This is a genomic window from Chryseobacterium sp. PET-29, from assembly GCF_025736815.1.
Lineage (GTDB): Bacteria > Bacteroidota > Bacteroidia > Flavobacteriales > Weeksellaceae > Chryseobacterium > Chryseobacterium nepalense.
This window is the reverse complement of the sequence record NZ_CP107053.1, coordinates 519042-576712: the sequence shown is the minus strand read 5'-3', so window position 1 is coordinate 576712 and position 57671 is coordinate 519042. Positions and strand designations below refer to the sequence as shown.

Here is a 57671-nt window from a genome sequence, read left to right as displayed (position 1 = left end):
CTGAACAAATCCAATAACGTAGTTCTCGTATCAACATAAAGCGTATGACTTTTTTTATTGATGGAAAGCGTAAGCCTGGATACGTTTTTCTTTGGAACAAGATACTGCTTTACATCCTGATAGAATGCTTTCACTGAAAACGGAATAGCCATAAAACCGGCTAGCAATCCCGAGACTTTGAGGAAGTTTCTCCTACTGTATTGTCCTTTCAATTCCATAAGTTATTTTTTTTCAATATAGTATAAATTGTATGTGGATTAGGTTTTAACAAATATCATTAAATATTATTACAAATCAATGATACACATTACAGTTTCATATACCAATATTACAGTTTTTAATTAAGGCTGCTAAAAAAACAGATATTATTTATGTAAATTTGAATATATAATAACTTTTTAATGATTTTACCTCAACAAAAATCATACTCAAGTTTTAAAATAATGATTAATCCTTAAAATGTATTCTGATGAAAGAGATCAATGATATTGTAAAAGCTTATAAAAAAGCACAGATTAATGGGTTAAAAGCAGCTCTGGCAACAGTAGTAAAAGTGGAAGGTTCCTCTTACCGGCAAGCCGGAGCAAGAATGTTGGTTACGGAGGACGGCCAGCTTACAGGAGCCATCAGTGGCGGATGCCTGGAGGGAGATGCCCTGAGAAAAGCATTGCTTGCCATTCATCAGAAAGACAATAAACTCATCACCTATGATACCAGTAATCCGGATGATGTCGAATTTGGAGTTCAGTTGGGCTGTAATGGGATTGTCCATATTCTTTTCGAATATATTGATGAAAACTCTTCCCAAAATCCTATCTCCCTTTTAGAAAAGACAACTGAAAACAGGAATGAATCTGTCATCGCAACCCTATTTTCACTGGAAAAGAGAAATAAGCAGACCGGAACTGTCGGGTTAATAAAAAAAGAAAGTACGATGATATCAGACTCTGGTTGTATTTCTAAAAGTGAGCTGAATCATTTTTATTCAGAAGTTTTAGAAAAAAAACAAAACCTACTTGCCAAACATTCATCGAATGAAATTTTACTGCAATATATTCCTCCGCAGACAACATTGATCATTGCAGGAGCCGGAAATGATGTTAAACCTTTGGTGGAAACCGCTTCTATTTTAGGCTGGAAAACAGTAATTGCAGACGGAAGAGCAACGCATGCCCTGAAAAAGAGATTTCCACTCGCCGATGAAGTATTGCTTGCAACACCCGAAGAAATTATCAAAAACATAGAGATTGATGAAGCAACGGTTTTTGTTCTGATGACCCACAATTACAATTATGATCTCGATTTGCTGAAGCTCATTATTCATCAACCTGTACAATACATCGGATTATTAGGACCAAAAACTAGGTTCAACAGAATGATGGACGATCTTAAAAATTCAGGAATTGAATTAGGTGAAAAAGAATTAAATAAACTTTTTGGTCCGGTTGGAATAGATATTGGTGCTGAAACGTCGGAAGAAATTGCGATTTCCGTCATTGCAGAGATCAAAGCGGTCTTAACCGGAAAAAAAGGTTCATCGCTACGGGATAAACCGGAAAAAATGCATACTGATATTCTCAGTATATAAAAAAATTATGATAACAGATCAATTCGGAAGAACCCATAATTATCTTCGGATATCTTTAACGGATAATTGTAACCTGCGTTGCTTTTACTGTATGCCGGAAGAAAATTATGATTTTACACCGCATTCAAAACTGATGCAGGCTGATGAAATTGATACCATTGCCCGATTATTTGTACAGCACGGTGTCAATAAAATCAGACTTACCGGTGGGGAGCCGTTTGTGAGAAAAGATGCTTCAAAGATCATCAGAAATCTGGGCAAACTGCCTGTACAACTGACGTGTACCACCAACGGAATTCGTATTGATGATATGCTTCCCGAAATTATTCAGTCCGATTTTCACAGCATTAATATCAGCCTTGATACTTTACAAAAGGAAAAATTCCTTAAGATTACCCGCCGCGATTACTTTGACCGCGTCCTCAGAAATATTGATCTGTTGCTGCAGCACAACATCAAAACCAAAATCAATGTTGTTGCCATGAAAGAGATTAATGACGATGAAATTTCAGATTTTATCGCTTTTACAAAAGATCATCCTGTAGAAGTGCGGTTTATCGAGTTTATGCCTTTTAGTGGAAACAGATGGACCAGTAATCAGGTTATGACGCAAAAAGATATTCTGGATATCATCAGGGAAAAATATGATTTTATTCCTCTGCCAATGGGTTTTCATGATACGGCGAAGCAATTTAGCATTAATGGTCACAAAGGAAGCTTTTCGATCATCAGTACGATGAGTGAGCCGTTTTGCAGTGGCTGCAACAGAATCCGACTTACCGCAGATGGAAAATTAAAAAACTGCCTGTTTTCAAAAAAAGAAACCGATCTTCTCACACCTTTACGAAACGGTGAAGATATTTTACCGATTATAGAATCTGCGATCTGGTCGAAAGCAAAAACACAGGGAGGACAACTGAATGAACAGTTCGAAAAAATAAATGCTTCCATCATTCAGAACAGAAGCATGATCAATATTGGCGGATAATGAAAAATACAGGCATTATATTACTGGCAGCAGGAAATTCTTCGAGAATGGGATCTCCGAAACAGCTTTTGGTGTATCAGGGAAAAACATTTATAGAAAGAATAACTGATACTGTTTTAGAAATATTTGATCCGAATCAAATCGTTTTGGTTCTTGGAGCCCGTCATCATGAAATATCTTCTGTCATTAAAAATAAAAATATACACACCGTTATCAATGAAAACTGGGAATCAGGAATGGCTTCCTCCATACAATCAGGAATGAAAGCACTGTCCGTTCTTTTTCCGGAAATGGAAGGATGTTTTATTTCAGTTTGTGATCAGCCTCATCTTACGGATGATTTATTTTCAAAAATGCTTCAGTTGAAGGAGACTTCAGAAAAGGAAATTGTTGTCGCAAAATATGCCGATACATTAGGCGTTCCGGCTTTATTTTCAAAAAAATATTTTAAACAATTAATGGAACTTACCGGTGAACAGGGTGCCAAAAAGATCATTCAGCAGAATATGAACGATGTGGAATCTTTTGAGTTTGAAAAAGGTGCTGTTGACATTGATACTCCGTCAGATTATAATCATTTAAAAAACAAACCATGATAAGTGTAGAGGAAACAAAAAAAATAATCGAACAAAATATTCCGGAAAGAAAAACCCGGATTCTTCCTTTGAAAGAAGCCTTCGGACATACAACTGCAGAAGATATTTATTCAAAATATGATATTCCGAATTTTTCACAATCCTCAATGGACGGCTACGCGATCCGTTTTGAGGATAAAGATCTAAAACTAAAAGTTTCAGGCGAAATGCAGGCGGGATCCGCGGAACAGTTTCATCTCGAAAAAGGCAATGCCTGTCGTATTTTTACGGGTGCTCCGCTTCCTATCGGCGCAGATACCATTGTTATGCAGGAAAAAGCCCTCATTGAAAACGGATATCTCACGGTAAATGACAACGAACTCGAAAAAGGTTTGCATGTACGAAATGCCGGAAGCGATGCTAAAAAAAATACCGTTGCGATCAGTTCAGGAAGTTGTCTTTCAGCCGCCGCGATCGGATATCTTGCCGGAATCGGATGTACGGAAGTCAAGGTTTTTGCTGCTCCATCGGTTTCGTTAATTCTTACGGGAAACGAACTCGTACAACCGGGAGAAAATTTAAATTTCGGGCAGGTTTACGAATCTAATTCTTATCAGCTTGAAAGCGTTTTAAAACAATGTGGAATTACTACTGTTAAAAGCTTTTGGGTAAAAGACGATCCTTCAGAAGTTGAAAAAACGCTGGATCTGGCCATTTCCAAAACCGATATTGTGATTTTGGTAGGTGGCGTTAGTGTAGGCGATTACGATTTTGTAATTGATGCCACAAAACAATGTGGTGTTGAACAGAAATTTCATAAAATAAAACAAAAACCCGGTAAACCATTTTATTTTGGAACCAAAGGAGAAAAACTCGTTTTCGGATTACCCGGAAATCCGTCATCGGCATTGACCTGTTTTTATTTATACATTGCGCCTTTACTTTCAGAAATGATGAAACGTCCGGCGATTACGGAGAAAACCAATGCAACTTCCACTTCTTCGTATGGAAAGAAAACCGGTCTTACCCATTTCCTGAAAGCAACCTATGAAAACGGAAAAGTAACGCCGCTTCACGCACAGGAATCGTATCGTCTTCAGTCTTTTGCAGAAGCCAATTGCCTGATGATTTTACCGGAAGATTCTGAAGGCTGTAAAAAAGATGACGTGGTTGAAATTATACTGCTAAAATAGAAATCACGCAATGAACGTAGAATTTTTTTATCTGATTTTATTTGTGATTGCGGCTTTATATGCAGCAGTCGGGCACGGTGGCGCAAGCGGTTATCTGGCGTTAATGGCTTTATACGGAATAGCTCCCAAAGAAATGAAGCCGACCGCTTTGGTGCTTAATCTGTTCGTTTCACTTACTTCTTTCATACAATATTATCGTGGAGGACATTTTAAACTCAGGATCTTTATTCCGATTGCTCTGGCGTCTATTCCTCTGGCTTTTTTAGGTGGAATGATTCATATTGAAGACACTTTGTACAAAAGAATTTTAGGTATTTTACTGCTTTTTCCCGTTGTCCGTTTTTTCTTTTTTAAAAGTCCGGATGACAGTGAACTGAAAGATCCCAAAATCTATTTATCTTTACTTTTCGGAGGAGTGATCGGTTTATTATCGGGAATGATCGGCATTGGCGGAGGAATTTTGTTATCTCCGGTTCTTATTTTACTGAAATGGACCAACCAGAAACAGACCGCCGCGATCAGCGCAGCCTTTATTTTTGTCAATTCCATAGCAGGTTTGGGAGGAATGTTCACCAAAGAAATTTCCTTCACTAATGATATGTGGATGTATATCATCTGTGCATTTGCCGGAGGATTGCTCGGAGCATATTTAGCTTCAAAAAAACTGAATCAGAACGGTTTGAAATATGTTCTTGCCGTTGTACTTTTAATGGCTTCCTATAAATTAATATCAAGCACTATTTAAGATTATTAAATGAAAAATTTTATTCTACTTCTTACGGTTTTCTGTACTTCTCTTGCTTTTGCCCAATCTGCAAAAAGCATTGAGATTGTCGCTCCGGATAACCAGAAAACAATTGTTACATCCGCTGAACTTTTAAAATATCCACAACATACAATAGACAGCATACAAATTACCAATCATTTAAAAGAATATAAATCTACCCTTAAAAATATCAAAGGCGTTTTGCTAAGAGATATTCTTTCAAAAATTTCATTTAAAGAAAAATCACCAAAAGTTTTAAGCGAATATTATATTACCTGCATTGCAGAAGACGGTTATAAAGTTGTTTTTTCGTGGAACGAAATCTTTAACACGACGGTTGGTGATCATATTTTAATAATTCCAGAAACCGAAAACAGACCTAAAGATGGTATTTCTACCCTCTCCCCGACCGATTTTGCGACCGGGAGACGATATGTAAAAATGCTGAAAACAATACGGCTAAAGAAAGTAAATGAATGAGCAATATAAAAATAATTAGCTTTGGCAGACTGAAAGAGATTTTAGGTCCGGATTTTGAAGCTGAAGCAGAAAACACCGATGAACTGCTCAGTCAGCTCAATGAAAAGTTTCCACAGTTGAAAGATTTAAAACTGAGAATTGCTGTGAATCAGAAGATTATTTCAGAGAATACTGCTTTAGAAAATAACGATATGGTAGCTTTAATGCCACCTTATTCAGGAGGATAAATTATGTTGAATTCAGAACGATATGACAGACAGATTAAATTACAGGGTTTCGGCATCGAAGCTCAGGATAAACTTGCTTCAGCGAAAGTTCTGGTAATCGGAGCCGGTGGTTTAGGCTGTCCGGTTCTGCAATATCTGACCGCAGCCGGAGTCGGCAATATTGGTATTGTGGATGATGATCAGGTTTCATTAAGTAATTTGCACCGGCAGATTCTTTACACTTCGGATGACATCGGAAAACTGAAAACCGAAGCCGCTCTCGACCGGCTGAATGCCATGAATCCCGAAGTACAATTAAGCATTATTCCTGAGCGGATTGTCACTGAAAATGCGGTCAGAATAATTTCCGAATACGATGTAATTATAGACTGCAGCGATAATTTCCCTACGCGCTACCTGCTTGATGATGTGTGCAGAATTTTGGGTAAATCCTTAATTTTCGGGGCAATTTATCAGTATGAAGGACAGATTGCCATTTTCAATGTTAAAAGCAATGAAGGTGATGTTACGCATTACAGGCATCTTTTTCCTGAACCGCCAGAGCCGGGAGAAGTTCCGGATTGCAACGACGCAGGTGTTCTGGGCGTTTTACCCGGAGTGATAGGAACTTTACAAGCTACAGAAGCGATTAAATTACTCACAGGAACCGGCGAAGCATTAATCAACAAATTAATGACCATCAATATACTGAATTATCAGACTGCTGTTTTTGAAATTCCTTCGTTAGATTTAACGGATAAAAATATTCCTTACAGCATCGAAGAATTTGAGAATATGAATTATCAGCTTCACTGTGGAATTGAATTTGCCGGAATTAAAAATATTTCTCCTTTAGAATTTACAAAAACAGTAAAACTTCCCGACACAATTGTTATTGATGTTCGGGAACCGGAAGAACAACCAAAACTCAATCTTCCATATATTTCCATTCCTTTATCCCAATTAAAGGAAAATACAGACCAGATCAGTGACCGCAATATTATTATTGTCTGCCAATCCGGTAAAAGGAGTATAACCGGAGCAAAAATTTTACAGGAAATTTTAGGCACGGAATACAATATCAGTCATCTGGAAGGCGGCATTAATCATTTAAATAAAGAAACTCATGAGCAAGGTTAAAAATATATTCCAGAATAGTCCTATTTCACCTCTATTTATCGCGGAAAGCATTATGAAACATTCCACGAAAACGGAAATTGGTGCGCATCAGATATTTCTGGGACAAATCCGGGCAGACAAAATTGAAGATAAAACCGTAAAAGCAATCGAATATACAGCTTACGAAGATTTAGCACTCACTCAAATGGAAACGATCCGCGAAGAGATTTTTGCAAAATATAATCTTGCCTGTATGCATATTCATCACAGTTTAGGTATCGTGAATGCAGGAGAAATCTGTCTTTTTGTATTTACCTCATCTAAACATCGGAAAGAAGCAACCTTAGCCTGCAATGAAGTCGTTGAACGCATCAAAAATGAACTTCCGATCTGGGGAAGAGAAATTTTTGAGGATGAAACGCATCAATGGAAAATAAACCAATAAACCATGGTAGATATTACTTTTAAAACCTTCACCCTGCGAAAAGCAATTGCAGCGGCAACCATAAAAACTTCAGACATTTCAACGGTAGAAGCTGTACAAAACGGAACGGTTCCGAAAGGAAATGTGCTCGAATTTGCAAGAGCTTCCGCTCTACTGGCGATTAAAAAGACCAGCGATGTTATTCCTGACTGTCATCCTTTGCCAGTTGAATTTGCTGCCATTAATTATGAAATGAGTGACTTACATATTAATATCACTGTTGAGGTTCACACCATTTATAAAACCGGCGTTGAAGTCGAAGCGATGCATGGCGCTTCTGTAGCCGCTTTGGTGATTTATGATATGCTGAAGCCTATTGATAAAAATGTAGAGATCTCCAATATCCGACTTTTGGAAAAAAAGGGCGGAAAAAGCAGTCAGAAAAGCATAGAAACTGAAAATCTTACCGCTGCAGTAGTAGTTTGCAGTGATTCTGTTGCTCAGGGACTTAAAAATGATACTTCCGGAAAATTCTTGGTAGAATCTCTTAAAAATCAAGGAATTATCAATGTTGATTATTCAGTGATTCCGGATGAGATTTCTGTTATTCAGCAAAAGATAGAATTCTTTAAAAATAAAGGCTGTCATCTTCTTGTTTTTACAGGCGGAACCGGGCTTTCTGAACGGGATGTTACTCCGGAAGCGGTTTTACCGTTTATTACCAAAGAAATTCCGGGGATTATGGAGACCGCCAGAAACTACGGACAGGATCGTGTTAAAACTTCCATGCTTTCGCGGGGAATTGCCGGATTTTCCGACGATATGCTGATTTTGACATTTCCAGGATCTCACGGTGCGGTAAAAGAATATGTTCAGGCTCTTTTTCCGCAGGTTTTACATGTATTTTCCGTAAAAAAAGGAGACGGACATTAATTTCTGCTTCTCAACTTTAGAACTGTTTTCTCTATTTTTTCCACAGCTTTTTCAATCTCTGAAATTGTGGTATATTTCCCTATGCTGAATCTTATGGAAGATAATGCATCACGATCATTCATTCCCATTGCCTGAAGAACGTGCGAAGGCATTGTGGTGATAGCATTACAGGCAGAACCGCTGGAAACACATATATTTCCTAAAGAAAGGATTAGTTCTTCGGAATTGATCCCTTCAAAACAGATATTGGTGGTATTGAAAATCCGTACAGAATGATTTCCATTGATAAATGTTTGAGGAATTTTCAGCAATACATTTTCAAGATGATCTCTTAGTTCTTTTATTTTTTGTACATCTTTATGCATTTCCTCAAGAGCGATCTGCGCAGCCTTTCCCATACCCACAATTCCCGAGACATTTAAAGTTCCGCTTCTCAGATTATTTTGTTGGCCCCCTCCCTGAATCTGTGAATGTATTTTATTTTTAACGGAAGAAGAAATATAGAGCGCTCCTACACCTTTAGGTCCGTAAAATTTGTGGGCGGAGAAAGCCATCAAATCGATATTGAGTTTTTTTGCGTCAACTGGTATTTTCCCTACGGCCTGCGTTGCATCACAAAAAATATAACAGCCATTCCGGTGAACAATTTCGCCAATTTCTTTGATGGGATGAATGACTCCTGTTTCGTTGTTAACCAACATGATACAGACCATTAATGTTTTTTCGGTAATCAAAGATTCCAGTTCTGTAAGATTGATATTTCCCAAATGATCAACAAGGAGATAATCAACCCTGAATCCGTCTTTTTCAAGTTGCGCGCAAGTATCCAAAACAGCTTTATGTTCTGTGGTAACCGTAATAATATGGTTTTTATTCTGATCTTTTTTAAATCCTTTTAAAGCAAGGTTTACGGATTCTGTAGCTCCCGATGTGAAAATAATTTCTCTGGAGTCGGCCCCGATAAGTTCTGCTACTTCTTCCGTGGCATTTTCAACTGCTTCTCTTACAGTAAGTCCGAAAAGATGAGAACTTCCTGAGTTTGCATATACCTGATTAAAGTAAGGCAACATCTCATCCAAAACCCGCGGATCAACCGGAGTTGTAGCGTTATAATCCAGGTAAAGGAAATCATTATCCATCATAACATTTTAATTCATTTATAAAAATAGCGAACTTTTTTAGATTAGTTTTAAATTTAGCCAGAGCTTGTGTACTGCCGAATATTGTATGTTTTAAAGTAATCTTTTTGCCGAAAAACATTCATTATATTTGTATTTAGATTTACAATATGCATTCCAAGACTGATTTTCCAAAAATAAACGGATTGGTACTCGCCGGAGGGAAAAGTCTGCGAATGGGAAATCCAAAAGATAAAATCAACTGGCACGGCAAGGAACAGCGGTATTATATGGCTGATCTGTTGTCTCCATTGTGCGATCAGGTATTTATTTCCTGCAGAGCGGATCAGCTTGAAAATTTCAATAATGAGTACCAGGCTATTACCGATACTTTTTCAAACATGGGGCCTTTTGGCGGATTGCTTTCTGCATTGGATTTTCAGAGAGACAAAGCGTGGCTGGTCATTGCCTGTGATCTTCCTCTTTTAGACAAAAACCCGATAGAATTTCTTATCCAATCCAGAGATCCGGAAAAAGTGGCAACGGCTTATGAAAGCCCTTCTGATGGTTTACCGGAACCTCTGATCGCTATATGGGAACCTAAAAGCTATCCTTTGCTTCATCATTTTCTTTCAAAAGGAAACACCTCACTCCGAAAAATTTTAATTAACAGTGATACAACAATCCTGAAACCAGGCCACCCGGATTTTATGATGAACGTGAATACTCCCGAAGATCTGGAGAAAGCACAGAAAATATTAAAATTTTAATTTTTTAACCAAACAATTTTATTCTATACCTGTTCCTGCTGCTGCAATGATGTGTTCGTCGATCTTTTTAAAAATATCGGGATTATGTTTTTTGATTTTAATCCGGACATATTTCGAAGCGGGCATATTGGCTCCGCTCACCACATTATTAATGGAGACCAAAACATTGGTTTCCGGGAAATAGGTCATGGTACTTTTCTGCGGAATAGGATATTTTACGACAATGAAAAGTGGTGCAATCCTTTCTTTACCATCATCATAATTGAACAGATCTACATGATCTCCTTCTTTTAATCCAGCTTTTTCGATATCTTTTTCGTTCATCATAACCACTCTCCTTTCGTTGAAAATTCCACGGTAGCGATCATTTAAACCGTATACAACGGTATTGAACTGATCGTGTGTTCTTGTGGTTCCCATCAGATATTCATCTTCGTCAAGCAAATTATCCGGTACCGATGTAATGTTGAAGGCTGCTTTTCCAGGAAAAAATTCGCTGTTGAATATGCCGTCTCTTGCAGCATTCGGAAGATAAAAACCACCTTTCTGTACTACTCTTTCATTGTAATTTTCAAATCCCGGGATGCATTGCTCCACATCATGACGGATAGCATCATAACTGTTGATGAATTTATCCCAGTCAACTACGGAACAGTCTCCCAAAACAGCTTTTGCCATTCTGCACGCAACATGGATTTCGTTAATAAGATGTTCCGAAACGGGATCTAAAACTCCTTTTGAAGCCTGTATTACTCCCATTGAATTTTCCGTACTTACATGCTGAATTTCTCCATTCACTATATCTTTTTCACTTCTGGAAATTACCGGCAGGATGAGCGCTTCTTTTCCATGAATGAGATGATTTCTGTTGAGTTTAATAGAAACCATGACCGACATTTCGAGATTACGCATGGCTTCTGCAGTAAAAGCGGTATCAGGTGCCGCAGAAAGAAAATTTCCTCCCATGCAGAACATAAATTTCACTTTTCCTTCGTGCATTGCTTTCAGCGCATTTACTACATCATATCCTCCTTTTCTCGGAACGTTAAAACCATAATATTCCTGCAGCTTGTCTAACTGTTCTTTTGTGGGATGGTGATTGATAAGTAAGGTCCTGTTTCCCTGAACATTGCTGTGACCACGGACCGGGCAGACTCCTCCCCCGCGAATCCCGATGCTCCCCTTCATTAATAAAAGGTTTACAATATTATAGATCATTTCTACACCGTTATGCTGCTGCGTAATTCCCATTCCCCAACAAATAATGATGCGTTTTTTTGAAGCAATCATATGTGCTGCTTCCTTCAAATTTTCTACCGGAATTCCGCATTGTTCCGACAAAAAATTTATGTCATACCGTTTTAATTCTTCAGTCAGGGCTTCAAAACCGGCTGTTTTATTCGTTATAAAATCATGATCAAGAATTTTTCCCGGATTTTTCGCTTCTTCTTCTAAAACAAGGATTTGAAGCGCTTTTAAAAGTGCCATATCTCCGTTGATCTTTACAGGAAGATGTAAATCTGATAATTCAAAAGGCTTATTCAGTAATGCACGGACATTCTGAGGATCTTTAAAGCCTTTCAGACCGGCTTCCGGCAGTGGATTAATTCCTATAATTTTCGCTCCGTTTTTCTTTCCTTTTGTAAGGGCAGAAAGCATTCTCGGTGAGTTGGTTCCCGGATTTTGTCCGATAATAATAATTAAATCAGTATCATAAAAGTCTTCCAGTTTTACAGTTCCCTTTCCTATTCCGATACTTCTGGAAAGTGCATATCCTGAAGTTTCATGGCACATATTGGAGCAGTCCGGAAAATTATTGGTCCCGAATTCCCTGGCAAATAGCTGATACACCCACGTTGCCTCATTACTCGTTCTTCCTGAGGTGTAAAATATGGCTTCATCCGGCGAATCCAGTGCGTTTAATTTTTCTGAAATTTTTGCAAAGGCATCATTCCAGCTTATCGGCTGATAGTGCGTTCCTCCTTGCGGAAGATACATCGGTTCTGCAATCCTTCCCAGCTGGCTGATTTCAAAATCTGTCATTTTTGCTAAATCATATACAGAATTTTCTTTAAAAAAACCTGCACCGATTTTTTTTGAAGTAGCTTCTTCTGCCAAAGCTTTGGCTCCGTTTTCGCAATATTCTCCTAATTTAGAACGCTCATCATCCGGATCGGGCCAGGCACAACTGGGACAATCGAATCCGTTAAACTGATTCATGCTGAAAAGAGCTCTCCCACCCCGAAGAACGGAGGCATTGAGAACGAGCTGATCTATGGAGTGGACAACGGCAGGAACTCCCGCTGCCCAATTTTTCGGAGACTTTATTTTAAGGTCCGCTAACTGATATGGAGATTCCGCAGAAGGTGTTTTGCTGCTTTCTTCTTTTTTACTGAACAGATCTTTGTTTTCCATGATTTTCTACATTTAAAAAAATGAAAGACTTAACATTTAATATTCGGATTAGGATAATTGTCGCTTTGATCTTCCAGGGTGTTATCAATACAGACAAAATCTTTTTCCACCAAAATCTTTACCAAACCGGATTGTCCTTCAAAACCTACTCTATCGGTAGAAATCCACTCATCAATCATGGTTTCAGGCATTTTCAGAATAATTTTATTTTCAATGAAAACTGTTGAAAGTTCCGAATCTTCTGTTTTTTCAATAGCATAGACAAAAGAACGGTTGATGAATGCTGTAGTGTTTGAAATCTTTCCGCTTTTTCCTAATTCTGCTACTTCGGATTGAGTTAAACGGTATCTTACTGAATGGTCTTTAATTCTTATTTTCATAATAAATTTTCAATTTTAAAATGGCTTCCGCAGTGGTAAATATTAAATCGGTTGTTGCGCAGAAAGCCTAATAAAGTCATATCGAATTCTTTTGCAAGTTCTATTGCCAGACTTGATGGGGCTCCTATTGCAGCAACAGTTGTAATTCCCGCCATTGCGGCTTTCTGAATCAGCTCAAAGCTTGCTCTCCCGCTGAGAAGCAAAATTTTATTGCCCAGTGGAAGTAAATTTGCAGACAGCGCATATCCTATAAGTTTATCCAAAGCATTATGCCTTCCCACATCTTCGCGTAAGGCAAGAAGGTTACCTTCCAAATCAAAAATACCGGCAGCGTGTATACTACCGGTGATGCTAAAATTATTCTGAAACGACTGCAGCTTTTCAGACAGCTGATACAGTATTTCCAGAGAAACTTCCGTATTTTCTTTTTTATGTTCTTTAAAAATGCTCACTGTTTTAATGGATTCTATGGAAGCCTTTCCACAAACACCACAGCTGGAAGTAGTATAAAAATTTCTTTCCACTTTCATAAGTTCAGGAACGAAAGATTCATTCAGTTCGACAATGATGCTATTTTCGCTGTTCTTTGAACATGCATTCTCTGGATAACAGATGGTTTTTATCTGTTCGTTACCGGTAATAATTCCTTCTGTAAATAAAAACCCGACCGCCAGTTCCGGGTCATTTCCGGGGGTTCTCATGGTGACCGATATATTTTTAGATTCTTTTTTACCCGATAAATAATATATAATCCTTATTTCCAAAGGTTCTTCCACAGAGACATCATCTGTATAACGAAGACAGGTGCTATCCTTTACCTTAACGATTTCTATCTGCTTTACTGATGTACCTGATAACAGATGCGCTTTCATAATTTATAACAATTGTAAATAAAGGTACAAATTTTATCTATCAAATAGAAAATGGGCCGAAATCATTTTACAGCTATACTTTTCGCTTCTTCTTTTATTAGTGAATGCTTTTTAATTCTGTTAAACATATTATTATGTGATTCGTTTTACTCTTCCTCCTCTGTATTTTTCAGTTTCATCAAAAGCGTATAGGCATTTTTGGTCACGATCTTTTTATTCTTAAAATCATCAAAATTGAGGATCTGGATAAACCCATTTTCCGTTTCTCCCAAAGTAACCGGAGTCAATCGGTACGTCTGCTTTTTAACCTCAACAAACACAAAGTCTTTGCCTTCAAAATTCACAATACTTTCTTCCGGAACCGCATTGGAAAAAGAAGTGCTGGTTTCAATTTCGGCATTCATATACATTCCCGGAACCAGGCTGTGATCGTATTTATCGAAATGACAATGTACTTCCGCTAAACCGCCCTGACTGATATCCTTGCTGATCAAAAGAATTTCGCCGTAATATTTTTTGCTTGGATCAGCGTTAGTGTACGCTGCAAAACGCTGTCCTTTTTTCAGATTTTCCAGGTCTTTTTCGTACACTTTAAGATTCAGGTGGATATCATCCGGATTGATGAGCTCAAAAAGCACATCCGAAGGATTTACATATTTCCCAATATTCACATTCACTTTGCTCACAAATCCGTTGATCGAGCTGTACACCGGAACACTCTTCGTGATGTTTCCTGATTTTAAAGATTCAGGATTGATATTGATGAGTCTAAGCTGCTGCGCTAATGAGTTCATCAGAATTCTCTGGCTGTTCATTTCAGATTGGGCGAGCTGCATCGCTTTGTCGCTGCTTGCCTGACTTTGGTTCAGTGTTTTCTGACGGTTGTAATCCAATTCTGCAAAATGTGCTTTGGATCTTGCCATCAGATAATCCTGCTGAAGCTGAATGAATTGCGGATTTTCGATCACTGCAATAACCTGACCTCTGGAAACCGGCATTCCCGGAAGAAGATTGCTGGATTTCAGATAACCGCCAAGCGGAATGCTTACAGAAACCAGGTTCTGTGGCGGAACATCGATCATTCCGTTTAATTTTAGGGTTGAAGCAATATTTTGAAGCGAAAGTGTTGTTGTTACTATCGGTGCATTTTTGAGCTGAGCATCAGTTAAGGTAACTACATTTTCATCTTTCGGGAGACTTTTTTCCTGCTTTGGAGCTTCTTCTTTTTTGCATTGGATGAAGACAAAAAAGCTGATTAATAAGGTATATATTGAAATTGATTTCATTTTTTTACGGATTTAAAGTAAGGTATTCCAGTTCAATGGCACTTTGGTTAAGTTTCCAGACGGCATCGGTGTAATTGTTTTTAAGCTGTACCGCCTGGTTCACGAGGATCACAAATTCAAGGTAATTGATTTCACCGCCGATGAATTGTCTTTTCGCCGTTTCGGTAATGACCTCTGCATTTTTCAGATCGGAACTTTCATATTTTGAAACAATTTCCAGACTGGACTGATAGATTTCTCTTGCTTTTTTAAGCTGATTCTGCAGATTGAATTCCGCATTTTTCAGCTCACTTTCTGCGACAGACTGCGCCACTTTTGCAGCTTCAATTCTCGCTTTTTGACCTCCGGAAAATATCGGAAGCGAAACACCGACCTGAACCGAATGGAACTGAGGTGTTGCATTATACAATTTATCATCCGGCCCCAATCCTTTAAAACTGTTCAGGTTATATGCCAACTGCAGACCGGGAAGCATTTTCGCTTTTTCCAGTGCGATCTGTTCTGCGGAAATATTTTTCTGCTGTTCCCAGATTTTCAGCAAAGGATGATCTGCCGGTTTTTCGTTTAAAGAATTGGCAAAAGATTTTGAATCTTCGGGAATGAAATCTGTTTCCGTATTCAAAAGCCACTGAAACTGGATCTTTAAAACCGCTAATTCCTGCTGCAATTGTTTTAACTGAATTTCTATCGCCGATTTCTGGCTGGAAGCGGTTGTTTTTTCCAGAATATTGCTCTCGCCTGCTTTCAATCTGAGATTTGCTTTGTCTGAAAAGTCAGTGTACAGTTTCAGGATTTCATTCAGCAGCTTTTCTTTTTCTTTCCAGTACAGAATGTTGTAAAAGGTTAGACTGACTGCTTTTTTAAGTTCATATTCTTTCAGGGAAACATTCAGCAAAGATTTTTTCCATTCTTCCGTGTATACATTTTTCTGTTTCTTATACACTGTCGGAAAAGCAATGTTCTGGGAAACGCCAAATTTCATATCGTTATACGCACTGTTGATCTGTCCATAATCGAACGTCACACCAGTCTGTGGAATATCATTAGCCGATTTTATCAAAGCTTTGGAATATTCAGATTTCAATTTTTCGTTTTTAAGATTTCTGTTGTTTTCCAGTGCGGTATTGATCGCAGTCTGAAGATTGATCGGCGTTTGCGCTTTCAACCCGAATCCTGCAAAGCTGAATAACAAAATGAATACAGCTGTTATATTTTTGTGATTATTTTTCATATGTAGATATTTATTGTTTTTTAAAGGTCATATGTAATCGCGTTTTCTTCATAGGCGTTTGCGTTTTCCAAATGATGGCGATTTCATTTTAAATCCTTTTTCAATGGTTACATAAAGAAGCGGCAGTACAAAAAGCGTAAGGAAAGTTGCAACGAGCAAACCTCCGATCACCACGGTTGCCAACGGACGCTGAACTTCGGCTCCTGCTCCGTTGCTGAGCGCCATCGGAATAAATCCTAAAGATGCCACGAAAGCCGTCATCAAAACCGGACGAAGTCTGGATTCTCCACCATCAATTACAATTCTCACAATATTCCGGATTCCGCTTTTGTATAATCTGTTGAATTCTGAGATGAGAACGATTCCGTTGAGAACCGCCACTCCGAAAAGGGCGATAAATCCAACGCCTGCACTGATGCTGAAAGGCATTCCTCTCAAAGCCAGAAGAAATACGCCGCCAATAATTGAAAGTGGAATTGCGGTGTAAATCAGCAGACTTTCTTTCACCGAGCCGAATGCTAAGAACAGCATCACAAAAATAAGCGCCAAAGCAACCGGAACGGCAATCATTAAACGCTGTTTTGCATTGTTCAGGTTTTCAAAAGAACCTCCGTAAGTCATATAATAACCTGTCGGAAGTTTTATCTCTTTGTTGACTTTACTCTGAAGTTCTTCCACGATGCTCTGAACGTCCCTTCCTTTGATGTTGAATCCAACGACAATTCTGCGCTGTGCATTTTCTCTCTGAATCTGGTTTGGTCCGTTTTTCACTTCAACTTTTGCAAGCTGAGAAAGCGGAATCTGGTTTCCGAAAGGGGTCGGAACCAACAGGTTTTTAATATCATCCACATTTTTACGGACTTTGGAATCGAGACGGACAACCATATCGAAACGTTTTTCGCCTTCAAAAACGAGACCTGTACTCTGCCCTGCAAATGCGGCATTCACAATCCGGTTGATGTCGGAAATGGATAAATGATACTGTGCGATTGCCGGACGGTTGTACTCTATCGTTACCTGCGGCATTCCGGCAATCGGTTCGATGTAAAGGTTTTGGGCTCCGTCTACAGTTTCAATAATTTTCCCGAGTTTCTGGGCATTTTTTGAAAGCACGTCCAGATCATCTCCAAAAATTTTAACCACGACATCCTGTCTTGCTCCCGTCATCAGTTCATTGAAACGCATCTGCACCGGAAACTGGAAACTTACCGTTACCCCGGGAACATCCTGCAGTTCTTTGGTCATTTTATCTGCCAGTTCCGGGAATGTGGAAGCGGAAGTCCATTCTTTTTTATCCTTCAGAATCACCATTATATCCGCGGCATCCATCGGCATCGGGTCTGTAGGAACCTCCCCGCTTCCGATTTTTGTCACGACTTTTTGTACTTCGGGAAATCTTGATTTCAGGATGTGAGCAGCTTTCTGTGTACTTTCAATAGTTGTGTTGAGATTGCTTCCCGACAAAACCCTGGTTTCAACGGCAAAATCCCCTTCTTCAAGCGAAGGAATAAATTCACCTCCCATTCTGCTGAGAATGAAAATTGCCAAGATAAAAAGTACAGCCACGATGGAGAATACCATTTTCGGAAATCTTAAAATTTTAAGCAATGTTTTGAGATAGATTTTCTCCACTTTTTTCATCATCCGGTCGGATAAGTTCGGTTTCAGGTTTCTTTTTCTCAAGAGCAAAGAACTCATCATCGGAATGTACGTTAACGACAATAAAAATGCACCTAATAAAGCGAAAGCAACAGTCTGAGCCATCGGTTTAAACATTTTCCCTTCAATTCCCTGTAAGGTAAGAATCGGAAGATACACGATCAGGATGATGATTTGTCCGAAAACGGCACTGTTCATCATTTTTCCGGCAGAATCGGTTACAATGGTATCCATTTCTTCTTTTCCGACGGAGAATATTTTTTTGAATTTTGAATTATGGCTGAACTGGTGCAGAACAGATTCTACAATAATCACCGCACCGTCGATAATCAAACCAAAATCCAGTGCACCGAGACTCATCAGGTTTCCGCTGACTCCGAAAAGATTCATCATACAGATGGCAAAAAGCATTGCGAGAGGAATCACAGAAGCCACCAACAGGCCTGCGCGTACATTTCCAAGGAACAGAACCAGTACAAATACAACAATTAATGCACCTTCCGTAAGGTTTTTTTCTACGGTTCCGATGGCGTTGTTTACCATTTTGGTACGATCCAGGAACGGTTCTATTACTACTCCTTTCGGAAGTGTTTTCTGAATCTGTGCAATTTTTTCTTTTACGTTTTTAATGACCTGATTGCTGTTTTCGCCTTTCAGCATCATGACCACTGCTCCGGAAACTTCTCCTTGATCATTAAATGTCATGGCACCATATCTTGTGGCAAAGCTGGTTTTCACCTCTGCAACGTCTCTTATAAATAATGGAATTTCATTGGTTTTGGAAGCAATCGCAATATTTTTGATGTCTTCGATATTTCCGATCAGACCTTCGCTTCGGATGTATAAAACGGTGGGACCTTTTTCGATATAAGCACCTCCGGTGTTCTGGTTATTGGTATTTAATGCATCGAAAACATCGTTAATGGTGATTCCGTAAGCATTTAACCTGTCGGGATTTACGGCAATTTCGTATTGTTTCAGTTTTCCTCCGAAACTGCTGACTTCGGCAACGCCTTTTACACCGAGAAGCTGTCTTCTTACGATCCAGTCCTGAATGGTGCGGAGTTCTGTGATGTCGTATTTTTTCTCGTAGCCTTTTTCGGGACGGATCACGTACTGGAAAATTTCGCCCAACCCTGTGGAAATAGGACCTAATTCGGGGGTTCCGATTCCCTGCGGAATCTGGGTCTGAACCTGCTGCAGCCGTTCTGCAACCTGCTGTCTTGCCCAGTAAATATCGACGTCATCCTCGAAAACGATGGTAACGAGCGATAACCCGAAACGTGAAAAACTGCGGATTTCTTTTAATCCTGAAATATTATTGTTTGCCTGTTCTATGGGAAATGTCACCAGTCTTTCAATGTCTGTTGCCCCAAATGAAGGGGCAATCGTAATGACCTGAACCTGGTTGTTGGTAATGTCCGGAACAGCGTCGATCGGCAGTTTGGTGACCTGATAGGAGCCAATGCCTATCAATCCCAAAACCAACAGCGCAATGATGAGTTTATTCTTTACAGAAAACTCAATGATTTTTGTAAGCATAATGATTTGTTGAGCTTATTAGCAGATGATAGATAACAGATGATAGATAACTATGCTATAGATAAATATCTCTATTTGAATTTACTATTCCAGCAAATGCTTATGAATAAATAAGTTTGATCGCCTGATAAAAAATTAATGAACCTATGGTTGATCAACTTAATATCAAAACGTTCTCAAAAATATTTTTGAGAAGAATTCAGAAAAAATCAACAAAATTTCGGCGGTTGCCAGATAGAATTGAGAATATCTTTATTGTAAAAGATGCTTTTGTAAAAAGTCTGTTTGGATTTAATAATCGGGTTGGATTCTTTGTCGGATAACTGAAAAGTAAAAGGTATCGCCGGTGTACAAACGATCACAAGATGCGCAGCGTGCGAAACGAATGGCAGTTGCTGATCTTTGTTATAATCTGAATCTTTTACCGGGTTTTCGTAATGGATTTTAAAGAACGAACCGATTGTGATAGCAGGATTTTGCTCCTTATGCTCCAGATAATGTTCAACAAGAACCGGTACTTTCAAAAACTGATACAGCTCGGTTGTAGAAACCAAGTATAAACTAAGCAATAGTATTGAGATCAGTTTTTTCACTTATGCAAAATTATAAAATGTTTCGTTAAGAACAATTTTAAATAAGCTAAATCATTTTTTGCAATATTAAAAGCTCTATATTATATATTGGTACTCATTATATAAGTGATCTTTTTCTTAAACATTTCTTAAAAGGATTTATCTTTATTTAAGAAACACATCTTTTCAGCTTTAGTTTATTATTTTTTGTAAGCCATCAAAATATGTTTTACTACAGGATTCAAATCTACATTTATTGCCGCTACTATTTTTTATTTCGAAATTTTTGTTTAAATTTTTATATCCTATGTTTTAAAAATCAAATTATTCACTGAATCCTTTGGATATTAAACAGACCTGGTAAAATTGACCGCCGTGGGCATAATGACGGGAGATAAACGCCAAAAATCGTAAATTTACAATCTATTAAAAAAGAAACGATGAGCAATGATTACAATTACAAACCGATAGACAAGATCGTGCAGCCTATGCAAAGATTTATTCAACAGGAAAAGTCTGGAGGACTGTTGTTGGGAATCAGCGTTATATTGGCCCTTATTTTGGCAAATACACCTTTGTCTCATGCCTATCATGAAGTTTTGGAACAATCTTTTGGCTTCCAGTGGAACAATGAAACCTATTTTAATTATACCATTCACCACTGGATTAATGACGGTCTGATGTCCATATTTTTCTTTGTGGTAGGTTTGGAGCTGAAACGGGAGATTATCGGGGGAGAGCTTTCTAATGTCAGAAAGGCTATTTTACCTATTGTCGCTGCTGTTGGAGGCATGGTAATGCCTGCCCTTATTTATCTTCTTTTCAATCCTTCAGGTGAACCACACAAAGGCTGGGGAATCCCGATGGCTACAGATATTGCTTTTGCATTGGGAGTTCTTTACCTGCTGGGAAATAAAATACCGTTGGCACTCAAGGTTTTTTTAACAGCACTTGCTATTGTCGATGATCTTGGAGCAGTGCTCGTTATCGCATTTTTCTACACCGCTGAAATCAATATGGTATTTTTACTGGCCGGGTTTTTCATTCTTGCTTTAATGTATTTGGGAAACAAGCTTGGCATACGATCCATTATTTTCTATGCAGTTTTGGGAATCGGCGGAGTCTGGACCTGTTTTCTCGTGTCGGGAGTTCATGCTACGATCGCCGCCGTACTGGCTGCATTTACGATCCCGGCCGATGTGAAGATCCGGGAAAGTGTTTTTATTGCCAAGATTAATTCCTATCTGGAACGATTTAAAAATATTGATCCTGACCAGAATACACCCACCCTCACCAATGAACAGCTACATGTCCTGGAAAAAATGAACGAGGCAACCCTGGCTGCCACTCCCCCATTGCAAAGACTGGAACATGCCATGCATCCTGCCGTTTCATTCCTGATTATCCCTATTTTCGCTATAGCGAATGCCGGTGTCTCGCTAACTATTGATATAGAGAGTCTTTTTAACAATAATATTGCAGTAGGTACTGCTTTAGGTCTGTTATTGGGTAAAGTAATCGGCATTGCAGGATTCAGTATTTTGTTTATAAAACTGAAAATTGCCAAAGTTCCTACGGGAATGACAATTAAAAACCTTTTCGGACTTGGATTTTTAGCTTCCATAGGATTCACCATGTCACTTTTTGTAACCTCACTGGCCTTCAGCCATGAAGAATACCAGACTCAGGCAAAAATAGGTATATTTGCGGCATCACTTATCGGTGGAATTATAGGATATGTGATTCTCAACCGATCTGCAAAATAACTAAGGATGATTAGAATATAGATTAGGAATATGACAAACAGGGTCACCGACCAGATGTATTATACCAATTATAAAATAAAAAAAGGAAAAAGCACTCTTAAAATGCTTTTTCCTTACAGGTGACCCCGGAGGGATTCGAACCCCCAACCGACGGAGCCGAAATCCGTTATTCTATCCAGTTGAACTACGGAGCCATTTATAAATGATAACTGATGAATTATAAATGATTAATCATTCATCAATTATCATCTATCAATTATATTTAGAATGTAATCTTTACGCCTCCCAAAATTTGTGCACCAAGAACTTTGTAGCCTTTGTACGTTTGGTATTTTGAGTTTAGAAGATTATTTCCGAGTGCGAAAATACTGAAATTTTTGTGAATTTTATACTCTGCTGATAAGTTTAAATCAGCATACCCTCCAACTTTATCATTTGTATCCTCTGTAGACAGGTAGGTTACCGGATTGCCAACTCCCTCAAGCACAAATGAATTCGTCGTTCTGTCGCTTGCAAAAATCCCTTTAAAACCAAGCATTAATTTTTGATCAAGCATGGTATATTTTGCTCCGATTGACGCCGTTACGAGCGGTACATTATAGATATCCGAGTAATTATCGAGGTCAAATTTGGTAAATTTTACTTCTGTATCCAGGATAAGATTTGCCAGCGGGAAATATTGAAGGCTACCTTTAATATCGCCCACATTACCATTATCATAAACAGCAGAAAAAGTATTGGCATAATTATAAGCGGAACGATTAACCGAAGTATAATCGAACAAATCATTTGCTCTGAAGAACATGATATCATTCATTTTTCCGTACCCTGCAGAAACATCGTATTTGAACATTTCATCAATATCTCCTCTTAAACCCACATAAAAATGATATTTTGTTTCAGTAGGTCTTAAGTACTGATCGGAAACGATAAAAGGGTTTTGCTGTAAAAGATCAGCATATGTATTCAGTTTAAGACCTCCGTCTACCCCACCGTAGAATTTAAACTCATCAGCGGCGGCATACTGGAATTCAGCCTGTGGAAACCAATACGTTTTATTATTTTTCATCTGTTCAGCCATCATCATATTCTGATTTTTCGAATTCAGAAATGCAAACGAAGAACCTAACATTAAATATGAATCTCCTTTTCTAAAGGTAACTTTAGGAGCAAGATTCAGATTAACAAAATTGGATGAATTCTGATCAAGAATGGCAAATTCGCTTTTTACAGCTTCTACACCTACTCCCAGATCAGCGTTAAGGTTAAAACCTGACTTCCCGATTTCAACCGCATGTTTTGACAAATTGGCTAAAATGGAGACCTGGTTTTCCTGAGCATCAAAATGGTCTTTCAAAAAAGATGACTTTACCCGCACATCATTCAGAATTTCATTGGAATAAAAATCATAATATCCGTTTACTTTAAATTGATTAACTCTCTGGTCCAGATCAACATCTCCCGGCTGCAGTGCATAAATTCCGTAGTAGTTATAACTGTTTAAGCCATATTCAGCATTCAGGTTGAATTTCCCTTTATCTCCGTAAGAATTGAGAAAGGCGCCCAAAGTAGTGGAACTCTGCTTGGAATCCCAGTCATATTCTTTTTTAAGGCCTTGTGTTGAAAGAAAATGGGCATCAACACCCACCTCAATTTTGTTTTCCAGTGTTTTGGAAATATTGGCATCTCCGAGAATTTTCCCGTAATTTCCCATTCCGAACTGGATATAATTATTTTGCGCAGAACCTTCAAATTTTGGTGTAACATCCTGGCCCTGGATGGTAGAAGTTTTAAAATCCGAAACTGCGGGAACATCCGTTATTCTGTATTGTACAGGATTCTGGGATTTTTCTTCCGGCGGATAATTTTTAATGGTTTCTACCGAAGTTTTCTTTTTTTCGATCTTCTTTACTTCCGGTTCTCTTTTTTTATTAAGAATCAGTTTTTCTTCTTTGATCTGGGAAAACGCCACCGACGAAACCCCTAAGAATAATATAGATAATATTTGAATTTTCCTGTTCATATTTTCTTTATTTGAAAAATATAATTAGAGATTATTTATTGGAAGCCATATAACTCCCCAATAATGCTTTCCCTGCTTGTTTATTATAAGTTTTGCTCAGTCTGAATATATTAAATAGCCATAAACTCTGATTAACTTCTAATTTAAATTGATAATTTTTAACCGTATTGTTTTCTGAAACATCGTAGCTGAAAGTGTCTTTGGTACGATAAACCGAAGGCAATAATCCTAAAGTCAGCATACTTCCCGCCATTAAATTGCCACACTGAAAGCTTTGATCCGGAACTAATTCATACAATTTTATTTTTGCGACATCCATGCTATCGTCTACAATTTCATAAATATCAGAGTGTTTTAAAATAGTATATTCACGTTTCAGTTCTTTATTGATCACAAAAGCTTTCTGCTTCTGAAAATCTGGCTGTATTCTTCTGTATTCTTTATTGCTAGCATTATAAGAAGGAAAACAGCTACACAAAGAAATAGAAAAAAGAAAAAAATATGTTATAACCTTAATTTTCATGAAAGCTATTTTTTAATCTGCTTTTTAACCTCTTTTGCTTCCGCTACGATCTCCGGAAAATCTTTATAATTTTCGATAATCTGATCGCATGTATAGCTCGCCTGGTAATTGTCTTTTAAACCAACATAGTTTTTCGCCATTAATACAAGAGCTTTTGCTCCCCAATATTCCTCCGAAGAATAATTATTGGCCAGTTTAAAAATCGTTTCATTGGAAGATTTAAAGGCCTTTGCTTTACTCTGATAAAATGCTTTTGCATAAAGCGATTCTGCCGCAACTTCCGTATTAGAAGATTTCTCCAAAGAAGCATATGCAGCCTGTGCATCCTTATCTTTTCCGGCATTCATCAGACTTCTTGCTTTAATCACTTTTGCAGTCTCAATAACGGCCGCCGAGTTTTTACCGTTGGCAATTACCGCATCGGCAAGCTTTTCAGCTTCAGCAAAATTCTTTTCTTCAGCGTATAATTTCATTAATTCTACATTTGCATAGTTTTTAACATTTACATTTGAAGAATTTTTGATGTTTTCTAAATATTTTCTGGCTTCTGCCGAATCACCCTGTGCAATATAGATCTGGGCAAGACGGGTTTGCGCATCATCCTGATAATCGTTTTGCACATTGGCAATTTCCTGTAAAACCAACAATGCTTTTGTTGTATTTTTTGTCTGGTAGTAACTTTCTCCAAGCTCATATTTTGCCTGGTAAAGACCTTCTCCCGTAGGATTTTGGGTTAAATATTTTTCGTAGTACGAAATAGCATTCTGATAATCTTTTTTAGCAAAATACTGTTTTGCCGTGGAAAGGTTGATCTCGTCAATTTCAGCAGCACCGATGTTGACTCCGATATTTTTAGCAAAATTCTGATAGCCGGCAACATCTCCGTTTTTAGTGAAAATTGGCTTCGCAGCCTGCGCTATTTTTTCAGCATAAGCTGTATTTCTGTACTGCTCACCAAGAGATTTTAATTCAGATAATGCTTTATCATTCTGGTTTAAATCAATATAATTTTGTGCCCTGTAAATTGAAGCATTCGCAACCAGATCTTTATCCGATGAGTTTCTGATTACTTTGGCAAAGAAATCATTCGAGTTGGCAAAATCATCCTGCGCCGCATAGGCTGTTCCTATTTCATACTGAGCATCATCATAATACTCCGAATCCGGATATTTTGACAACAGGTTTTTCAGATTGGAAATTTTAGCCTGCGTATCGCCTTTAAATCCTAAGGCCATTGCCTTCTGATACAATGTATAATCTGTGGCATCTTCATTTTTCTCATAGATGGCGATCGCTTCATTCAGATTATTATTGGCGTAATTGATATCTGCCAAACGAAGTTCAGCATCATTTTTAAATTCAGGTTTCGGATTTTTTAAATATTGGGTGAAATACTGTTCTGCCTGATCAAACTTTTTAGACTTGAAATAGGCATATCCCAAATCGTAAGGAAGCTGCTGTTTTTCAGGGAAATTTTCATTCAACAGCTTTTCATAGCGTACAATGGCAGAAGGATAGTTTCCTTTCTGGTAATACACCTGTCCCAGCCAGTATAATGCCCTGTTGTTAAACTCTTTATTGATATTAAACCCCAAACTTCTGAGGAAATACTGTTCCGCTTCATCATAATTTCCCTTGTTGAATTCTTCCGTTCCCAGTAAGTATGAAACTTCCTGGTCAATTTTATCAATTTCCGGAGATGAATTCTTAAGCCTGTCGATTGCATTCAGTGTTTCTTTATAATTTCCCGAATAGAGGTAAGATTTCACCAAAAGTGATCTCATCTCTGAAGCATTGGTTTCCGGATTTTCGGTAATATATTTCTGAATTACCGTGGAAGCGCTTTCAAAAGGATTCCCGATATCATAACTTAATTTTGCATACTGCTCGTGGGCCAGCTTCTTCACTTTCGGATCATAGTTCATCTGGTACGAAGAACGGAAAGCCGAAAGCGCTTCCTGTTTTTTATCCACCGCGAGATACGCATTTCCAAGCTGATAATAAGCATTTTGAGCCAGCGCTGAATTGCTGTTTAATAATTGGTTATAATAGGAAACCGCTTCATCATATTTTTTAAGCTGAGCTGCCACAAATCCCATTTCATACAGATCATTTTCCGAAGGATTCTGCTGAACGCTCAGATAATCTTTAAGGTGGGGATATGCTGACGTATAATCGCCTTTCATGAAGTAACTTTCTCCGATGATTTTATGAACTTCCGCTTTATAAGCTTCAGAAATATCTTCATTCAATAAAGCTGTACCTTCTGAAATTGCCTTATCATAGTCCTTATCATTATAATACATCTGAACATAATAAGGACGAACGAGTTTGGAATATTTAGGCTGATCTTTTACCGAATCGAAATACCGGAATGCTTTGTCATTCTGTCTATCAGAATAATATAAATGTCCTAGCATGTAAGCAATATCCCCTTTTTGGGAATCGTCTGCTGTTTTGTAGGCTTCTTCAAGAGCATCAGTTGCCCCTTTAGAATCTCCCATCATGAATTTGGCATATCCTAATTTCAGAACATATTGCGTATTTTCTTCTTTTGAAAGCTGATACTGATTTACTTTTTTAAGTGTTTCCAGGGCTTTCGGAAAATCCTTTTTAGCAAGATAATAATCGGCTAAAGGTAAATTGGCCTGTGCAAAATACGCCGAGTTCGGATATTCTTTAATAAAAGCCGTTAAACCTTCTTCCGCATGATTTTTCTGAAGAATAACTCCAATCACATTATCAAAAAACTGCGCCGCTTCCTGTCTTGACCTTGACAAATTCTGGTTGTAGAAATATTGCCGGGCATATTCATATTGAGAAGCGTTGTATATTTTGGTCTGATAAAGATTTTCAGCAAGGTTGAAACGGTAATTTTCTTTTTGGGTAAAGTATTGAGACTGCTGTGCATCGGAGATTCCGAAATAGAACACCGCAGCCGCTAAGAGTATTTTTTTTGATTTCATTAATTTTAAATTTTAAAATGTTTAAGGCTGATAATCAGCTTTACTATATTTAAAATTCTGCGGAAAAATTATCCACAATCCATCAACGAAAATATTGAAAAGATATTGTATATACAAGTGTTTTAACACATTGTTAATAAGTGGATAAATTTTTAAGACTTCTTAACTTTTCGGTAAGAAACCTTAAGAAAACCCGAATTATTTCAGATAAATAATTACATTTGCTTTTTTCAAATCAAATTTTAGAATTGAATGAGTCAGCTTTTTAGAAGGAAAATCTATTCAGAGTCAGATACATCCACAAGCCTTCATAGGGTTTTGGGTGTTTGGGATATTGTGTTCTTTGGTATTGCAGCGATTATTGGTGCGGGAAGTTTCAGCAGTTTGGGAGAAGCGGTTTTCAGAGGAGGTCCCGGAGTTATTTTACTGTATCTGATTTGTGGTTTTGCCTGCGGATTTACGGCACTTTGTTATGCTGAATTTGCCAGCAGAATTCCTACTGCAGGATCGGCTTATACTTATGCCTATGCAAGTTTTGGTGAACTTATTGCCTGGGTTATCGGCTGGGCATTGATTATGGAGTATTCCTTCGGAAATATCTATGTCGCCTTTTCGTGGTCGGATTATTTTACCAGCTTTTTAGAAAGATTGGGCATGCATATTCCGGACTATCTTACCTGCAGTTATACGGAAGCTAAAAAAGCCTTTATGAACGGCTCAGAAAACAAAGAGCTCATCAGTGCATGGAAAAATGCACCGTTGTTGGGAAATTTAAAATTCATTGTTGACGTTCCGGCATTGGTTATCAACGGACTAATTACGTGGCTGTGCTATGTCGGCGTTAAAGAAAGTAAAAACTTTAATAACGTTTTAGTAATTCTGAAACTTGCCGTTATTGTTCTGATAATTTTGGTAGGTTTCGCTTACATTAATACAGATAACTGGACCCCTGTAAATCCTGAAACACAGGTTGCTTCTTTTATGCCGAACGGCTTTGCAGGCGTTATGAGTGCAGTTTCAGGAGTATTCTTTGCCTACATCGGTTTTGATGCTTTAAGTGTACTTTCCGAAGAGACAAAAGATCCGCAGCGTACATTACCTAAAGGAATGATCATTTCCCTGGTGCTGTGTACTGTAATTTATATCGCTTTGACTCTGGTGCTGACAGGAATGGTAGATTACAGAAAATTCGACGGTGTTGGAGATCCGCTTTCTTTCATCTTTGAAAAATCCAATGCCAATGTTGCATGGATGGAACTCGTGGTTTCTTTTGTTGCTATTGTTGCTATTACGACGGTTTTACTGGTATTTCAGATGGGGCAGCCGAGAATATGGTATGCGATGAGCCGTGACGGACTGATGTCTCCAAAATTCCAGACGGTACATCCAAAATATAAAACCCCTTCTTATGCAACCGTAGTTACCGGAATTGTAGTTGGTATTCCTATATTATTTACCGATAAAAGCTTCATTCTTGATTTTACAAGTATCGGAACTATTTTCGCATTTGTACTGGTTTGCGCCGGCGTTCTGATGCTCCCTGCAAAAGAGAAACTGAAAGGCAGATTCCATCTTCCTTATATTAATGGTAAAATCATTTTCCCGGTTATTTTTATCGGTAGCCTGATCGGTTTCTATTTCTGGCAGCCTGAATTTTTTAACACGCTGATGGATTGGAATGATCCTAAAGAAGGAGAATTCAGAGCTTCTATATTTTTCTTTATATTGATTAATCTTTTTCTTTGCATCTTTACTTTTATAAAGAACTTTTCATTGATTCCATTAGTCGGGTTAAGCTCATGCTTATATCTTTTAACCGGGATGAGCCATGACAACTGGTTTTGGTTCGGGCTATGGTTTGCAATAGGACTGATTATTTATTTCTGCTACGGATACAGAAACAGCAAGCTCAGAAAAGCTTAACATATAACAAATACGGAGCCGGATTCTTTAAAAGAATCCGGCTTTTATTTTTTGGAAACTTTAAAATTTGGCGAACTTATTGCTTAGATTCTATTAATTAAAATACAAATGCCATGTCTGAAAGAATAAAAACATTCAAGGAATTTTACCAGTTTTACCTTACTGAACATCGTAAAATGGGAACGCGAATTTTCCATTTTGTAGGAATTTTATTGGTATTTTTTGTAATAGGATACGTGATAAGTTCAGGAAAAGAAAGGTTTTTATGGTATGTTCCAATATTTGGATACGGCTTCGCATGGTTTAGTCATGCTGTGATTGAAAAGAATAAACCGGCAACATTCCGTTATCCGCTGTGGTCATTGATTTCAGATTTCAGACTTTTTTTTGAACTCCTGATCGGCAAACAGAAATTCACTGGAATTCCGGTTCCGAAGAAGACGGAAGAGATTTAGAGCTTTTATAATCAAAAAAATTTCGGGCGGGTTTGCAAAGCAAACTCGCCCGAAATTTTCCTTAACCTTATTTAAATCTTTTCTTAAAGTTAAACTTCAGCATATTCATCAGCCCCGGTTCAATAATATCAATTCCCAAACCGAAATTACTGTCCGCCACCGTGTGATGATCTGTTCTGAATTTTTCAAATTCATCTTTCGGAATTTCAAGATTCACGAGAGGACTGTATTCTATGTAGGCTGTTGCCCCGTTCTTAATTACTTTCTTTCGGCTTTTAAAATCAAAATACGGATTGCTAATGCTACTTTCCTGCACCGTGTATTTTTCTTCCGTATCAATCTTTTGGTCGGTGTACAAGTTGATTTCATATTTCTCACTGTCAAAATTATGCCAGAAAGGAAGATCTTTATGCATATAATCCCGGGCGCTGGCTTTCACCAAATTCCGGTCGAAATACATCAGAAAACGGTTATTTTTAGGATCCACATAATATGGATTTTCTATAATGGACTGATACTGAATTTTAAATTCATTCTGTTTTTTGTCATCACTTACGATATCTATTACAGCATCTTTAAAAATATTTCTGATATCCGTTCCGTTTCTGTCTCCCGAATAATTAAGGCTGTAAAAAAGGAAATTATTCCAGCTGTCGATCACTTCTCTCCTATTTGTGTTTTTAAAATACCTTCTCATGGCATTGGCACGGTTACCTTTATAAGTTGTGGTAAGGGTGAGTTTTCCTATTGTATTCTGAACCCGGAAATCTACTTTTTCATCTACACAGAAATAAGGATAGCGGTACGGTTTTCTTTGCTTCAGTTCCTGATCGGGTTTCACTTCCAAATAATGCATGAAATAAATGAATCCGCGGTTTTCAAGTGTTCCGAATTCATCACGAATCGTAGCGTCTATAAAAAACTCTTCACCTTTATAATTAATTTTCACAATCGCATGATTGAATGTCAGCAAAGAAGGCAGATAATATTTAATGTAAAAATCTGTGTGAAAATTTACCAGAACAATAGAGGCCTCCACTCCGATGTAATCCAGAATTACCTTTAAGAGAACAGATTTGGCCTTGCAATCGCCTTGTTTATTATCATAAGTTACAGCAGGTTCCTGTGGCTTGTGGCCATTCATCTCATCAGCATTAAAAATGTAATAGATATTGTTCTGTACATATTCAATCGCAAACTGGATTTTCTCATCAAGATCCTGTAAAGCATCAAGTTTCTCAATAAGGTTCGGTGCAAAATCCTTTAAAGAAGCATTGTTAAAGATTTCCTGATAAATCGGTGCAATATAATTGGAAAGCTCTTTCCAGGTGTTGTCCGTTGCAAAATCTATGAATGGGAAAATTTCACGGTTAGCATCTACGGGATTGATATAATCAGTCTCTTCAAAAACGAATTTTTCCCCTTTTTCAAGGTAATGTACTTCCGGCTCCTGCACATTGCCGCTTTCATCCCTGAAAAATGTTTTCTTATAAGCAATTTTTTCACTGCGTTCATTGATGAAGGTAAATTTATAGCTGCCGTAGGCCCAGTAATTATCAGGACTTACCCAAACGTATTTTGAAAATTCTTTTCTCAGAAAATCGCGTTCGGTAAAGGGTTTCACTCTTGAATCTTCCATAATAAGAATATCATAGAGCCGGAGATCTTTTATGGTAATATTGATTTTCTTGTTGCTGCTCAGAATCCCTCCGCTGCTGTGATTCTCGCTGTCCAGAACTTTAATTTTCGTATCCGGGATCTTATCAATCAGAACACCATCTCTTAAAACACTGATGCGGTGAATATGGTAGACTTCATTTTCCTCAACAACGACATCTGAAACAGAAGCTCTTTCAAGATTGGCGGGCTCATTTAAAGTGTAGGCCATACAGACATATTCACTGTTTTCCGTATTGCTGGTGTAATACTTTTTATCTAAAAAATAACAAAAATCCTTTCCTTCATTGTTTTGCTGTCGGGCAAAATCGGAATCCTGTATTCTGTCTATGAGTTCCTGATCATCAATATTTCCAGCCCATTCTTCCGGTTTCCGGATTCTGTAATTTTCAATTTCGATCTGATTATCCATATTATATTTTACTAATTGTGTCTTGGTGGTATAAATAATAAAAGGTTAAATTAGGTATTTAAAATCTTAAAAACAAGACCGGAAAATGTTAAGATAATTTAAAAATGAGGCATAAAAATTGACTTCTCTGCTTTGAAAATTCAGCACAGTCTCATCAGGCAGATTTCAAAAACAAAAAAATAACCTCAGCAAAACTGAGGTTTTATTTTAAAGATCGTTATTGTTATTGTTGTGATTATGATCCTTTGGCGGTTTAGGATAATTTCCTTTGGTAACTTCTCCCACTGTGTTTGCTGCAGTCATCGCTACGACAAGATCATTCAGCATGTTGCTGGCTGCAGTTGGAGAATTAGGCAGAAGCACAAGATTACTTCTGTTGCTGGAACCTACGGAATGTAAGGTGTCATAATGCTGGGTAACTACAATCAAAGCAGAAGCTTCGTGGGAATTGATTTCCACATTGTTCAGCATTCTTACGGATTCTTCAAGACCTTTGGCAATTTCCCTTCTCTGGTCTGCAATCCCTTGTCCCTGAAGTTTTTTGGATTCCGCTTCTGCTCTTGCTACGGCAACAATGCGGATTCTCTGGGCTTCAGATTCGTATTCTGCCGCGGTTTTCTCTCTTTCTGCCGCGTTGATTCTGTTCATCGCGTGTTTTACCTGTTCATCCGGATCAATATCTGTTACTAATGCTTTAATAATATCGTAACCATAACTTTGCATGGCTTCCTGTAATTCTCCTTTTACAGCAATAGCAATATCATCTTTTTTTACGAAAACATCATCCAGCTTCAGCTTGGGAACTTCCGCCCTTACCACATCAAAAACATAGGAAGTAATCTGGTTTTCCGGATTTTCGAGGCGATAATACGCATCTCCCACCTGTGTTCTGATCACCTGATATTGTACTGAAATTTTCATTTTGATAAAAACATTGTCTAATGTTTTGGTATCAATCATCACATCCAGCTGCTGAATTCTAAGGTTCAGTCTTTTGGCAATCTGATCAATAATCGGCAGCTTAAGATGAAGCCCAGAATGCTTCACGGCCTGGAATTTTCCAAAGCGTTCGATGATGGCTGCCGTTTCCTGTTTCACCACAAAGAAGGAAGCAAATAAAATAATTAATCCGATAAAAATAATAGGTACTAAAAAAAGACTCATAGTTATAATTTTTGATATAAATTTGTATTCTTCATAAAGATATGGTTTTTAGATTTAAAAAGAAAACCGGACACTCTATTGCATCCGGTTTTAATATATCCTCTCTACAGTCGTTATAATAAGATTACATCGTCATACCAATATCAATTCCTTTTATTTTACGGTAGAGATCCGTGGCAAAATTATCCGTCATTCCGGAAACAAAATCTATTATTCCCAAAACCTTTTGGTAATCGCTTCCGTTTTGATAAACAAATTGCTGCGGAAGGAGTTTTAATGCTTTTTTGTCGTAGGACTTTCTTTCGTCCTCATGCTTCAGAATAGAAGGAATAAAGTGATCCAAAAGTTCATACATTACGTTATAACCTGCATTTTCGATTTCAACTACGGCTTTATGATTGTATATTTTCTCAATAGAAAAACTTTCAATATCCTGTAATGTCTTATTCTCGGATTTATAAAGATCCAAAAGCGCTGTATCAAGATTTCCTTCCAGAATTTTATCAAAGTTTTGTTTATACATTTCCAGCGATTGGTTGATCAGTGCGTTAATAACCTTGGCGCGAAGGTATGAGATCTGTTCATTTTCATTGGAAATAGAACTCAGTTTGGTCTCAATGCGCTTTACATCATCTGATTCGGACTTTACCAGTTCAAAAAAAAGGTTTTTGCAATCGGCGGTAGAAACAATTCCGAGGCGGTGTGCGTCTTCCATATCAATAATATTGTAGCAAATATCGTCAGCCGCTTCTACCAGCCATACAAAAGGGTGTCTTTTGAAAATATGAGGATCTTCACTTTCTGAAATCAGATTGGTTTCTTTAGCAATTTCAAGAAAAATATCTTTTTCATTCTGAAAGAAACCGAATTTTTTACGATGAATAAACCCTTTCTTTTTGGCAATGGCTTCACAGGGATACTTAGCGATACTTGCCAAAGTTGAAAACGTAAGCTGTATTCCTCCGGCATCTTTTCCCTGCTGTTGCTGCGCCAAAACTCTTATGGCATTGGCATTTCCTTCAAAATTCATCAGATCTGCCCATTCTTTTTCATTGAATTTAGGCTTTAGGTCTGTCTCGTTTCTTTCAAAATAGCTTGCAATAGCATCTTCCCCGGAATGCCCGAATGCAGGATTTCCAACATCATGACAAAGGCACGCCGCGGCAATTACATTTCCTAAATTATGGAGATAAAAATTTTTAGCATCTTCTGTAAGATCATTTTTATACTGATCGTGAATGAACTCACCCATTACGCTTCCCAGACTTCGGCCCACAGAAGAAACTTCCAGTGAATGCGTAAGGCGGTTATGTACAAAAACACTTCCCGGCAACGGAAAAACCTGAGTCTTATTCTGAAGTCTCCTGAATGCCGATGAAAATATAATTCGGTCAAAGTCTCTCTGGAAATCCGTTCTTGAAGCTTTTGTGTTCGGATTGTTGCCTGTACGCTGATTCGTGAAAATCTGGTTTAAGTTCATCATGTGCCAAAATTAGCTCAAATTTATTTTTTTTCCGACACATCCTCATCATTTTTTATCATCTGTTTATATTCTTACAGCTGCTAAAGCTTGTTGTGGCAAAATTATTGTTATCTCGAATATAAAATAAGATCATGCCCGAAGGTCCTTCCATACTTTTAATGAAAGAAAGCATTCAGAAATTTGAAGGCGGAAAAGTTCTTGAAGTTTCCGGAAATGCCAAAATCGATAAAGAAATCCTGGTTGGAAAAACGCTGAAAGAAATAAAAACCTTCGGAAAACAAACGTATCTTGTATTTAATGATGTCGCGGTAAGGATTCACCTGCTGATGTTCGGTTCTCATAGTGTGGATGAACAGACGAAACCCGACCGGCAGCTAAGGCTGTCTTTACTATTTTCCGGCGGAAGCATTTATTTCTATACCTGCCATGTAAAAATGGTGGATTCTGAATTCTTAGCCGGCATTGATTGGGAAGCTGACGTCATGAGTGACAGTTGGAATCCTACAAAAGCATTAAAGAAACTTAAAGCAAATCCCGAAATGATGGTTTGTGATGCTTTGATGGATCAGGATATTTTTTCCGGAGTCGGAAATATTATTAAAAATGAAGTTTTATTCCGAATTGAGGTACAGCCCGAAAGCCTTTTAGGCAAAATGCCGGATAAAAAAATAAAAGAACTGATGAAAGAAGCCCGAAATTATAGCTTCGATTTTCTGGAGTGGAAGAGAGAATTTACACTTAAGAAACACTGGCTGGCCCACACTAAGAAAATTTGCCCGAAATGCGGCCAAAAATTCATCAAAAAGCAGACAGGTAAAGGAAAAAGAAGAAGTTTTTTCTGTGAAACCGATCAGCAATTATATCATTAATTTCTACTTACTTTCTATCTTACACATTTTAAAAATTATATGATTTGTTTTTTATTGAGCCATGTAAATAACACATTTACAGCAACATTTCATTCTCATATTTTGAAATAATTTTCACCTCTAAAGGATTTAAAAATTAAATTTTGTTCATATTAAAGTATTTTACTCAAATTTAGGTGATTTAAATCAGGTTTTATTTGAAGCTATGCGACGCATTTCGATTATTAAGTTTTGAAGCTTCAACATCTTCTTTTGAAAGAATCACAAAAAATTAAATAAAAATTAACAAATTCATAAATTAATTTTCAGTTATATATTAAATATACGTAAACTAATTTTAGCCTAAAAGTTAATTTAACACACTTAAAACACTGATATACATCATAATTTTTACTTTCAGATATCATTTTATTGTCGTAATATTGCAATATCAAATCAACAATAATTAATCAAATAATTAAAAATACAATAAAATGATCGCTTACATCGGAATCGCAACATGTTTAGTAGTTTTTTCTTCTTATTTCGCAACAGTTAAGAGAGAAGAAAGAAACTAATTTAAATTCTGTGGCTAGGAAGCCTAAGAACTCACAAATGAATTATATTGTTTATGTTTTCAACTTTTAATGGTTGACTGCTCTTTTACTCAGCGGAGTAAAAGGGCAACCAAAACATAAGACAACTTACACTAAGGACAATTTTTAATTTTTATAATAGCCGATAAGGTCGAACATGTATTTGTTCGGCTTTTTTGTTGAATAACCTTTATATTTGCCGGTAAAATCTCCCGATGAACCTCTACAACCTTATTATTCAGGATAAAGAAGAAATAGCGCTCACAGATGTATTCCTTGATGCATATAATAAGGAACTGATCACACAGCTTATCAAAGAAAACACCTATGCTCCGGAATTACAGGAGTACGGACTTCCGGTAAATAATAAAGTACTGCTTCAGGGAAGTTCAGGCTGCGGAAAAACCATGACCGCAAAAGCGATTGCCCATGAATTGGGTAAAAGTATTATTATTCTTAATTTAAGCAATATTGTTTCTTCAAGAATCGGGGAAACTTCACAGAATATCAAAATGATTTTTGATAAGGCAGCAAGAGAAAGATCGGTTCTGTTTCTTGATGAGCTGGACCAGATCGGCAAAGCAAGAGGCAGTGATGACAAAGACGTAGGCGAAATGAGAAGACTGGTGAATACCCTGATTCAGTTGATCGACTATTATCCGGAAAATGCATTGCTGATCTGCGCTACCAACCATCCTGAAATTATTGACACTGCTTTACTTCGCCGCTTTCAGCTGAAAATTAATTATGAAATGCCTTCCGAAGAATATCTTGATCTGTTTTATGATAATATTCTCGATAAATTCCCGGAAGATCTTCAAGATATTGTTAGAAAGTACAATATTTCTTTTGCCGAAGCTAAGGATTATGCTTTTACGGTGGTGAAAGGGAACCTCATCAAGAAGCTTGAAGGTGAGAAAATACAAAACTTTAAGTAATTGTTACACCGTCAGTTCGAGTCTTTTTCGGAGCAAAGCGTAGAAAAATGTATCGAGAACCGGCGAATGAAAAAGGCTTGTAGGAGTAACTTTTCGATACGATTTTTTCAAAATCTACTCAAAGTGACGAACACAAAGTTAATCGACAAAAAAGCCCTTTCATCATTGAAAGGGACTTCTTCTAATATAATATGAATGAACTAAGTATTTTTTTTTTATTGAACAACAATTTTAAAATTGCTATTTAAGTTCTCCCCGGAAACATTCAGAATATAATTTCCTGCAACCTTTCTGCTTGCAATATTAAAATTAAATACGCCATTTCCATTAGCATTAATCTTTTCTTTAAAGATGATTTTTCCCGTCATATCAACAACGGTCGCGGTAAGGCTGGATTTCTTATACTCAGGAAGTTTGATGGACAGCTGGTCTTTTACAGGATTCGGATATACTGTTCCCATATTCTTGCTAATGCTGAATTCATCATTACTCAATACAGCCTGGTTATAAAGTGAATAAACTTCCGCCGCCGTTAATGCATAGTTGTACATTTTAAGCTCATCAAAGGCACCTTTATATGGAGCAGAAGCATTGGCAGTCGCCTGAAATTCCAGCTCGCCGATATTTCCGATGATAAAATCACTAGACTCACCAATTCCTGTAACAGCCGTTTCATCTCCTTCGGAACTTAAAATACCATTGGTATAAATTCTTATTTTATGAGCAATAACATCACGCTGGATCACAACATGCACCCAATTATTGGTAAAATAATTAGCGATGGGTGAAGTAATCTCTTTTTTAGTCACATTATCGTCAATTGCAAAACGGAGCTGCCCTCCTTTGATTTCTACATTAAAGCGTTTTCCGGTAGCTCCTGTAGAAGCATTAGCCGTTATAGAACCTTTGCAAAGAACGTATAAACTTGTAGAGGAAGAAGACGGAATCATGCTCGCCGGTGCTTTCATCCAGTAAGAAACCGTAAAAGAATTAGCATTAAATAAAATCTGATCCTGGTGAGGAATGCTTGCAATGTAGATATTGTTTGGAGCTGTAGCAAGATCCAGGGCATAATTTTCTTTTCCGGGAACCCGTACATTGGCATTATCATAGGAAGTATTTAACGTTCCATGATTGGCAAAAGATGTCACATCTGCAATCTGTGTCCCTGACGAAGGTGCTTCTGTAAAAGGCCAGCTTCCGACCAGTGTCTGTGTTAATGCACGAAAAGACCATACATCACCTGTCGCAGTACCCAAAGTATTCGTAGCATCTACTCTCCAATAATAATTCGTTGCAGGGTTAAGGTTGCTTAACTGATAAGAAGGTGAAGCGCTGTAAGAGACCGTTCCGATATTACTTAAATTTCCCGGATCTGTTCCGAAATAAACGGAATATGTTGTTGTATTTGTGCTTCCATTCCATTTTAAAAGCAGATTTCCGCTGTTTAATTCTGCACCGGTATTTCCATTTGCAGGAACGGGATTGATTGCTTTTGTCGGAGGTGAAGGAATTGGCGGTGTTGTTACTGAAGCATTTGAAGTGTATACAGAAGACTCTGAAGCATTGACTGCTTTTACCCTGTAGTAATACTGCGTATCTGGGGTTAACCCAGTTTCGTTATATGTTGTCGTATTCGCACCTAATGTCGCAATCACCGAAAAATTTGTCCCGTTGTCTGAACGTTCCAAAACGTAACCTGTTTCGTTCGTGGCATTATCATTCCAGTTAACCGTTAGAGAGCTTACAGCAGGATTTCCTGTTGTCATTGCATTGGTGAAATTCAGATTGGTTGGCGGAATAATAAAATCCGGAGCCGTTGTATTGGGTAAACCGTTAATGTAAACTTCAATATTCAGATACGGTGCATTGGTAGCACTTACTTCCAGAGCGTCGAAAACATTTTTATCAGTTCCATGGGCATCTTCCCAAGCATCTGGCATTCCGTCATTATCGGTATCCAAAGGAGCCGGTGCACCATAAACGTGTCCTGCCCCTCCATTGGTAAAACCAAATTGGTTGGCTAAATCAGTCTGCACATAAACATAGGTAGCGGTAGTTCCTTTCGACTGCAAGTCTGAAATCATTAAATTATCCACCTGGTCACGTCTTGGATAAGATGCTCCCACTCTTGAAACAATATTGTCGTATGCTTCCTGGGCACTTAATGCAGGATTTTTCACCGGATAATCATATGGAGCACTTAATATCGCTGCAGGATCACCGACCGGATAGCCCGTTAAATCCTGAGGAACCAGGGAACCATCGAGTAATCCATTCTTATTATTATCGAAATAATTTCCGGAACCATAGAGGTTAAAATTAGCATTCCCGACGCTGAAAGGGGTAGTCACTGTATTGCTTGTGTTAGGTCCTCCAATAAAATAATTGTTGATGATATTCGCGAAAGAACTTCCCGCAGAATCCCCGCCCATGATGTAAGCTTCTCCGGATTGGGTATGCCCATAGGTATTTCCATAATTGCCCCAGTTGTACACCACATTGTTTACAAACTCATTAATGCCTTTTATTTTATTATTACGCGTCTTGTTGCAGATGTATAAATTTCCGATCAGGCTTATTTTACCTCCCGGTGGAGGCTGCATCAGTCCGCCGGCAGAATGATTGTGACGGTGCATTCCCTGACCGATAATAGAATTCTGAATCGTTATATTATCAGGCGCTGTGCCGTTATTATCCCAGTTCACCGAGAAAACTTCGTCCGTGCCCCAGGTAAAAGTCATGTGATCCAAAATGATATTTGCTCCGTTGGCAATTCCTGAGGCATCCTGGTTTTGAGAAGTACCTCCGTAACGGATTCTGAGATATCTTGCAATGGTATTATTGGCTCCTGTAAAGGAAACTCTCGGTCCCAAAAACACAATTCCCTCTCCGGGAGCGGTCTGTCCGGCAATCGTTGTATTGGCTGCAACAGCAACAATGGACTGTAAATTCACAATACCTCCCACTTTGAAGATGACAAATCTTCCCGGCTGGCTCACTGCATCACGGAATGAGCCCGGTCCGCTGTCATTTAAGTTGGTAACTAAATAAACCTGGGGATTGGCAGCACCTCTCGCTCCTGTCGTAAATCTTCCAAAACCGGTAGCTTCCGGAAAGGCTAATGTCTGTGCCTGTAAATCAAATGTGGAATAGGTTAATCCGCAAAACAGTAAGGCCGTAAGGGTGTGTTTAGGTAGTAATGATTTTATCATATGATTAATTTTGTGTTAACTAATCTAAACACAAACGTAAATACAGGCATCCTGCTGCGTCCTGCTGAAACCTAAAAATCAAATGATTGCGGATTAAATCAGTATGTAATAGAATTAATTATTCTGAGAAAAATTTATCAAATCCTTACAGCAAGCATCATAAGAGATCATTCAATTGCTTTTATAGTTTCCTTCAAGGGTTTCGAACAGGTAATCAATCATTTCAATGAAGCGATCAGGTATTTCAAAGAGGCGGTCAACGGCTTCAAATGGGCGGTCAAGCACTTAGAATAAACAATCAACCGTTTCGAAGAGGAAATCAACAATTCCGAAGAGGAAATCAAGCACTTAGAATAAACAATCAACCGTTTTGAAGAGGAAATCAACAACTCCGAAGAGGAAATCAAGCACTTAGAATAAACAACCAACCGTTACGAAGAGGAAATCAAGCGTTCCGAATGGACAATCAAGTACAATTCACTACATTTCAATAGTTTATAAGGTTTATAAAAAAATCCCTCTCATCACTGAAAGGGATTTTATATTTAAAAAAGTTTAATTACATATAAGCTTCAATAGGCTCACAAGTACATACTAAGTTTCTGTCTCCGTAGGCTTCGTCTACTCTTGAAACGGAAGCAAAGAATTTATGATCTCTCACCCACTCCAGCGGATATGCTGCTTTCTCTCTGCTGTAAGGTTTATCCCATGAATCAGAGATTACCAATTGTTCCGTGTGAGGTGCATTTTTCAACACGTTGTTTGCCGGATCTGCATCACCGTTTGCAATCTCATCAATTTCATGCTTGATCGCGATTAATGCTTCTGCAAAACGATCGATTTCAGCTTTGCTTTCAGATTCTGTAGGCTCAATCATCAATGTTCCCGCCACAGGGAAAGAAACGGTCGGCGCGTGGAATCCGTAATCCATAAGTCTTTTCGCAACATCTGCCACTTCAATTCCTAAAGATTTGAACTGTCTGAAATCTACGATACATTCGTGTGCTACTTTTCCGTTTACGTTGGAATATAAGATCGGGAAATGCTCGGCTAAAATTTCTTTTAGGTAATTAGCATTTAAAATAGCATGCTCTGTTGCTTTTTTCAATCCTGAAGTTCCCAACATTTTGATGTATGCATAAGAAATATTCAGAATTAATCCTGAACCGTAAGGTGCTGCGGAAATACCGTCTATTGATTCTTTAGAACCGATTTTAATGTTCGCATTGGAAGGTAAGAAAGGCACCAAATGTTTAGCCACACAGATCGGGCCAACGCCAGGGCCTCCTCCACCGTGAGGAATTGCGAAAGTTTTATGTAAGTTTAAGTGACAAACGTCTGCCCCGATATTCCCAGGACTTGTGTATCCTACCTGTGCGTTCATGTTAGCTCCGTCCATATATACCTGTCCGCCATGCTCATGGATCAAAGAAGTAATTTCTTTAATGTTGGCATCGAAGAATCCGTAAGTTGAAGGATATGTGATCATTACACAGGAAAGATTTTCAGAATGCTGTTCTGCTTTAGCTTTTAAATCATCGAAGTCGATTTCACCGTTTTCAAGGTTTTTCACTACCACGATCTTCATTCCTGCCATTGCTGCAGACGCCGGGTTTGTTCCATGCGCTGATTGCGGAATTAAAACAACATTTCTATGGCCTTCACCTCTAGAGATATGATATTCTCTGATCACCATTAAACCTGCGTATTCTCCCTGTGCACCGGAATTCGGCTGTAAAGAAGTTCCTGCAAAACCTGTGATTTCAGCTAAATCTTTTTCCAGTTCGCTGATCATTTCCTGATAACCTGCTGCCTGATTCACCGGTACAAATGGGTGAATTGCTCCCCAGTTTTCCCATGAAAGCGGTAGCATCTGCGTTGCTGCGTTAAGCTTCATTGTACAAGAACCTAAAGAAATCATAGAGTGTGTCAATGATAAATCTTTTCTTTCCAGGCGCTTGATGTAACGCATCAGTTCTGTTTCCGTATGGTATTTATTAAATACTTCTTCCGTAAGAATTTCGTCTTTTCTTAAATTCTCATCAGGAATGCTGTATCCTTCTTTTATTTCTAATTTGAAACTTTGCTTATCTTTAAACTGAGCAAAAGATGCCATCAGATAATTCAGTTTATCCAACGTTGTACTTTCGTTGATCGCAATACTTACCACACCTTCCGTGAAATAATTCAGGTTGAGTTTATGATCAAGCATCATTCTTATCAGTCTTCCTTTTTCATCTTCACTAAGGTTGATTTTTACCGTATCGAAAATCGGTTCTTCAACGATGTCATATCCTAATGCTTTAAGCCCGTTTTTAAGAGCATTTGCTTTAAAGTGAATCTGATCTGCGATATAGTTCAATCCTTTCGGACCATGGTAAACAGCATACATTCCAGCCATTACTGCCAAAAGAACCTGTGCTGTACAGATGTTTGATGTTGCTCTCTCTCTTTTAATGTGCTGCTCTCTGGTCTGTAATGCCATTCTGAGGGCACGTTTTCCGTAAGCATCCTGAGAAACCCCGATAATTCTTCCCGGGATATCTCTTTTATAATCTTCCTTACAAGAGAAGAATGCCGCGTGAGGTCCTCCGTATCCCAACGGAATACCAAATCTCTGCGTTGTCCCTACAGCACAGTCGGCATCCATTGATGCAGGAGATTTTAGCTTAACCAAAGCCATCGGATCGCAGGCAACTACTACCTGTAGATCTGATTTTTTATATTCAGCGATATTTTGAGTATAGTCTAAAACGATTCCGTTTTTACCAGGATATTGCAATAACACACCGAAGTAAGAACCGTCGAATTCATGAGAAGCATGATCTCCTTCAACGATTTCAATTTCCAGTCCTTCTGCTTTTGTTTTTAAAACGGATACAGTCTGCGGTAATACAAGATCTGAAACGAAGAATTTATTAGCTCCTGCCTTTTTCTGATCTTTTGTTCTGTTATTGAAGAACATGTGCATGGCTTCTGCTGCTGCGGTGGATTCGTCCAGCAATGATGCATTTGCCAGGGCAAAACCTGTAAGATCACATACAACAGTCTGGAAATTAAGAAGCGCTTCCAGCCTTCCCTGTGCTATTTCCGCCTGATAAGGAGTATATGCAGTATACCAGCTCGGGTTTTCAAAGATATTTCTCTGAATAGCCGAAGGTAACAGCGTATTATGATATCCAAAACCGATATAGCTGGTGTAATCCGTATTTTTCGATGCCAGCTCTTTCGAATGATTCAGCATTTCATATTCTGAAAGTGGTTCTGAAATGTCAAGATCTTTCTCTAAGCGGATAGAAGAAGGAATGGTTTGAGAGATGAGCTCTTCAACACTTGAAACGCCAATTTTTTCCAGCATTGCCTGTTTATCGGCTTCATTTACTGAAATGTGGCGGCTCACAAACTGTTCTGTATTCATTTTTATTTATTAGATTTTGTTGTAAAAAAGATTCGTAAAATTACGATTTTTTAGAAAATTGTACAAGTAAATTAAGAACGTACAGAAATTACAAAAAGTATATTATCCTATTCAAAATTAAGAGGTTTTTATTGTCATTTTGAAATAAAAATAAGGCAAATACTCAATTTTGCATAAATTATTTCAGGCTTTATTTTTTTTAATTCTTTAAAAACTAACCTAAAAACATGGACAAATGAATACAATTTTATTATAAAATTATTACAAGGGATGAATTTTTCATTTATGCACTAACGATTTATTATTCAACCTAATAAATTTCATGAAATTTTATTATCTGTATTTATTCTAAATTAATATATTTGCATCATGAACATGATTCTCCCATTTAAAGTACCGCCTTTAGCACCTGTATATTCTGCAAATTCTGAAGAAATGTATTGTGGTGATAAGAAATCCTGCTGCAAGAAATTTAAAAAAGGAAAACGGTGCAAGAAATGCCCCGGAAGAAAGAAGATGGCCTAATGCCCGAAGCTTTTTATTAAAAAATACAGGGCCAGGATAAGTAAACCAACAGCCACAATAATTTTCATGATTTTTGGCTGACCGTGCGGGTTTGCAGCTGTTCTCGGCTGTGATCTGAATAATTCTTCTGCTTTTTCTTTGAATTTTTCTGTATCGCTTTCAAAAACTTCGGTAATGGTAATGCCTTGTACCGCCGTTTTATGCAGCAATGAATTGGTAGCATGCAGCAAAATCTGAAATTTTCCGTCTTTAAATTCCGTTATTTTAAATACTCTTTCTCCATACGCTTTTTCCAGCCCGAAAGGCAAAACCTTCACTACATCCGCATTTTGTGTCTGCCAGGTCACGATAATTTCCTCCCCTTTTTTTGCATGGATTTTATTGGCTGAAAACGTCTTGATGGATGGCGGAACCGTATACCGAAAGCTTTTCTGCTGACTTTCTAAATTCTGATCATAAGAATGTCTCCTGCTTTTATCGCTCAGCGTTTCATAAGCTTCCTGTATTTCCCTGAAGCGGTCTGCAAAGAAATCATCATTCTGATTTTTGTCGGGATGGTATTTTAAAGAAAGTTTACGATATGCTTTTTTGATGTCTTCTTCTGAAGCATCGTGCGGAATCCCTAGAAAATAGTAATAATCTTTCATTGAATGATACAAAAATAAGGAATTTGTGTTGGCGGGCAAAGGGTATAATTCTTTTTAACGTGAGGTTCGCGAAGTTTTTTTAATGTTTTTAATTTAATCTAATGTTGTCGTGCTGAAGCATCTCAACAAGCATTTTAAACGCGAAGTACACGAAGATTTTTTTTAAGTGGCTGAGAATATTTTTTTGTTCGCAAAACGAAGTTTCGCCGATTCTAATAATAAATCATAAAATTGAGGCAAAGGCGTTTCTCTTAGCAATACTGAATGCGTTAGTTGCATTATGCTTTCAATATGGCAACTTTTGTCGACATTTCTAAATATTGAAAGGAACGACTGCCACCCTAGCCCAGATTGCAGCAATTGTCTGAGCTCATTTCTTTGTTTCCGGCTCGGCGGCTTGTCGCCGAGCCGGAAACAAAGAAATAGCGAGTGCGGAAAGCTGGAAAAAGCTCATTAGAAATTGCCGCAAGTGGAAAGCTTGTCATGAATTGATACTTTTTTAGACTGCTTCTTCGCTTTGCTCACGCAATGACTATAAAAATTCCGGCTCGGGAAGCTTCGCTTCCCGAGCCGGAATAAACAATCTCAATTTAGTTACTTTCTATTATGCTTCCGCAATATTTTCTTTCTTTTCAAATCTGCTGTGGCATCTTGATGCGAATTCCTTTTTGAACTTTCCCTTCATTTCCTGATATTGCTCGTCATTCATTTCCCTGATTTTATCGGCCAGTCCGAAAGGTGATTTTTCCTTGATTCCGTATTCCTCAAAAATACCTTTTACAAATCTTTTTCTTTGGGCTGCTTTTTTAACGATCATGGCAACACCTGCAATAGCTAATGCTCCAAGAGCACCTTTTAATACTGAATTTTTCATTTTCTTAAATTTTAAATTTTACTACTTCTTTTTATAAAGACGAATCGTATTGAACTTTACTTTACTACTTCTTAAATTTCAAATTATTCGTTTGTTTTTTTATTTCTTCCGAAAAAACCGCTTTCGCATCTGTTTTTCCAGACTTCCTTAAATTTTTCTCTTTCTTCAGGAGAAAGATGCATCATTTTCTCTCTCATTTTTCTTTCCTTAAAATCTCTCATTCCTTTTCCGAAATGGAAGCCTCCGAAAAGAATCTTACTTAAGACAAGAATTCCCATGGCCTGCCAATACGTAATGGATTTTATGCCTAATATTTCGGGAAGAAGATGATTCCAGAGGGCCATCACAATCCAGGTAACTCCTAAAAAAATCAATGGCGGACACAGTATTAAAAAAATCCAGCCTTTTTTATGTTTATGATTCATATTTTTCTTTTTACTAACTATTTAAATCTTCGTATAATTTTCTCAACCGGTTTCTCAAGTGTTTTACCGCGTAATTTTTTCGGCTGATGATGGTTTTGATATTTTCATCGTGTTCATCGGCTATTTCCTGAAGGGTTTTATCATTGAGTTCGTTTTCAACATAGACAATTCTTTGTTTTTCAGGAAGTTCTTCCAGTGCTTCAAATAATTTTTTCCAGATTTCATCCTGAAACATTTTTATTTCCGGACCGGCGCTTTCATCCATCAGCAGAATATCTTTAATGGAGAAATCGCCGTCTTCATCCTCATACACGAAATCTTCAAGGTTTTCGGTTTTTTTCTTCCGGTATTTGTCGGTGATTTTATTAGCCGTTACCCGATACAGCCACCCACCCACGTTTACAATCTCAGAAAGATTCGTAAGACTACTGAACTGATACCACACCTCCTGCAGAATATCTTCCGCATCCTCCGCGTTTTTCACTTTGGGACGAATATAAGACATCAGCTTTCCTCCGTACTTTGAAACGGTTTGCGAGATGATATTGTCCTTCTCCTTCTGTGGCATTGTTATTTTTTCGACAACCTCCATATTGCTATGACGGTTGAAATTTTTGTTTTACTTTAATAAATTTAAAATATTTTTCGGGAACTCAGGATTTTCTTTTATTAATCGTATTTTTTTAGATATAGTTTTTATTTGTAGAACTTGTATCATTTTTTTTAAGGAGCTTTTTCCCGCTATCCACTGTATCTTTTTTGTTTTTCCATTCCAAAGCTTCAGCAAACAAAAAAGGATGCCGTTTCTATCGGGGCTAGACTATAGAGTCTATCGGTAAAAATGCAGTCATTATAAACAAAAAACGGAAAGCTCAAGGAACTTTCCGTAGTTTAATTATAAAAATGTATTGGATTTACTGATTAAAATTTTTAGCAAAGAAGCCCATCATGGTTTTGTAAAATTCAATACGGTTGGGTTCTTTTCCGAATCCGTGGCCTTCATCATATTTTACCATATACGGAACTTCAAAACCTTTAGCCCTTAAACCTTTTACAATCTGGTCAGATTCATTGATGTTCACTCTCGGGTCATTCGCTCCCTGAACCACAAACAAAGGTTTTTTAATTTTATCAATCTGGAAAACCGGCGAAACTTCTTTGGCAATTTTGGCTTCTTCAGGACTATCAAGATCGTACCAGATCTGCTTCACCATTTCTTTGTACGGCTTCCAGTATTCCGGGAAGGAATCGAAAAAGGTAAAGATATTGGATACCCCGACATAATCAACTCCGCAGGAATAAAGATCCGGAGTTTTAATCAATCCCATTAAAGTGGCGTATCCGCCGTGGCTGCCGCCGTAGATGGCAACTTTATTTTTATCAATCCAGCCTTGTTCAATGACGTATTTTACGCCGTCTTCCACATCATCCATTGCTTTTCTTCCGATTTGTTTATAACCCGCCTGCTGGAATTCCTTGCCATATCCGCCGGAAATTCTGAAATTTACCTGTAATGTCGCATATCCTCTGCTGGCAAATAATTGTGTTTCCGGATTAAAGCCCCAGTCGTCGCGAATTCCCTGCGGACCGCCGTGGGGATTAACAATTAAAGGAACTTTTTTACCCTGCAGCGCTTCCTTTGGCAATGTGATATACCCACGAATGGTTAATCCGTCCCTGCTTTTAAATTCAATTGGGCGCATTTCCGCCATATCTTCTTCTTTCAGCTGAGGCATGAGATCAAAAAGAAGCTTGATGGTTTTGGATTTGGTATCGTATTCATAATATTTTCCATAAACCTTATCGCTGTCTGTAATGACAAGCAGCTTATTATCTTTATCATCAGAAGAAACAACATAGAATTGTTTGTCTCCGAATTCAGAAGCCAGTTTATCATGAACTTCTTTATAGAATTTACTTACGGAAATCGTTTCATTTTTAATTCCGTTATAGCTGATGTAATCGAGTTCGTAATTTCTGTTTTTCCCTGCCAGACTGATCGAACTGACATCAAAATCAGGATTTGAATATATTTCCTTAATGATTGCATCTTTTTTTAAATCGTACAGGACAATTCTTGATTTGTCACCGTCAAGATTAGTTACGATGTACGCTTCATCCTTATTTTTGGAATTTTCGTTAAAACTTACGATGTAGAAGGTATTTTTCCAGTCTGTAGATTTCAGAAGATTGAATTTCCCGGTCTGCATGTCTTTGTAGTACAGCTTTGAAGTGAGACCGTTTTCAAGAACAACATATCCGCGCAGGTTTCCGTCTTTATCAAAAATATAATCATCAATCGGGCTTTTAACATCTTTGTTCTCATACAGCTGCGTAATTTCCCCGGTATTGAAATTGATCTTATACGGCTCAAAAATCTGCTTGTTGTTTTTGTTCATAGTAACTACTACAAACGGAGTATCTTTGATAACCCTTACGGTTCCCAGTGTAATTCCTTCGAAAGGAGTGAGATCTTTTAGATTTTTACCATCAATATCTGCAGCATATAGATGCAGATTTTCGTTTCCGCCACGGTCCTGTGTGTAGAATAAGCGTTTTTTATCCAGCCAGCCGTAGCTTCTGATCAGATCATCCTTTTCTTCCAGTGCTTTGGTTACTTTTCCTGTTTTCAGGTCTTTTACATAGACGTGGTTTTTGCTGTCTTTGTCTTTTTCCTTATAGGAAAGATACTGGCCGTCCGGCGAAATTTTAAATTGTGAAGCTTTCGGCCTTGCAAAGTAATCCTCCACTTTATATTTGAAGTTTCCTTTATCATAAGAAATAAGCTGGTCGAACGTTGTTTTTGTAGAAACCAGGGAAGGATCTCCCGGCAATTTCGCGGTATTGGTCTGTGCATTCATCATGAGGGCGGTTATTACCAATTGTGATATCCCGAAAATTTTAGCAGTGATATTCATATTTCATGGTTTGGTTAAAAATGTCTCTAATATATAATAAGACGTCCTACGCTGAAGAATTGTTACATCAAATGCTAAATATGTTTTAAAGAAATCTTATTTAAATAAATTAATTCAGATAAATCCCGAAGTACCAGGTCCAGGCAATCAAAATAATCTGCATCGGAATTCTTTCTTTATAAAGGTAACTCATTCCCGGGCCTGTAAAATCTGCTTTAAAAATATTGATATTTTTCTTTGACGAATTGATGTTGGCAATAAATACCAATACGTAAAAAATTATCAGTAAAACAGCAGTCAGCTCACGAATGGAGGGTATCATGAGACCAATTCCTGCAGCAATTTCTATAACTCCGGTAATATATACCCAAAACATTTTGGCAGGTATAAATTCCGGGATCATCATTGCCATTCCTTTCTGGAATTTAAAATGTGAAAATCCCGTAAATATAATGAAGACAGCCATTCCCAGATTTCCGGAAAACAAAAAGTTCCAGTCACCCTCAAAAATTTTCGTTCCTGCTAAAGCAAGAAAGAATGTTGCAAAGAGAATTGTTAATAGTTTCATATTGCTATAATTTCCCCTTAAAGTGTTAAAGTATTTTCCGCGAGATTTTTAACTATTTCAAGTCCCTGTGTGAACCCTTTGTTCATGTGCTCTTCCCAGTTTTTATCCACCTGAACCTCAGCATGAAGTTTGGTTCTTCCGTCAAAATCAATCAAAAAATACTTCTCGAAACATCCGCTCCACTGCTTCACTTCCATGCTTTCAGTGTCTTCATTTCCTTCTTTATTTACCATCCCGAGATGTTTGAAAATAATCTGATCCGGTTCTTCCATATTATCTATGGTTGAAACCATTCCCTCACCTTCACTATTCAGGAAGTACGTTTTTCCGCCAACTTGCCAGTCTGATTTCATTACAGATGCAGAAGCCGGATTGAAAAATTTTGTCCATTCACGATATGTTTTTTCATTCCACAGTACGTCCCAGACTTTTTGTTTGGGAGCGCTGATGATGATTTCATAAGATAATGTTTCCATAGCTGAAATTTTATGTATTAACTTGTTTAAAATAACTTCAGAATTAACCGCAAAAGATACAAAAGATAATGTTAAAGCGAATTTCCAGAATAATCAAAGTGCTCAAAAGAATAAAATCAAATATTTTTAAAAACTATTGTGAACTTTTTCGTTTATAACTATCAACTTTAAATAAAAGTTTAGTTCATCTTTTGTGACTTTTGCGGGTAAAAGTTTAAACAGACTTATTATTTAAAGTTGATTTTCAGAAAGATTTTTAACATTGGATAATGCAACTGGAAATTTTTCTTCAAAGAATGATTTGAACTCTTCTGTGGTTGCCACTTCAACGTAAAGATGCGTGGTATTTTCATGTTCCTTGAGGATGTATCGTTCTGTAGCTTCTCCCAAATCGCGTGGTGTTTCTACTCCTTCATAAATTTCTCCAAGATGAAGAAAAGTTATTTCCTCACTGGGAATCAATTGAACGATCTTACTGTACATTCCGTTATTTTTAGGGTCTAGGAATTTTATAATATTTCCTTTTTCCAAACTTCCCTGATAAAAAGAACCTTCTGTAAAAGCTGATGTCCATTGTCTGAAAGAGAAATCGTCCCAAAGTACAGTCCAGACTTTTACCGCTTCCGCATTAATTTGAATATCAAAATGTAATATTTCCATAAATTGTATAAGTAGCTGTTATTATGTTATTTGTGTATTATATTATTTTATCCTCCGACATAATCTCCGCCATTGATATGGATGATTTCGCCGGTAATGAAACTTGAATCCTGTGATGCTAAAAACACGTAGGCCGGTGCAACTTCCGATGGCTGCCCCGCTCTTTTCATTGGGTTATCTTTCCCGAAATCTGATACATCATCGAAGGTTTCTTTAACCAGAGGTGTCCAGATAGGACCAGGCGCAACGCCATTTACCAGAATATTTTTTTCTGCAATATTGGTTGCCAGAGAGCGGATAAAGGTTGCTATTGCACCTTTCGTGGACGAATAGTCAATGAGGTGATCACTTCCGCGATACGCTGTTACAGAAGTGGTACAGATAATCCGTGATCCGTTTTTCATCAGCTGCAGGCAGTCTCTGGTAAATGAAATCATTGAGATGATATTGGTATTGAACGTTTCATGAATCTGTTCGTCTGTGATGTTTTCAATATCATTTTTTGGGAACTGTATTCCTGCATTATTGACGAGAATATCTAAGGTCTCCCAATCTTTTTTTATTTTTTCAATGCATTTTTTCTGAAAATTCTTTTTTGAAATATCACCTTTCAGCAAAACGCATTTCCTGCCTTCCTTTTCTACCAATTTTTTAGTTTCTTCCGCATCGTCGTCACTTTCTTTATAGATGATGGCAACATCTGCTCCTTCGCGGGCAAAATGCACGGCAACAGCCTGTCCTATTCCGCTGTCCCCTCCTGAAATAACCGCTTTTTTATCCAACAGTTTCTCGCTTCCTCTGTAGCTCTCGCGGATAATCTCCGGCAGGATACCTTCTTCCGGTACTTTTGATTTAGATTGTGACTTGTTGTGTGTTTTCATAAAAGATATTTCCTTTACAGCATCAAACAGCAAGCCGAAGCCGAAAATATGGTATCTTATAAATATGAATTACATTTTAATTTTTAGTTTTTCAGATTATGTAATTGAATTATTTTTTAAACATTAAGAAATTAAGTTTATTAAAAGTAAAATTGATTATTTAAAATAATCATAGCAGTTTTTGATCTATTGAACGCAAAGGTTCGCAAAGATTTATTTATTACTAAATGCTTTTAATTTCGCAAAGGCTGAACTACATTCGTAAACCTTCAGTTTATACTCAGCAAAAAAGTCAAAGCTTTCAATTATGACAAATTACGGACAATCATAACATTTAAATTGATTCTAAGAATGATAGGCTTTTTCCAGATCTTCTATAATGATTTTCTGCATTCTCATCATCGCCTGCACTACTTTCTGGGCTTTTACAGGATCCGGATCACTCATCAGTTCTATTAATTTTTTAGGAACAATCTGCCAGCTGAATCCGAACTTATCTTTTAGCCATCCGCACATGCTTTCCTTTCCTCCGTCTGAGGTCAGGCTTTTCCAATAGTGATCGGTCTGTTCCTGATCTTCTGTCATCACCACCATTGAAATTGCTTCGTTAAAATCAAACTGATGATTATAAGAGCTGTCCATACAGAAAAAGCTGTAACCATCAATCACAAAATGCGCATGCTGAATATTTTCTCCCGGTTCTGCAATTGGGTGTCCCTCGCTTCCCTCTCCGTATTTCAAAATACTGCCGATCTTAGAATCAGGAAATGTTGAAGTATACAATTCCATAGCCTGCATTGCTTTGCCATTGTTTTCATGCATAAACATCAGGGTAGGAATTATTTTTTGTGATTCCTGTTTATTTCCGAGGAATATTTGCCAGGTAACGTCATATTGATCTTTCAGCCAACCGTATTTTTTGCTCCATGAATAGGAATCCAGTGGCATTAAGGCCATCCCGCCTTCCATCAGCTGATCCCAGTACTGTTGCACTTCATCTTCCGTTTCACAGATTACCATAAAAGAAACCGAAGCATTTTTTTTAAACTGAGGACCGCCATTGAGAAGCATTATTTTCTGGCCGAAAAGTTCAATGTTCATCACCACCGGTGTATCTGCGGTAATTTTTCCGCCGAATATTTTACAGTAAAATTCGGCAGATTCTTTAGCGTTTTCATCGTACCAGAGGCACGGAAAGATATTGTTGTTCATTGTTTTAATTTAATATTGAAATAATAAGCTTAATCGTTCTGTATTATTTTAACGCAAAGGCGCAAGGGCATTTCATTCAGCACAGGATAGTGGTTTAATTTTTTTCAGGTATTGTATTAAATATTCCTGAATTTATTTAATTATTATTTACCGGATGCTAGGCGTCACTATTTTTAAAATACATATTATTTTCCGTCATGTAGATTTTCAGTTTTTCCAGAGCATTTTTACCGAAACCATACATTTGCAGGATTTCCTTCTCGGAATATTCCGAAAGTTTTTCAAGGGAATCTATTTTTTCTTTTCCTAAAGCTCTTCTGGCCGGCATGGGAATAATTCCCTGCAGGAAATCGCTTGTTACAGTATGGCTCACGGCGCAAATTGAGTTCAGGCACTTTGCCATTATTACCAAGTTGATCATGACCGAAAAAAGTATTACTTAATGATTTTCAACATATTTATGAAAGTTATTAAGAATTGCGTACCAGCCGTCCCGCTGCATTTCAACAGGATTTTGCTTTTCAGGATCGAATATCTCAGTAACTTTTGTCGTGTTTTCATCAATTTTATCGAAAATCACTTTTACTTTTCTTTGATCTTCCATGTGATAAGTGATGCTTTTCTCAGGAATAATTTCGTCATAAATTCCGACAAGATCAAACCCGAAACTTCCGTCCTTTGCCTGCATTCTTGTTGTAAATCGTCCTCCTTCTTTTAAGTCTACTTCAGCAGAAGGACACTCCCATGTATCGCTGGCAAAATTCCATTGGGTAATGTGTTCAGGGCTGTTGAAATACGTCCATACTTTCTCAACGGGCTCCAGAATTGTAATTTCAATTTTTATTGGTTCCATATCAATATCTATTTTGGTGTTTTGAAATAATTGCTCTTCACTTTTCAATACTAAGGTACACTATTTTATATATTCTTCATTATAATTGATCATCCAATGGATACCATATTTGTCCTGGAAACTTCCGAAATAATCGCCCCAAAACTGGTCTTCAAGAGGCATTTCAATATTGCCGCCCTCAGAAAGTCCTTTAAAAAGTCTTTCCGCCTCTTCTCTGGAATCGGGGAAAATAGAGACATAGTTATTATTTCCTACCTTGAGGGTCTGCCCAAAACTCGGAACGATATCAGAAGCCATCAAAAGATCATTACCGATAGGAAGCGCAATATGCATTACCCTGTTTTTTTCTTCGTCCGATAAATTTTCGGTTCCGGGTGCATTTCCCATTCTGTAAATTTCTCCGAGAAATTCTCCTCCGAAAACGGATTTGTAAAAGTTGAAAGCTTCTTCCGCTTTCCCGTCAAAGTTTAAATAAGAATTTAATTTAGCCATGATTTTTTATTTTAATGTTTATTTTTTTAACGCAAGGACCGCAAAGATTTTTTTACTACTATACTTTTTTAAGTTCGCAAGGGCGTTCTACTCAGCAAAAGCATAAGAGTTACAGGAACAATCGTTTCTAAGAATTTAATTGGCCTTGATTTAAGTATTTTTTTATTTAATGTTTATTTTTTTTAACGCAAGGACCGCAAAGATTTTTTTACTACTATACTTTTTTAAGTTCGCAAGCGCGTTCTACTCAGCAAAAGCATAAGAGTTACATGAACAATCGTTTCTAAGAATTTAATTGGCCTTGATTTAAGTATTTTTTTATTTAATGTTTATTTTTTTTAACGCAAGGACCGCAAAGATTTTTTTACTACTATACTTTTTTAAGTTCGCAAGCGCGTTCTACTCAGCAAAAGCATAAGAGTTACATGAACAATCGTTTCTAAGAATTTAATTGGCCTTGATTTAAGTATTTTTTTATTTAATGTTTATTTTTTTAACGCAAAGACCGCAAAGATTTTTTACTACTATACTTTTTAAGTTCGCAAGGGCGTTCTACTCAGCAAAGAGAGTTAGATTTAAATGAGCTATTGATTTTGAAAAATTTTAATTATTTAAAAACTTTTCTGCCTCGATAACAGTAAAATCAATAAGCCTGTCGTCAGTATTGCCATTAAAATCAGCCATCATGTAGGAACCGTGGGTTGCAGGAAGAATCAAGAGATTTGAATCTTCGACAAGCCGCCACATTTCCACCGTATGTTCCGGTTTCATTACATCTTTATCCCCGGAAATAAATAATACGGGAGAAGATATGCCTTTCAAAATTTCTTCACTCCAGTCTTCGAAAGTCTGCATCCTTTTGCTGTCTTTATCGAACATGTTTTCCAGGGCAGAAAAGTCCGGATTCAGGCTCAAAAAATTAATTTTAAGCGGTTCGGGCATTGAATCGAGAGTAGCATTGTTCATGCTTTCGAAGAAACCGTCCAGCATTCCGTTTTTTTTGTAGAATGCAGATGCAACGATCAGTTTTTCCACCATTTCAGGATACCGATGAGCAACCTGCATTACCGTATTTCCACCATTACTGAATCCCCAGAATGAAGCTTTTTCTATGTTGATACTTTTCAGAAGTGCAGCAACATCATGCGCATCCTGTTCAAAAGTTTCCGCAATATCACGATGACCGGACCTTCCGTGATTCTGAAGATCAATGCCGATAAGCTGAAACTTATTTTCAAGCCTTGCAATAACTTCTTTATAATCAAACAGAATGGAACCTCCGCCGCCATGAATCAACACCAAAGGTTTTCCGGAACCGTAGATTTCGTAATACATCTTAATTCCGTTAATTTCCTGATACCCTTTTTCAGCCGGAGTCATTTTTAATATTTTAAATCTTTATCGAATTCATATTTTAAGCCTTCATAACCGAGAATTCTCCGCATCAGTCCGATTTGCCCGCACAGATAATCTTCCCGACCGATGCACATTCCGATGAAATTCAGCACGGTTTCCGGAAAAAATTCGATATTCATTCCCATGGGAAAAGCTTTGTCCAATTCTTCGTCTGAAGCTTCCAGTAATTTCTGATACACCAGAGGCGATATTTTGTGAAAAGCATCCTTTAACTGCTCCAACGAAGGGTAGGCAAAACTTTCATTTAAACTTTTCCCCTGAAAAAAAAGATCTTTAAATTCAAATTCTTCCTGAATTCCGAGCACCGATCCTAAAGCATACCTCATATCCAAAAAGTTTCCGGCCATCCAGATGATATGATTGGTTTTGCCTTCTACTCTTTTCAGAGCGTCCTGCTCGGAAATTCCATCCAGCACCATCAGGAAATTCTGACTGTGACCACGGAATGCAGGAATAATAATTTCTAATTTTTTTGATGTTGGCGTGTCCATAATGTTATGTTTCTGATGTATTAATTATGATAGGATCTGAGAAGGATCGGCAAAAATGACATTCCATCCATGACCATTGATGTCCCAGAAAGAATTTTGATACATCCAGCCATGATCCTGCGGTTCTTCGTGCTGTGTTGCGCCGTTGGCGACAGCCGCATTCACAACCTGGTCTACTTCTTCACGGCTGTCTAATCCGATGGCAACCAATACCTGGGTAGTATCGCCTTTCGGAACAGGTCTTTCTGAAAAGGTTTCGAAAAATTCTTCCGTTAAGAACATGATGGAAATCGTATCATTCATCATGATACAGACTGCTCTTTCATCGGAAATCTGCTCGTTGACGGAGAAACCCAGGTTCGTCCAGAATTCTTTTGTTTCCCAAATATCTTTTACGGGAAGATTGACAAAGATCTGATTGATTTTCATAGTGTGATTTTATTTTGTTTAACCTATAACCAAAATTATCAAGTTGCCGTGAAAATCAACTTGTCATAAGGCAAGATTTATATTTTCCTGGGATGTGAAACCAATTCTTTGCGGATTCGGCTTAAAGAAGTATCTGTAACGCCGAGATAAGACGCGATCTGCTTGAGTGGCGCAAATTGAATGACGTAAGGCTTCTGCTCCAGAAGATTAAGGTAGCGTCTGGTGGCAGACAGGGTAAACATTTCCACGGAACGCTGCTTGCAAATGAACAATTGCTGCGACATCCATGCCCTTCCCCACTCCCTGAGATTAGGGATTTTATGAAAAAGCTCCTGAAAAGTTTCAAAATCGAACTTCCAGCATTCGCAGTCGGTAATGCAGACGATGTTTTCCTGCGTAGGAATTCTCTGGAAAAGTGATGAAACCTCAATAATAATTTCGTTTTCAACAAAAAAATTAGTCGTAACATCGTTACCGTTGAAGTCTGTAACAAATGATCTTGCGAGGCCTTTTTCCACGATATAATATTCATTGGCTGTTTTGCCTTCTTCCAGGATAAAATCTCCTTTATGGAAGGTAATTTTCTCATGGGCATTGAATATTTCCAGAAGTTCTTCCGGTAAGAAAAACGGGAAATCATAGCATATTTCGAGGGCCTTACTAATCATCAGGTAACTGTTTTTTGTGGTTTAAAAATAGAATTTTTGCGGGAACTGATGAAGATAAATTTTTAGATTTTTAAAAATGAGTATTTGAATAACATTTTTTTAACATCTAATCTTCAGGAAAGTTTGCCGCACCCTCGCGCGAAGTTTTCCGGAACACCAGGAAACCTCCACACACCCCTGCAAAGGCTTTTCCGGTAACCGGGAAAGGTTGTTGCACCCTCGCAACAAGCTTTCCCGGAAAAACGCAAACAACATTAAGTAGTTAAGTTTTTTAGATCGACGCTGTTTTAATTATTTTTTGATGAGGTATAAACAAAGTTTATTTTGTTAAGTAATTGAAGATCCTTCAACAGGCTCAGGATGACATCGCTAATACTACTCGCTATAGGCACACATTGTCAGGCTGAGCTTGTCGAAGCCACTGTCTGAAAGATAATATTTGATGGTTGATAGTTGTCGGTTGAAAAATAATCGATTTAAATATTATTATTAAAAAATTTCATTAGATTTTCAAATATGGTAAATGTCTGATGGTCAACGATTCAAAATAATTAATAATTTAGCGGTATGAAACAAACTTTCAGATTTAATTCAATTTCAGATTTTCATGCA

Annotated in this window: 51 protein-coding genes and 1 tRNA gene (2 of these 52 cut by a window edge); 17 read left to right on the top strand and 35 right to left on the bottom strand. The window is 37.6% G+C overall.

The genetic code is table 11. From position 1 onward, the window contains the following. On the bottom strand, positions 1–218 hold the start of the coding sequence (locus ODE14_RS02485) for a (2Fe-2S)-binding protein (RefSeq protein ID WP_263602842.1). The gene continues 385 nt to the left of window position 1, outside the view; 218 of the gene's 603 nt are visible here — the first part of the coding sequence; its start codon is at positions 216–218; the stop codon falls past the left edge of the window. A gap of 251 nt (positions 219–469) precedes the next feature. On the opposite strand from ODE14_RS02485, the gene ODE14_RS02480 reads away from it, so the two are divergent. The 10 genes from ODE14_RS02480 to moaCB are packed head-to-tail and all read left to right on the top strand — an operon-like array spanning position 470 to position 8272. Next, positions 470–1588, top strand: coding sequence for an XdhC family protein (locus ODE14_RS02480; RefSeq protein ID WP_263602841.1), 1119 nt, complete (start codon positions 470–472; stop codon positions 1586–1588). Between the two features lie 7 nt (positions 1589–1595). Then, positions 1596–2576 carry a GTP 3',8-cyclase MoaA gene (moaA, locus tag ODE14_RS02475; protein WP_263602840.1) on the top strand — a complete coding sequence of 327 codons (981 nt, stop codon included), beginning with the start codon at positions 1596–1598 and terminating at the stop codon, positions 2574–2576. Next, positions 2576–3172 (top strand): NTP transferase domain-containing protein, encoded by a 597-nt coding sequence (locus ODE14_RS02470; protein WP_263602839.1) that lies wholly within the window; start codon positions 2576–2578, stop codon positions 3170–3172. Before moaA ends, ODE14_RS02470 begins: the two co-directional genes overlap by 1 nt. Further along, positions 3169–4344 carry a gephyrin-like molybdotransferase Glp gene (gene glp / locus ODE14_RS02465; protein WP_263602838.1) on the top strand — a complete coding sequence of 392 codons (1176 nt, stop codon included), beginning with the start codon at positions 3169–3171 and terminating at the stop codon, positions 4342–4344. The genes ODE14_RS02470 and glp overlap by 4 nt, the downstream gene beginning before the upstream one ends. A gap of 10 nt (positions 4345–4354) precedes the next feature. Then, positions 4355–5089 carry a sulfite exporter TauE/SafE family protein gene (locus tag ODE14_RS02460; protein WP_248393796.1) on the top strand — a complete coding sequence of 245 codons (735 nt, stop codon included), beginning with the start codon at positions 4355–4357 and terminating at the stop codon, positions 5087–5089. A gap of 9 nt (positions 5090–5098) precedes the next feature. Then, positions 5099–5590, top strand: a complete 492-nt coding sequence (locus ODE14_RS02455) for a molybdopterin-binding protein (protein WP_263602837.1) — start codon at positions 5099–5101, stop codon at positions 5588–5590. Then, positions 5587–5817 (top strand): MoaD/ThiS family protein, encoded by a 231-nt coding sequence (locus ODE14_RS02450; protein WP_263602836.1) that lies wholly within the window; start codon positions 5587–5589, stop codon positions 5815–5817. Before ODE14_RS02455 ends, ODE14_RS02450 begins: the two co-directional genes overlap by 4 nt. Before the next feature lie 3 nt (positions 5818–5820). Continuing rightward, positions 5821–6936, top strand: coding sequence for a HesA/MoeB/ThiF family protein (locus ODE14_RS02445; protein ID WP_263602835.1), 1116 nt, complete (start codon positions 5821–5823; stop codon positions 6934–6936). Next, the gene (locus ODE14_RS02440; RefSeq protein WP_263602834.1) at positions 6923–7360 is read left to right on the top strand and encodes a molybdenum cofactor biosynthesis protein MoaE; all 438 of its coding nucleotides are present in this window, start codon (positions 6923–6925) and stop codon (positions 7358–7360) included. Before ODE14_RS02445 ends, ODE14_RS02440 begins: the two co-directional genes overlap by 14 nt. Positions 7361–7363: 3 nt before the next feature. Then, positions 7364–8272: a bifunctional molybdenum cofactor biosynthesis protein MoaC/MoaB gene (gene moaCB / locus ODE14_RS02435; protein WP_263602833.1), complete on the top strand. Its 909-nt coding sequence runs from the start codon at positions 7364–7366 to the stop codon at positions 8270–8272. On the opposite strand, the gene ODE14_RS02430 is transcribed toward moaCB, so the two are convergent. After that, complete coding sequence (locus tag ODE14_RS02430; RefSeq protein ID WP_263602832.1) at positions 8269–9414, bottom strand: cysteine desulfurase family protein; 1146 nt, start codon at positions 9412–9414, stop codon at positions 8269–8271. The genes moaCB and ODE14_RS02430 overlap by 4 nt on opposite strands. 146 nt (positions 9415–9560) lie before the next feature. On the opposite strand from ODE14_RS02430, the gene ODE14_RS02425 reads away from it, so the two are divergent. Then, the gene (locus ODE14_RS02425) at positions 9561–10160 is read left to right on the top strand and encodes an NTP transferase domain-containing protein (RefSeq protein ID WP_263602831.1); all 600 of its coding nucleotides are present in this window, start codon (positions 9561–9563) and stop codon (positions 10158–10160) included. 18 nt (positions 10161–10178) lie between these two features. Here ODE14_RS02425 and ODE14_RS02420 read toward each other — a convergent pair whose 3' ends face one another. The 7 genes from ODE14_RS02420 to ODE14_RS02395 all read right to left on the bottom strand — a co-directional run bounded on the left by ODE14_RS02420 (position 10179) and on the right by ODE14_RS02395 (position 20138). Beyond that, positions 10179–12575, bottom strand: coding sequence for an FdhF/YdeP family oxidoreductase (locus ODE14_RS02420; RefSeq protein ID WP_263602830.1), 2397 nt, complete (start codon positions 12573–12575; stop codon positions 10179–10181). Positions 12576–12604: 29 nt separating this feature from the next. Beyond that, positions 12605–12955, bottom strand: a complete 351-nt coding sequence (locus ODE14_RS02415) for a DUF7009 family protein (RefSeq protein WP_248393811.1) — start codon at positions 12953–12955, stop codon at positions 12605–12607. Further along, positions 12952–13827, bottom strand: a complete 876-nt coding sequence (gene fdhD / locus ODE14_RS02410) for a formate dehydrogenase accessory sulfurtransferase FdhD (RefSeq protein WP_248393814.1) — start codon at positions 13825–13827, stop codon at positions 12952–12954. The genes ODE14_RS02415 and fdhD overlap by 4 nt, the downstream gene beginning before the upstream one ends. A gap of 146 nt (positions 13828–13973) precedes the next feature. Further along, complete coding sequence (locus ODE14_RS02405; RefSeq protein WP_263602829.1) at positions 13974–15113, bottom strand: efflux RND transporter periplasmic adaptor subunit; 1140 nt, start codon at positions 15111–15113, stop codon at positions 13974–13976. Between the two features lie 4 nt (positions 15114–15117). Next, positions 15118–16344 carry a TolC family protein gene (locus ODE14_RS18715; RefSeq protein WP_412059346.1) on the bottom strand — a complete coding sequence of 409 codons (1227 nt, stop codon included), beginning with the start codon at positions 16342–16344 and terminating at the stop codon, positions 15118–15120. A 48-nt stretch (positions 16345–16392) separates the two neighbouring features. Then, a complete protein-coding gene (locus ODE14_RS02400; protein WP_412059345.1) occupies positions 16393–19545 on the bottom strand; it encodes an efflux RND transporter permease subunit in 3153 nt (1050 codons plus the stop codon). A gap of 209 nt (positions 19546–19754) precedes the next feature. After that, a complete protein-coding gene (locus tag ODE14_RS02395; protein ID WP_263602828.1) occupies positions 19755–20138 on the bottom strand; it encodes a hypothetical protein in 384 nt (127 codons plus the stop codon). Between the two features lie 419 nt (positions 20139–20557). On the opposite strand from ODE14_RS02395, the gene nhaA reads away from it, so the two are divergent. Next, positions 20558–21883 carry a Na+/H+ antiporter NhaA gene (gene nhaA, locus ODE14_RS02390; RefSeq protein WP_263602827.1) on the top strand — a complete coding sequence of 442 codons (1326 nt, stop codon included), beginning with the start codon at positions 20558–20560 and terminating at the stop codon, positions 21881–21883. A 120-nt stretch (positions 21884–22003) separates the two neighbouring features. On the opposite strand, the gene ODE14_RS02385 is transcribed toward nhaA, so the two are convergent. From ODE14_RS02385 to ODE14_RS02370, 4 genes are all read right to left on the bottom strand, one after another. Then, a tRNA-Arg gene (locus tag ODE14_RS02385) sits at positions 22004–22077 on the bottom strand. A 68-nt stretch (positions 22078–22145) separates the two neighbouring features. Next, entirely contained in the window at positions 22146–23906 is a 1761-nt protein-coding gene (locus ODE14_RS02380) for a TonB-dependent receptor (RefSeq protein ID WP_263602826.1), read from the bottom strand. 31 nt (positions 23907–23937) lie between these two features. Then, positions 23938–24429, bottom strand: a complete 492-nt coding sequence (locus tag ODE14_RS02375) for a hypothetical protein (protein WP_263602825.1) — start codon at positions 24427–24429, stop codon at positions 23938–23940. 5 nt (positions 24430–24434) lie between these two features. Continuing rightward, complete coding sequence (locus tag ODE14_RS02370; protein ID WP_263602824.1) at positions 24435–27395, bottom strand: tetratricopeptide repeat protein; 2961 nt, start codon at positions 27393–27395, stop codon at positions 24435–24437. 252 nt (positions 27396–27647) lie between these two features. Here ODE14_RS02370 and ODE14_RS02365 point away from each other — a divergent pair, with 252 nt between their 5' ends. Next, entirely contained in the window at positions 27648–29318 is a 1671-nt protein-coding gene (locus ODE14_RS02365) for an APC family permease (RefSeq protein WP_263602823.1), read from the top strand. A gap of 113 nt (positions 29319–29431) precedes the next feature. Then, the gene (locus ODE14_RS02360) at positions 29432–29773 is read left to right on the top strand and encodes a DUF962 domain-containing protein (protein ID WP_248393830.1); all 342 of its coding nucleotides are present in this window, start codon (positions 29432–29434) and stop codon (positions 29771–29773) included. Between the two features lie 67 nt (positions 29774–29840). Here the strand turns inward: ODE14_RS02360 and ODE14_RS02355 are convergent, their stop codons facing one another. The 3 genes from ODE14_RS02355 to ODE14_RS02345 form a co-directional block, all read right to left on the bottom strand. Continuing rightward, positions 29841–31862: a DUF3857 domain-containing protein gene (locus ODE14_RS02355; RefSeq protein ID WP_263602822.1), complete on the bottom strand. Its 2022-nt coding sequence runs from the start codon at positions 31860–31862 to the stop codon at positions 29841–29843. 207 nt (positions 31863–32069) lie between these two features. Next, positions 32070–33026: an SPFH domain-containing protein gene (locus tag ODE14_RS02350; protein ID WP_248393834.1), complete on the bottom strand. Its 957-nt coding sequence runs from the start codon at positions 33024–33026 to the stop codon at positions 32070–32072. A 124-nt stretch (positions 33027–33150) separates the two neighbouring features. Beyond that, positions 33151–34506 (bottom strand): deoxyguanosinetriphosphate triphosphohydrolase, encoded by a 1356-nt coding sequence (locus ODE14_RS02345; RefSeq protein WP_263603815.1) that lies wholly within the window; start codon positions 34504–34506, stop codon positions 33151–33153. Between the two features lie 134 nt (positions 34507–34640). Here ODE14_RS02345 and ODE14_RS02340 point away from each other — a divergent pair, with 134 nt between their 5' ends. Together ODE14_RS02340 and ODE14_RS02335 are read left to right on the top strand one after the other, a co-directional pair. Further along, complete coding sequence (locus tag ODE14_RS02340) at positions 34641–35378, top strand: DNA-formamidopyrimidine glycosylase family protein (RefSeq protein ID WP_412059344.1); 738 nt, start codon at positions 34641–34643, stop codon at positions 35376–35378. 790 nt (positions 35379–36168) lie between these two features. Next, positions 36169–36891 (top strand): AAA family ATPase, encoded by a 723-nt coding sequence (locus ODE14_RS02335; protein ID WP_263602820.1) that lies wholly within the window; start codon positions 36169–36171, stop codon positions 36889–36891. A gap of 215 nt (positions 36892–37106) precedes the next feature. On the opposite strand, the gene ODE14_RS02330 is transcribed toward ODE14_RS02335, so the two are convergent. The 19 genes from ODE14_RS02330 to ODE14_RS02240 all read right to left on the bottom strand — a co-directional run bounded on the left by ODE14_RS02330 (position 37107) and on the right by ODE14_RS02240 (position 57059). Continuing rightward, positions 37107–40106 carry a LamG-like jellyroll fold domain-containing protein gene (locus tag ODE14_RS02330; RefSeq protein ID WP_263602819.1) on the bottom strand — a complete coding sequence of 1000 codons (3000 nt, stop codon included), beginning with the start codon at positions 40104–40106 and terminating at the stop codon, positions 37107–37109. A gap of 559 nt (positions 40107–40665) precedes the next feature. After that, positions 40666–43524: an aminomethyl-transferring glycine dehydrogenase gene (gcvP, locus tag ODE14_RS02325; RefSeq protein WP_263602818.1), complete on the bottom strand. Its 2859-nt coding sequence runs from the start codon at positions 43522–43524 to the stop codon at positions 40666–40668. Between the two features lie 521 nt (positions 43525–44045). Next, a complete protein-coding gene (locus ODE14_RS02320; RefSeq protein ID WP_248393845.1) occupies positions 44046–44696 on the bottom strand; it encodes a J domain-containing protein in 651 nt (216 codons plus the stop codon). Between the two features lie 604 nt (positions 44697–45300). Next, a complete protein-coding gene (locus ODE14_RS02315) occupies positions 45301–45570 on the bottom strand; it encodes a hypothetical protein (RefSeq protein WP_248393846.1) in 270 nt (89 codons plus the stop codon). 83 nt (positions 45571–45653) lie between these two features. Then, positions 45654–45995 (bottom strand): hypothetical protein, encoded by a 342-nt coding sequence (locus ODE14_RS02310; RefSeq protein ID WP_248393847.1) that lies wholly within the window; start codon positions 45993–45995, stop codon positions 45654–45656. A 13-nt stretch (positions 45996–46008) separates the two neighbouring features. Continuing rightward, positions 46009–46563, bottom strand: coding sequence for an RNA polymerase sigma factor (locus tag ODE14_RS02305; protein ID WP_263602817.1), 555 nt, complete (start codon positions 46561–46563; stop codon positions 46009–46011). Positions 46564–46909: 346 nt separating this feature from the next. Then, entirely contained in the window at positions 46910–48913 is a 2004-nt protein-coding gene (locus ODE14_RS02300; protein WP_263602816.1) for a S9 family peptidase, read from the bottom strand. Between the two features lie 109 nt (positions 48914–49022). Next, positions 49023–49481, bottom strand: coding sequence for a DoxX family protein (locus ODE14_RS02295; protein WP_263602815.1), 459 nt, complete (start codon positions 49479–49481; stop codon positions 49023–49025). A 17-nt stretch (positions 49482–49498) separates the two neighbouring features. After that, on the bottom strand, positions 49499–49957 hold the full coding sequence (locus tag ODE14_RS02290; RefSeq protein WP_263602814.1) for an SRPBCC family protein: 459 nt from the start codon (positions 49955–49957) through the stop codon (positions 49499–49501). A 231-nt stretch (positions 49958–50188) separates the two neighbouring features. Then, positions 50189–50617, bottom strand: coding sequence for an SRPBCC domain-containing protein (locus ODE14_RS02285; RefSeq protein ID WP_248393853.1), 429 nt, complete (start codon positions 50615–50617; stop codon positions 50189–50191). A gap of 47 nt (positions 50618–50664) precedes the next feature. Next, a complete protein-coding gene (locus ODE14_RS02280) occupies positions 50665–51498 on the bottom strand; it encodes an SDR family oxidoreductase (protein ID WP_263602813.1) in 834 nt (277 codons plus the stop codon). 345 nt (positions 51499–51843) lie between these two features. Further along, positions 51844–52710, bottom strand: a complete 867-nt coding sequence (locus tag ODE14_RS02275; RefSeq protein ID WP_263602812.1) for a VOC family protein — start codon at positions 52708–52710, stop codon at positions 51844–51846. 157 nt (positions 52711–52867) lie between these two features. Then, positions 52868–53083 carry a hypothetical protein gene (locus ODE14_RS02270; protein WP_263602811.1) on the bottom strand — a complete coding sequence of 72 codons (216 nt, stop codon included), beginning with the start codon at positions 53081–53083 and terminating at the stop codon, positions 52868–52870. Between the two features lie 66 nt (positions 53084–53149). Continuing rightward, positions 53150–53563: an SRPBCC family protein gene (locus ODE14_RS02265; RefSeq protein ID WP_263602810.1), complete on the bottom strand. Its 414-nt coding sequence runs from the start codon at positions 53561–53563 to the stop codon at positions 53150–53152. 60 nt (positions 53564–53623) lie between these two features. Then, positions 53624–54055, bottom strand: a complete 432-nt coding sequence (locus ODE14_RS02260) for a VOC family protein (RefSeq protein WP_263602809.1) — start codon at positions 54053–54055, stop codon at positions 53624–53626. Positions 54056–54658: 603 nt separating this feature from the next. Continuing rightward, complete coding sequence (locus tag ODE14_RS02255; RefSeq protein WP_263602808.1) at positions 54659–55435, bottom strand: alpha/beta fold hydrolase; 777 nt, start codon at positions 55433–55435, stop codon at positions 54659–54661. 2 nt (positions 55436–55437) lie between these two features. Further along, positions 55438–55962 (bottom strand): DinB family protein, encoded by a 525-nt coding sequence (locus tag ODE14_RS02250; RefSeq protein WP_263602807.1) that lies wholly within the window; start codon positions 55960–55962, stop codon positions 55438–55440. A 24-nt stretch (positions 55963–55986) separates the two neighbouring features. Beyond that, on the bottom strand, positions 55987–56391 hold the full coding sequence (locus ODE14_RS02245; RefSeq protein WP_263602806.1) for a VOC family protein: 405 nt from the start codon (positions 56389–56391) through the stop codon (positions 55987–55989). A 77-nt stretch (positions 56392–56468) separates the two neighbouring features. Then, complete coding sequence (locus tag ODE14_RS02240) at positions 56469–57059, bottom strand: Crp/Fnr family transcriptional regulator (RefSeq protein ID WP_263602805.1); 591 nt, start codon at positions 57057–57059, stop codon at positions 56469–56471. A 567-nt stretch (positions 57060–57626) separates the two neighbouring features. On the opposite strand from ODE14_RS02240, the gene ODE14_RS02235 reads away from it, so the two are divergent. Continuing rightward, positions 57627–57671, top strand: the 5' portion of a protein-coding gene (locus ODE14_RS02235; protein WP_263602804.1) for a helix-turn-helix domain-containing protein. Its footprint extends 870 nt past the window's final position; only the first 45 of its 915 coding nucleotides appear in the window; it begins with the start codon at positions 57627–57629; its stop codon lies off the right edge, out of view.

Coding starts and splice junctions, on each gene's coding strand:
- ODE14_RS02480 (WP_263602841.1), top strand. CDS start 470: ATGAAAGAGATCAATGATATTGTAAAAGCTTATAAAAAAGCACAGATT.
- moaA (WP_263602840.1), top strand. CDS start 1,596: ATGATAACAGATCAATTCGGAAGAACCCATAATTATCTTCGGATATCT.
- ODE14_RS02470 (WP_263602839.1), top strand. CDS start 2,576: ATGAAAAATACAGGCATTATATTACTGGCAGCAGGAAATTCTTCGAGA.
- glp (WP_263602838.1), top strand. CDS start 3,169: ATGATAAGTGTAGAGGAAACAAAAAAAATAATCGAACAAAATATTCCG.
- ODE14_RS02460 (WP_248393796.1), top strand. CDS start 4,355: ATGAACGTAGAATTTTTTTATCTGATTTTATTTGTGATTGCGGCTTTA.
- ODE14_RS02455 (WP_263602837.1), top strand. CDS start 5,099: ATGAAAAATTTTATTCTACTTCTTACGGTTTTCTGTACTTCTCTTGCT.
- ODE14_RS02450 (WP_263602836.1), top strand. CDS start 5,587: ATGAGCAATATAAAAATAATTAGCTTTGGCAGACTGAAAGAGATTTTA.
- ODE14_RS02445 (WP_263602835.1), top strand. CDS start 5,821: ATGTTGAATTCAGAACGATATGACAGACAGATTAAATTACAGGGTTTC.
- ODE14_RS02440 (WP_263602834.1), top strand. CDS start 6,923: ATGAGCAAGGTTAAAAATATATTCCAGAATAGTCCTATTTCACCTCTA.
- moaCB (WP_263602833.1), top strand. CDS start 7,364: ATGGTAGATATTACTTTTAAAACCTTCACCCTGCGAAAAGCAATTGCA.
- ODE14_RS02430 (WP_263602832.1), bottom strand. CDS start 9,414: ATGATGGATAATGATTTCCTTTACCTGGATTATAACGCTACAACTCCG.
- ODE14_RS02425 (WP_263602831.1), top strand. CDS start 9,561: ATGCATTCCAAGACTGATTTTCCAAAAATAAACGGATTGGTACTCGCC.
- ODE14_RS02420 (WP_263602830.1), bottom strand. CDS start 12,575: ATGGAAAACAAAGATCTGTTCAGTAAAAAAGAAGAAAGCAGCAAAACA.
- ODE14_RS02415 (WP_248393811.1), bottom strand. CDS start 12,955: ATGAAAATAAGAATTAAAGACCATTCAGTAAGATACCGTTTAACTCAA.
- fdhD (WP_248393814.1), bottom strand. CDS start 13,827: ATGAAAGCGCATCTGTTATCAGGTACATCAGTAAAGCAGATAGAAATC.
- ODE14_RS02405 (WP_263602829.1), bottom strand. CDS start 15,113: ATGAAATCAATTTCAATATATACCTTATTAATCAGCTTTTTTGTCTTC.
- ODE14_RS18715 (WP_412059346.1), bottom strand. CDS start 16,344: ATGAAAAATAATCACAAAAATATAACAGCTGTATTCATTTTGTTATTC.
- ODE14_RS02400 (WP_412059345.1), bottom strand. CDS start 19,545: ATGCTTACAAAAATCATTGAGTTTTCTGTAAAGAATAAACTCATCATT.
- nhaA (WP_263602827.1), top strand. CDS start 20,558: ATGAGCAATGATTACAATTACAAACCGATAGACAAGATCGTGCAGCCT.
- ODE14_RS02380 (WP_263602826.1), bottom strand. CDS start 23,906: ATGAACAGGAAAATTCAAATATTATCTATATTATTCTTAGGGGTTTCG.
- ODE14_RS02375 (WP_263602825.1), bottom strand. CDS start 24,429: ATGAAAATTAAGGTTATAACATATTTTTTTCTTTTTTCTATTTCTTTG.
- ODE14_RS02370 (WP_263602824.1), bottom strand. CDS start 27,395: ATGAAATCAAAAAAAATACTCTTAGCGGCTGCGGTGTTCTATTTCGGA.
- ODE14_RS02365 (WP_263602823.1), top strand. CDS start 27,648: ATGAGTCAGCTTTTTAGAAGGAAAATCTATTCAGAGTCAGATACATCC.
- ODE14_RS02360 (WP_248393830.1), top strand. CDS start 29,432: ATGTCTGAAAGAATAAAAACATTCAAGGAATTTTACCAGTTTTACCTT.
- ODE14_RS02355 (WP_263602822.1), bottom strand. CDS start 31,862: ATGGATAATCAGATCGAAATTGAAAATTACAGAATCCGGAAACCGGAA.
- ODE14_RS02350 (WP_248393834.1), bottom strand. CDS start 33,026: ATGAGTCTTTTTTTAGTACCTATTATTTTTATCGGATTAATTATTTTA.
- ODE14_RS02345 (WP_263603815.1), bottom strand. CDS start 34,506: ATGAACTTAAACCAGATTTTCACGAATCAGCGTACAGGCAACAATCCG.
- ODE14_RS02340 (WP_412059344.1), top strand. CDS start 34,641: ATGCCCGAAGGTCCTTCCATACTTTTAATGAAAGAAAGCATTCAGAAA.
- ODE14_RS02335 (WP_263602820.1), top strand. CDS start 36,169: ATGAACCTCTACAACCTTATTATTCAGGATAAAGAAGAAATAGCGCTC.
- ODE14_RS02330 (WP_263602819.1), bottom strand. CDS start 40,106: ATGATAAAATCATTACTACCTAAACACACCCTTACGGCCTTACTGTTT.
- gcvP (WP_263602818.1), bottom strand. CDS start 43,524: ATGAATACAGAACAGTTTGTGAGCCGCCACATTTCAGTAAATGAAGCC.
- ODE14_RS02320 (WP_248393845.1), bottom strand. CDS start 44,696: ATGAAAGATTATTACTATTTTCTAGGGATTCCGCACGATGCTTCAGAA.
- ODE14_RS02315 (WP_248393846.1), bottom strand. CDS start 45,570: ATGAAAAATTCAGTATTAAAAGGTGCTCTTGGAGCATTAGCTATTGCA.
- ODE14_RS02310 (WP_248393847.1), bottom strand. CDS start 45,995: ATGAATCATAAACATAAAAAAGGCTGGATTTTTTTAATACTGTGTCCG.
- ODE14_RS02305 (WP_263602817.1), bottom strand. CDS start 46,563: ATGCCACAGAAGGAGAAGGACAATATCATCTCGCAAACCGTTTCAAAG.
- ODE14_RS02300 (WP_263602816.1), bottom strand. CDS start 48,913: ATGAATATCACTGCTAAAATTTTCGGGATATCACAATTGGTAATAACC.
- ODE14_RS02295 (WP_263602815.1), bottom strand. CDS start 49,481: ATGAAACTATTAACAATTCTCTTTGCAACATTCTTTCTTGCTTTAGCA.
- ODE14_RS02290 (WP_263602814.1), bottom strand. CDS start 49,957: ATGGAAACATTATCTTATGAAATCATCATCAGCGCTCCCAAACAAAAA.
- ODE14_RS02285 (WP_248393853.1), bottom strand. CDS start 50,617: ATGGAAATATTACATTTTGATATTCAAATTAATGCGGAAGCGGTAAAA.
- ODE14_RS02280 (WP_263602813.1), bottom strand. CDS start 51,498: ATGAAAACACACAACAAGTCACAATCTAAATCAAAAGTACCGGAAGAA.
- ODE14_RS02275 (WP_263602812.1), bottom strand. CDS start 52,710: ATGAACAACAATATCTTTCCGTGCCTCTGGTACGATGAAAACGCTAAA.
- ODE14_RS02265 (WP_263602810.1), bottom strand. CDS start 53,563: ATGGAACCAATAAAAATTGAAATTACAATTCTGGAGCCCGTTGAGAAA.
- ODE14_RS02260 (WP_263602809.1), bottom strand. CDS start 54,055: ATGGCTAAATTAAATTCTTATTTAAACTTTGACGGGAAAGCGGAAGAA.
- ODE14_RS02255 (WP_263602808.1), bottom strand. CDS start 55,435: ATGACTCCGGCTGAAAAAGGGTATCAGGAAATTAACGGAATTAAGATG.
- ODE14_RS02250 (WP_263602807.1), bottom strand. CDS start 55,962: ATGGACACGCCAACATCAAAAAAATTAGAAATTATTATTCCTGCATTC.
- ODE14_RS02245 (WP_263602806.1), bottom strand. CDS start 56,391: ATGAAAATCAATCAGATCTTTGTCAATCTTCCCGTAAAAGATATTTGG.
- ODE14_RS02240 (WP_263602805.1), bottom strand. CDS start 57,059: ATGATTAGTAAGGCCCTCGAAATATGCTATGATTTCCCGTTTTTCTTA.